The organism is Streptomyces sp. NPDC058045, assembly GCF_042885635.1.
GTDB lineage: Bacteria > Actinomycetota > Actinomycetes > Streptomycetales > Streptomycetaceae > Streptomyces.
Genome location: NZ_JBHVRR010000002.1, coordinates 222,976 through 280,646, shown reverse-complemented (window position 1 = coordinate 280,646; position 57,671 = coordinate 222,976). Strand labels below are relative to the sequence as shown.

Annotated in this window: 47 protein-coding genes and 2 tRNA genes (2 of these 49 only partly in view); 33 read left to right on the top strand and 16 right to left on the bottom strand. The window is 71.8% G+C overall.

Features of this window, described 5'->3' with window-relative positions; translation table 11 throughout:
* Together ACFVST_RS03020 and ACFVST_RS03015 are read left to right on the top strand one after the other, a co-directional pair.
* On the top strand, positions 1-221 hold the 3' portion of the coding sequence (locus tag ACFVST_RS03020) for a CHAD domain-containing protein (RefSeq protein ID WP_390146255.1). It extends 1,468 nt beyond the left edge of the window; the window shows 221 of its 1,689 coding nt (coding positions 1,469-1,689); its start codon lies off the left edge, out of view; it ends in the stop codon at positions 219-221.
* 315 nt (positions 222-536) lie between these two features.
* A complete protein-coding gene (locus tag ACFVST_RS03015) occupies positions 537-2,459 on the top strand; it encodes a TIGR03960 family B12-binding radical SAM protein (RefSeq protein WP_390146253.1) in 1,923 nt (640 codons plus the stop codon).
* Between the two features lie 63 nt (positions 2,460-2,522).
* Here ACFVST_RS03015 and ACFVST_RS03010 read toward each other — a convergent pair whose 3' ends face one another.
* Positions 2,523-4,727, bottom strand: a complete 2,205-nt coding sequence (locus ACFVST_RS03010) for a trehalase family glycosidase (protein WP_390146251.1) — start codon at positions 4,725-4,727, stop codon at positions 2,523-2,525.
* Positions 4,728-5,205: 478 nt separating this feature from the next.
* On the opposite strand from ACFVST_RS03010, the gene ACFVST_RS03005 reads away from it, so the two are divergent.
* The 9 genes from ACFVST_RS03005 (at position 5,206) to ACFVST_RS02965 (ending at position 19,667) form a co-directional block, all read left to right on the top strand.
* Positions 5,206-6,039 carry a TIGR03936 family radical SAM-associated protein gene (locus ACFVST_RS03005; protein ID WP_390146249.1) on the top strand — a complete coding sequence of 278 codons (834 nt, stop codon included), beginning with the start codon at positions 5,206-5,208 and terminating at the stop codon, positions 6,037-6,039.
* A 243-nt stretch (positions 6,040-6,282) separates the two neighbouring features.
* Positions 6,283-10,185, top strand: a complete 3,903-nt coding sequence (locus tag ACFVST_RS03000) for an Rne/Rng family ribonuclease (RefSeq protein WP_390146247.1) — start codon at positions 6,283-6,285, stop codon at positions 10,183-10,185.
* Positions 10,186-10,410: 225 nt separating this feature from the next.
* The gene (gene rplU, locus ACFVST_RS02995; protein ID WP_390146245.1) at positions 10,411-10,731 is read left to right on the top strand and encodes a 50S ribosomal protein L21; all 321 of its coding nucleotides are present in this window, start codon (positions 10,411-10,413) and stop codon (positions 10,729-10,731) included.
* 14 nt (positions 10,732-10,745) lie between these two features.
* Positions 10,746-11,000 (top strand): 50S ribosomal protein L27, encoded by a 255-nt coding sequence (gene rpmA / locus ACFVST_RS02990; protein WP_390146244.1) that lies wholly within the window; start codon positions 10,746-10,748, stop codon positions 10,998-11,000.
* A 141-nt stretch (positions 11,001-11,141) separates the two neighbouring features.
* On the top strand, positions 11,142-12,578 hold the full coding sequence (gene obgE, locus ACFVST_RS02985) for a GTPase ObgE (protein WP_390146242.1): 1,437 nt from the start codon (positions 11,142-11,144) through the stop codon (positions 12,576-12,578).
* A gap of 179 nt (positions 12,579-12,757) precedes the next feature.
* The gene (locus ACFVST_RS02980) at positions 12,758-14,233 is read left to right on the top strand and encodes an FG-GAP and VCBS repeat-containing protein (protein ID WP_390146240.1); all 1,476 of its coding nucleotides are present in this window, start codon (positions 12,758-12,760) and stop codon (positions 14,231-14,233) included.
* A gap of 310 nt (positions 14,234-14,543) precedes the next feature.
* On the top strand, positions 14,544-16,040 hold the full coding sequence (locus ACFVST_RS02975; protein ID WP_390146238.1) for a D-ribitol-5-phosphate cytidylyltransferase: 1,497 nt from the start codon (positions 14,544-14,546) through the stop codon (positions 16,038-16,040).
* A 138-nt stretch (positions 16,041-16,178) separates the two neighbouring features.
* Positions 16,179-18,260, top strand: coding sequence for a hypothetical protein (locus tag ACFVST_RS02970; RefSeq protein WP_390146236.1), 2,082 nt, complete (start codon positions 16,179-16,181; stop codon positions 18,258-18,260).
* 180 nt (positions 18,261-18,440) lie between these two features.
* Positions 18,441-19,667 carry a glycosyltransferase family 2 protein gene (locus ACFVST_RS02965; protein ID WP_390146234.1) on the top strand — a complete coding sequence of 409 codons (1,227 nt, stop codon included), beginning with the start codon at positions 18,441-18,443 and terminating at the stop codon, positions 19,665-19,667.
* A gap of 30 nt (positions 19,668-19,697) precedes the next feature.
* Here the strand turns inward: ACFVST_RS02965 and ACFVST_RS02960 are convergent, their stop codons facing one another.
* Positions 19,698-21,719, bottom strand: a complete 2,022-nt coding sequence (locus ACFVST_RS02960) for a hypothetical protein (protein WP_390146232.1) — start codon at positions 21,717-21,719, stop codon at positions 19,698-19,700.
* Positions 21,720-21,883: 164 nt separating this feature from the next.
* On the bottom strand, positions 21,884-23,362 hold the full coding sequence (locus ACFVST_RS02955) for a polysaccharide pyruvyl transferase family protein (protein WP_390146230.1): 1,479 nt from the start codon (positions 23,360-23,362) through the stop codon (positions 21,884-21,886).
* A gap of 264 nt (positions 23,363-23,626) precedes the next feature.
* Between ACFVST_RS02955 and proB the strand changes: the two genes are divergently transcribed.
* From proB to ACFVST_RS02930, 5 genes are all read left to right on the top strand, one after another.
* The gene (proB, locus tag ACFVST_RS02950; RefSeq protein ID WP_390146228.1) at positions 23,627-24,766 is read left to right on the top strand and encodes a glutamate 5-kinase; all 1,140 of its coding nucleotides are present in this window, start codon (positions 23,627-23,629) and stop codon (positions 24,764-24,766) included.
* A 236-nt stretch (positions 24,767-25,002) separates the two neighbouring features.
* Positions 25,003-25,476 carry a hypothetical protein gene (locus ACFVST_RS02945; protein WP_390146226.1) on the top strand — a complete coding sequence of 158 codons (474 nt, stop codon included), beginning with the start codon at positions 25,003-25,005 and terminating at the stop codon, positions 25,474-25,476.
* A gap of 128 nt (positions 25,477-25,604) precedes the next feature.
* Positions 25,605-26,909: a glutamate-5-semialdehyde dehydrogenase gene (locus ACFVST_RS02940; RefSeq protein WP_390146224.1), complete on the top strand. Its 1,305-nt coding sequence runs from the start codon at positions 25,605-25,607 to the stop codon at positions 26,907-26,909.
* Between the two features lie 97 nt (positions 26,910-27,006).
* Positions 27,007-27,549, top strand: a complete 543-nt coding sequence (locus ACFVST_RS02935; protein WP_390146222.1) for a hypothetical protein — start codon at positions 27,007-27,009, stop codon at positions 27,547-27,549.
* 115 nt (positions 27,550-27,664) lie between these two features.
* Positions 27,665-28,732: a hypothetical protein gene (locus ACFVST_RS02930; protein WP_390146220.1), complete on the top strand. Its 1,068-nt coding sequence runs from the start codon at positions 27,665-27,667 to the stop codon at positions 28,730-28,732.
* 13 nt (positions 28,733-28,745) lie between these two features.
* On the opposite strand, the gene ACFVST_RS02925 is transcribed toward ACFVST_RS02930, so the two are convergent.
* Positions 28,746-29,879: a M48 family metallopeptidase gene (locus ACFVST_RS02925; RefSeq protein ID WP_390146219.1), complete on the bottom strand. Its 1,134-nt coding sequence runs from the start codon at positions 29,877-29,879 to the stop codon at positions 28,746-28,748.
* Between the two features lie 229 nt (positions 29,880-30,108).
* Here ACFVST_RS02925 and ACFVST_RS02920 point away from each other — a divergent pair, with 229 nt between their 5' ends.
* The 15 genes from ACFVST_RS02920 (at position 30,109) to ACFVST_RS02850 (ending at position 43,608) form a co-directional block, all read left to right on the top strand.
* On the top strand, positions 30,109-30,372 hold the full coding sequence (locus tag ACFVST_RS02920; RefSeq protein ID WP_390146217.1) for a hypothetical protein: 264 nt from the start codon (positions 30,109-30,111) through the stop codon (positions 30,370-30,372).
* A gap of 77 nt (positions 30,373-30,449) precedes the next feature.
* Complete coding sequence (locus tag ACFVST_RS02915; RefSeq protein WP_390146216.1) at positions 30,450-30,614, top strand: hypothetical protein; 165 nt, start codon at positions 30,450-30,452, stop codon at positions 30,612-30,614.
* 68 nt (positions 30,615-30,682) lie between these two features.
* Positions 30,683-31,309 (top strand): nicotinate-nucleotide adenylyltransferase, encoded by a 627-nt coding sequence (nadD, locus tag ACFVST_RS02910; RefSeq protein ID WP_390146215.1) that lies wholly within the window; start codon positions 30,683-30,685, stop codon positions 31,307-31,309.
* A gap of 17 nt (positions 31,310-31,326) precedes the next feature.
* Positions 31,327-33,183, top strand: a complete 1,857-nt coding sequence (locus ACFVST_RS02905) for an LCP family protein (RefSeq protein WP_390146213.1) — start codon at positions 31,327-31,329, stop codon at positions 33,181-33,183.
* A gap of 152 nt (positions 33,184-33,335) precedes the next feature.
* Positions 33,336-33,794, top strand: a complete 459-nt coding sequence (gene rsfS / locus ACFVST_RS02900) for a ribosome silencing factor (protein WP_390146211.1) — start codon at positions 33,336-33,338, stop codon at positions 33,792-33,794.
* Positions 33,791-34,435: a histidine phosphatase family protein gene (locus tag ACFVST_RS02895; RefSeq protein WP_390146210.1), complete on the top strand. Its 645-nt coding sequence runs from the start codon at positions 33,791-33,793 to the stop codon at positions 34,433-34,435. Before rsfS ends, ACFVST_RS02895 begins: the two co-directional genes overlap by 4 nt.
* Before the next feature lie 119 nt (positions 34,436-34,554).
* Positions 34,555-34,627: transfer RNA gene (locus ACFVST_RS02890), tRNA-Ala, on the top strand.
* Positions 34,628-34,954: 327 nt separating this feature from the next.
* Positions 34,955-35,185 (top strand): hypothetical protein, encoded by a 231-nt coding sequence (locus ACFVST_RS02885; protein ID WP_390146208.1) that lies wholly within the window; start codon positions 34,955-34,957, stop codon positions 35,183-35,185.
* A 3-nt stretch (positions 35,186-35,188) separates the two neighbouring features.
* A complete protein-coding gene (locus ACFVST_RS02880; RefSeq protein ID WP_390146206.1) occupies positions 35,189-35,422 on the top strand; it encodes a hypothetical protein in 234 nt (77 codons plus the stop codon).
* 99 nt (positions 35,423-35,521) lie between these two features.
* Positions 35,522-35,594: transfer RNA gene (locus ACFVST_RS02875), tRNA-Ala, on the top strand.
* A 387-nt stretch (positions 35,595-35,981) separates the two neighbouring features.
* Positions 35,982-38,885, top strand: a complete 2,904-nt coding sequence (gene leuS / locus ACFVST_RS02870) for a leucine--tRNA ligase (protein ID WP_390146204.1) — start codon at positions 35,982-35,984, stop codon at positions 38,883-38,885.
* A gap of 273 nt (positions 38,886-39,158) precedes the next feature.
* Positions 39,159-39,935, top strand: coding sequence for a hypothetical protein (locus tag ACFVST_RS02865; protein WP_390146202.1), 777 nt, complete (start codon positions 39,159-39,161; stop codon positions 39,933-39,935).
* 266 nt (positions 39,936-40,201) lie between these two features.
* The gene (locus ACFVST_RS02860) at positions 40,202-41,044 is read left to right on the top strand and encodes a DegV family protein (protein ID WP_390146201.1); all 843 of its coding nucleotides are present in this window, start codon (positions 40,202-40,204) and stop codon (positions 41,042-41,044) included.
* A 717-nt stretch (positions 41,045-41,761) separates the two neighbouring features.
* Positions 41,762-42,502: a helix-hairpin-helix domain-containing protein gene (locus ACFVST_RS02855; RefSeq protein ID WP_390146199.1), complete on the top strand. Its 741-nt coding sequence runs from the start codon at positions 41,762-41,764 to the stop codon at positions 42,500-42,502.
* Positions 42,499-43,608, top strand: coding sequence for a ComEC/Rec2 family competence protein (locus ACFVST_RS02850; protein ID WP_390146197.1), 1,110 nt, complete (start codon positions 42,499-42,501; stop codon positions 43,606-43,608). The genes ACFVST_RS02855 and ACFVST_RS02850 overlap by 4 nt, the downstream gene beginning before the upstream one ends.
* Positions 43,609-43,876: 268 nt before the next feature.
* On the opposite strand, the gene ACFVST_RS02845 is transcribed toward ACFVST_RS02850, so the two are convergent.
* On the bottom strand, positions 43,877-44,053 hold the full coding sequence (locus ACFVST_RS02845; RefSeq protein WP_390146195.1) for a hypothetical protein: 177 nt from the start codon (positions 44,051-44,053) through the stop codon (positions 43,877-43,879).
* Positions 44,054-44,555: 502 nt separating this feature from the next.
* Between ACFVST_RS02845 and ACFVST_RS02840 the strand changes: the two genes are divergently transcribed.
* Positions 44,556-45,890, top strand: coding sequence for a transcriptional regulator (locus ACFVST_RS02840; protein ID WP_390146193.1), 1,335 nt, complete (start codon positions 44,556-44,558; stop codon positions 45,888-45,890).
* A 44-nt stretch (positions 45,891-45,934) separates the two neighbouring features.
* Complete coding sequence (locus ACFVST_RS02835; RefSeq protein ID WP_390146192.1) at positions 45,935-46,477, top strand: NUDIX hydrolase; 543 nt, start codon at positions 45,935-45,937, stop codon at positions 46,475-46,477.
* A 119-nt stretch (positions 46,478-46,596) separates the two neighbouring features.
* Here ACFVST_RS02835 and ACFVST_RS02830 read toward each other — a convergent pair whose 3' ends face one another.
* The 11 genes from ACFVST_RS02830 to ACFVST_RS02780 form a co-directional block, all read right to left on the bottom strand.
* Positions 46,597-46,848, bottom strand: coding sequence for a hypothetical protein (locus ACFVST_RS02830; RefSeq protein ID WP_390146191.1), 252 nt, complete (start codon positions 46,846-46,848; stop codon positions 46,597-46,599).
* On the bottom strand, positions 46,848-47,072 hold the full coding sequence (locus ACFVST_RS02825) for a hypothetical protein (protein WP_390146189.1): 225 nt from the start codon (positions 47,070-47,072) through the stop codon (positions 46,848-46,850). The genes ACFVST_RS02830 and ACFVST_RS02825 overlap by 1 nt, the downstream gene beginning before the upstream one ends.
* Entirely contained in the window at positions 47,069-47,926 is an 858-nt protein-coding gene (locus ACFVST_RS02820; protein WP_390146187.1) for an N-acetylmuramoyl-L-alanine amidase, read from the bottom strand. Before ACFVST_RS02820 ends, ACFVST_RS02825 begins: the two co-directional genes overlap by 4 nt.
* Before the next feature lie 3 nt (positions 47,927-47,929).
* A complete protein-coding gene (locus ACFVST_RS02815) occupies positions 47,930-49,732 on the bottom strand; it encodes a hypothetical protein (protein WP_390146185.1) in 1,803 nt (600 codons plus the stop codon).
* A gap of 85 nt (positions 49,733-49,817) precedes the next feature.
* The gene (locus tag ACFVST_RS02810) at positions 49,818-50,036 is read right to left on the bottom strand and encodes a hypothetical protein (RefSeq protein ID WP_390146184.1); all 219 of its coding nucleotides are present in this window, start codon (positions 50,034-50,036) and stop codon (positions 49,818-49,820) included.
* Positions 50,033-52,186 (bottom strand): poly-gamma-glutamate hydrolase family protein, encoded by a 2,154-nt coding sequence (locus ACFVST_RS02805; RefSeq protein ID WP_390146183.1) that lies wholly within the window; start codon positions 52,184-52,186, stop codon positions 50,033-50,035. The genes ACFVST_RS02810 and ACFVST_RS02805 overlap by 4 nt, the downstream gene beginning before the upstream one ends.
* 6 nt (positions 52,187-52,192) lie before the next feature.
* The gene (locus ACFVST_RS02800) at positions 52,193-53,431 is read right to left on the bottom strand and encodes a hypothetical protein (protein WP_390146182.1); all 1,239 of its coding nucleotides are present in this window, start codon (positions 53,429-53,431) and stop codon (positions 52,193-52,195) included.
* Between the two features lie 2 nt (positions 53,432-53,433).
* Positions 53,434-56,205: a hypothetical protein gene (locus ACFVST_RS02795; protein WP_390146180.1), complete on the bottom strand. Its 2,772-nt coding sequence runs from the start codon at positions 56,203-56,205 to the stop codon at positions 53,434-53,436.
* Positions 56,206-56,318: 113 nt separating this feature from the next.
* The gene (locus ACFVST_RS02790) at positions 56,319-56,885 is read right to left on the bottom strand and encodes a hypothetical protein (RefSeq protein WP_390146178.1); all 567 of its coding nucleotides are present in this window, start codon (positions 56,883-56,885) and stop codon (positions 56,319-56,321) included.
* Positions 56,882-57,340 (bottom strand): hypothetical protein, encoded by a 459-nt coding sequence (locus ACFVST_RS02785; RefSeq protein WP_390146176.1) that lies wholly within the window; start codon positions 57,338-57,340, stop codon positions 56,882-56,884. Before ACFVST_RS02785 ends, ACFVST_RS02790 begins: the two co-directional genes overlap by 4 nt.
* A 45-nt stretch (positions 57,341-57,385) precedes the next feature.
* On the bottom strand, positions 57,386-57,671 hold the 3' portion of the coding sequence (locus ACFVST_RS02780; RefSeq protein ID WP_390146174.1) for an HK97 gp10 family phage protein. The gene runs 128 nt beyond the window's last position; the window shows 286 of its 414 coding nt (coding positions 129-414); its start codon lies off the right edge, out of view; its stop codon occupies positions 57,386-57,388.

The window sequence follows — 57,671 nt, the reverse complement described above, 5'->3', positions numbered from 1 at the left end:
ACACCGCGGCCGCCGCCCGCCGCCTCCAGACCGCGCTCGGTGAGCACCAGGACAGCGTGATGGCCCGCACCGCCCTGCGGGAGATCGCCGACCAGGCCCACGCCGCCGGCGAGAGCTCCTTCACCTACGGTGTGCTCTACGCCCGCGAGGAACAGCACGCCGCCCGTACCGAGGACCAACTCCCTTCTCTACCACCTGACTTGCCGCGCCCGCCGCGCTAGGGGCGCCTCTTACCCGAGACCTGCGGACCGACCGGGACCACGACCGGTACCGCCACCGCCCGGGTGCCCTTCGAGCCGTCTCGCGTTCTGTTCGGGATCCTGCCATGCCGCAGGGAACGAGCCGGAGTTGTCCACAGGCAGGCGTTTGTCCTATGGGCGGGTAGACGTGCTTATTCGCGGCACGGTGTTGTCCACAGGGCGGTGCGCAGCGTTGTCCACAGGCGTGCGGGGGCTTGTCGTGGCCGAGTTAGGCTGGATGCTCTCTTGCCCCCGCTGCCCTGCGAGGGCGTCCGGCCCGCTCACGAAAGTCGCGAAATGCCTGTCGACTCGGTCTTCCCACAGCTTGAGGCCCTGCTCCCGCATGTGCAGAAGCCGATCCAGTACGTCGGCGGAGAGCTCAATTCCACCGTCAAGGACTGGGACGCCTGCGACGTCCGCTGGGCGCTGATGTACCCGGACGCCTACGAGGTCGGCCTGCCTAACCAGGGCGTCATGATCCTCTACGAGGTGCTCAACGAGCGCGAGGGCGTCCTCGCCGAGCGCACCTACAGCGTCTGGCCGGATCTGGAGGAGCTGATGCGCAAGCACAGCGTGCCCCAGTTCACGGTGGACGCGCACCGGCCGGTGAAGGCCTTCGACGTCTTCGGCCTGAGCTTCTCCACCGAGCTCGGCTACACCAACATGCTGGCCGCGCTCGATCTCGCCGGTATCCCGCTGAACGCCGCGGACCGCACCCTGGACGACCCGGTCGTCCTCGCCGGAGGCCACGCCGCGTTCAACCCGGAGCCCATCGCGGACTTCATCGACGCCGCCGTGATCGGTGACGGTGAGCAGGCCGTGCTGGAGATCACCGAGCTGATCCGCGCCTGGAAGGCGGAGGGCCGCCCCGGCGGCCGCGAGGAGCTGCTCTTCCGCCTCGCCCGCACCGGCGGGGTGTATGTGCCGGGCTACTACGACGTGGAGTACCTGCCCGACGGCCGTATCGCGCGCGTCGTGCCGAATCGCTCGGGTGTCCCCTGGCGGGTGTCCAAGCACACCGTGATGGACCTGGACGAGTGGCCGTATCCCAAGCAGCCGCTGGTGCCGCTGGCGGAGACGGTGCATGAGCGGATGTCGGTGGAGATCTTCCGCGGTTGCACCCGCGGCTGCCGCTTCTGCCAGGCCGGCATGATCACCCGCCCGGTGCGCGAGCGTTCCATCACCGGCATCGGCGACATGGTGGACAAGGGGCTGAAGGCCACCGGCTTCGAGGAGGTCGGACTGCTGTCCCTGTCCTCCGCCGACCACACCGAGATCGGCGACATCGCCAAGGGCCTCGCCGACCGCTACGAGGAAGACAAGATCGGCCTCTCCCTGCCATCCACCCGGGTCGACGCCTTCAACGTCGACCTGGCCAACGAGCTGACCCGCAACGGCCGCCGCTCCGGCCTCACCTTCGCCCCCGAGGGCGGCTCCGAGCGGATGCGCAAGGTCATCAACAAGATGGTCTCCGAGGAGGACCTGATCCGTACCGTCGCCACCGCCTACGGCAACGGCTGGCGCCAGGTGAAGCTGTACTTCATGTGCGGTCTGCCCACCGAGACCGACGAGGACGTGCTGCAGATCGCCGACATGGCGATGAACGTCATCCAGAAGGGCCGCGAGGTCTCCGGCTCCAACGACATCCGCTGCACGGTGTCCATCGGCGGTTTCGTGCCCAAGCCGCACACCCCGTTCCAGTGGGCCCCGCAGCTCTCCGCGGAGCAGACCGACGAGCGTCTCACCAAGCTGCGCGACCGGATCCGCGGCGACAAGAAGTACGGCCGCTCCATCGGCTTCCGCTACCACGACGGCAAGCCCGGCATCGTCGAGGGCCTGCTCTCCCGCGGTGACCGCCGCATCGGTGCCGTGATCCGCGCCGTCTACGAGGACGGCGGCCGTTTCGACGGCTGGCGCGAGCACTTCTCGTACGACCGCTGGATGCGGAGCGCCGCGGCGACGCTGCCGGCCTTCGGGGTCGACGTCGACTGGTACACCACCCGCGAGCGCGGCTACGAGGAGGTCCTGCCCTGGGACCACCTCGACTCCGGCCTCGACAAGGACTGGCTCTGGGAGGACTGGCAGGACTCCCTGGACGAGACCGAGGTCGAGGACTGCCGCTGGACCCCGTGCTTCGACTGCGGCGTCTGCCCCCAGATGGACACCGAGATCCAGATCGGCCCCACCGGCCGCAAGCTGCTCCCGCTCAGCGTCAAGTAGCAGAGCAGAGACGGAGGCCCCTCGCCTTGGTGATGGCGAGGGACCTCCGTCTGTGGGGCGGGGTCAGGGTGTGCGCAGGAGTTCCAGGAGGGCTGCGGCGGACCAGGAGAAGTTGGTGGAGTTGCGGCCCTCGCCGGTGAGTGGGTTGTAGTTCTCGTGGATGGGGCCGTCGCCGAGCAGGCCGTCGGCGCGGGTCAGCAGCCGCTCCGTGATCCGGCGGGCGTCGCCGTGGTAGCCGTAGGCGCGCAGGCCCTCGATGGTGAAGTACGCCTGGTCCAGCCAGACCAGGCCGCGCCAGTAACCGAGCGGGTTGAAGCCCGGGTTGTCGCGGGCGGCCGTCGGCAGCGGCAGATGCGTGGCGAACTGCGTGTCGTCGATGAGGGCCGAGCGCACCCCGGCCGCCTGCCCGGCGGTGGCCGCCCCGGCCCACAGCGGGATGGCGCCCTCGATGCCCTTGCCGGCCTCGGCGCGCGGCGCCCCGTCCAGCGCCCGGTCGTAGAAGAAGCGGGTCCCGGGGTCGTACATGCGGGTGCGTATCTCGCGGCCCAACTGCTCCCGCTCGTCCAGCAGGTGGTCGGCCTCGGCGGACCGGCCCAGTACGCGGGCGATGTCCGCCAGGTACTGCTTCTCCGCGTACAGATAGGCGTTGAGGTCGACGGACTCCTGCTCCAGGGAGTAGCCGGTGGTCTGGCCCGCGGAGTCGGTGTTGGTGGTGACGGCGACCTCGTCGAAGCGCGGCGCGTTGTCCATGCCGCTCTCCCAGGCGGCGGCCAGGCGGCGGGCCTTGGTGGAGTCGTTGGCCGGGTCGACGGTGGCGCCGTACTCGGCCAGGCCGTTGCCGTCGTGGTCGCGGTTGCGGTACCACCAGGCGTGGTAGTCGGTCAGCTTGGGGTACATCCGGCGCAGGAAGGCGGTGTCGCCGCCGCGGCGGTAGACCTCCCAGACGGCCCAAGCGGCCAGCGGCGGCTTGGAGTTGCGCTCGTTCCAGTTGGCGCCGCCGCCGCGGATGTCGTTGAAGAAGATGCAGTCCGGGATCATGCCCGCGTCCTGCGGCCGCTCCGCGGAGGCCTCGGTGATCTGGTAGTCGAACATGGCCTCGATGGCGGACATGGCGAGGCGCGGTGCGAAGAGCGCGGTGGAGACGGCCTCCTTCCAGGAGTCCCAGGCCCAGGCGCCGCCGGCGAAGTAGGTGTAGGTGAGCGAGGGCGTGAGCACGTCCTGCTTCAACAGCCCTGCCGGGCTGCGCCAGTTGGTCACCAGGGTCTGCACGGCCTTGGCGGCCGGGCGGCGGCGGCCGGCCGGTATCCGGTCGAGCGCACCCTTGAGGTAGCCGGCCCACCGCTGCTCGGTACGGGCCGCGACCTTCTCCGGGCGGGCCAGCGCCGAGCGCACCGCGTCGTCGTCGGCCCGCCGTTCCGCCTCGTCGAAGGTGTAGCTCTCGGCCCAGGTGTGGACGGCGCTCTGGCCGGGGGCGAGGCGCCGGGGTGCGTTTGCGGTGGTCAGGTACTCGTCGCCCTGCACGGTGGTCTTCACCGGGTCCGCGTGCCGGACCTCGAAACGGGCCTGACCGGTCGTCAGATAGGAGTCGAAGTCCCGTACCTCGGCGAAGTGCACGGCGACCCCGGTGCGGGTGGCGGCCAGCCGGGGCGCGCTCCGCACGGGCTCGGTGGTGTGCCGCAGCAGGGTGCCGGACCAGTCGGCGCGCAGGGTGCGCGGTATGCGACCGGTGTTGCGGACCTCGGCGGTGACCAGTGCGGTGCGGTTGCTGGCGAAGCGCAGGGTGAGGGTGAGTTCCAGGCCGTCGGTGCGGTGGACCTGGGTGAGCAGGCCGGGGGCGCTGTGACCGCCGGGCGCCGGCTCGCTCCGCAGGTCGACCCGCTGCCCGGTGTGCCCGTCGGTGAGCCCGAAGCGGGTGAAGGCACGGCTCAGGTACCAGGGGTACTCCTCCGCCAGATAGAGCGGGCCGCTGAAGCCGAGCCGGGGGCCGAGGTGCTCGGGGGCCGCGGGGTCCGGCAGGCCGTAGGCGTGCCAGGCGCCGAGGTCGGCGAAGACGTTGAGGGTGTTGACCTTCGCGGGTCTGGCGGCGGCCGGGAAGCCGTGCAGGTCCAGCAGGTCGGTGAATTCTCCCGTCGGTTCGGAGCGCGTCCCCTGCGGCGGGGGCGTCCCGTCCGGGAGCGGCGCCGCCTGCGCGGGTACGGCACCGAGCGCTGCGGCACCGACGGGTACGAGGGAGAGGGCGGTGAAGCCTCGTCTGGAAATCTCCGGCATAGTGCACTCCTTCGTTCAGTAATCGAAGGGGAACTTACGGTTGCCGAACAGGGGCGACAAGAGGTTGATCGTGACTTTGGTCCGTGCGGCAGTCGTGGGCGGGGCCCGACAGTCCGCGGCAGAGGTCTCCGATCACCGTACGGTGCGTCAACTCGGTATATTCCAGGGCTGATTGGGATGGGTGACGGAATTATCGGTCAGGTGTCTTCCGTTTGTGAAGATTGCAGAGCGTTCAGAAGGTGAAGCGATGAGTAGCGACGTGCGGCGGCTTCTGTGAAGGGAAGTGGCGTGAAGTGATCAGTGGTTGCGGAGGTGGCGCGCGGGTCCGGTGAGTGCCCCGCCCGCCGCGGTCCCGCGCAGGGCCCGCCGGGAACGTTGTGGCCGCGGCGCACGTACCCTGGGTGGAGGACGACCTACTCACGAAGGAATCAGGACACTGGGCAAGCGACAGCCCGAAGGCCCACCGCCCGCACCCGCGGTGCAGCGCATCCGACTGCGCTACACCAAGCGCGGCCGCCTCCGGTTCACCAGTCACCGCGACTTCCAGCGCGCCTTCGAACGTGCGCTGCGCCGGGCCGAGGTGCCCATGGCGTACTCGGCGGGTTTCACCCCGCACCCCAAGGTGTCCTACGCCAATGCCGCACCCACCGGCACCGGCAGCGAGGCCGAGTACCTGGAGATCGCCCTCACCGAGCCCCGCGACCCGCAGGCACTGCGCGGGTTGCTGGACGAGTCCATGCCCACCGGGCTCGATGTGGTGGACGCGGTGGAGGCCCGCACCTCGGGCCTGGCCGACCGGCTCACCGCCTCGGTGTGGGAGCTCCGGCTCGACGGCGTGCAGCCCGAAGCGGCGCGCCGCGCCGCGGAGGCGTTCACCGCCGCCGGCACCGTCGAGGTGCAGCGTCGCACCAAGAACGGAATGCGGACCTTCGACGCCCGTGCCGCCGTCCTCGAACTCAGCGAGGCCACGGCGCAGGCCGCGGTCGCCGGCGGGGCCGCGGACAGCGGCGGCGTCATGGCTGATAGGCCGGGTGACCGGCCCTGTGCGATACTGCGGCTGGTTGTTCGGCACGTGACGCCTGCCGTTCGACCCGACGACGTCCTGTCCGGTCTCCGAGCTGTGGCCGACCTGGCGCCGCCGGTCCCCGCAGCGGTGACCAGGCTGGCGCAGGGGCTGCTCGATGAGGAGAGCGGCAAGGTGACCGATCCGCTCGCGCCCGACCGCGAGGCGGTCGCGGCCGCTCCGGCCAATCAACCCGGAGCCGCGGCAACCGCCACCGCGACGGCTGCGCCGTCGGAAGGTTCCGGGTAGGGAAGGTCGCCGAAGCGCCGCCCTCGTACTCGGGAGCCACCAGGGTCGGGCAGCGCATCGACCAGAAGACTTTCGCCAGGCCGTACGCACACATGGCGTACGGAACCGGCGAGACCAGGACACGGAGAGCTCCCGTGCGGCGCCCGCGCCCCGGACGGCGGCCCAGCGCGACAGATCGCGAAGGCCGTGGACGTCAACCGGACCAGACGCGGCGCCCGGGAGCCTGACGGGAGAAACCCCCGAATGCTCGAACCGACCGAACCCACTGCGGGTTCCGACAACAACAACACCCCCAGCGACACCCTGCCGCCGCGTCGTCGGCGCCGGGCTGCCTCGCGTCCCGCGGGCCCACCGGTGGGATCCGCCGCGGTGGAGACCGTCGCCGCACCGGCCGAGTCCGTGGAGCCGGCCGCTCCAGCCGACCTCGCCGCCCAGGCACCGGCCCAGGACGCCGCGCCGCCACGTGCCCGCCGTCGCGCCACCCGCCGGGCGTCCGCCCCGGTCGGCGCCCCCCAGACCGCAGCCGCGGAGACGGTGACCAGTACGCCCGCCGAGGCGCCCGCCGCCGAAGCCCCCGCTGCCGAAGTACCGGCGGAGGAGTCCGCGCCGCGTACCCGGCGCCGGGCCACCCGCCGTTCCACCGCACCCGCCGGTGCCCCGCAGGAGACCGCGGCCGAGGCCGCCGTGGAGACGCCCGCCGAGGCGCCCGCCGCCGAGGTTCCGGTGGAGGAGCCCGCGCCGCGTACGCGCCGCCGGGCCACCCGCCGTTCCGCCGCGGCCGAGAGCGCACCGGCGGCCGCTGAAGCCGCCGCGTCTGCCGAGGCCCCCGCCGCGGAGGCCGTCGAGGCGGCCGAGGAGGAGCCCCGTCGCGGGCGCCGCCGTGCGGTGCGCCGTGCCGCGACCGGCTTCTCCGAGCCGGCCCGCAAGTCGGGCCGCGCCGCCCGGGCCGCGGACGACGCCGCCGAGGACGAGTCCGAGGGCCGTCCCGCGCGCCCCGCCGTCGCCGTCTTCCAGGCGCCGGTCTTCGCCGAGCCGATGTTCCAGACCCCGGAGCGCGCCGCCGCGGCGGCCGCCGCCGAAGCCGCCGCGCAGCACGAGGGCGAGGACACCGAGGACACCGAAGAGGTCGCCGCGGCCCCGGCCCCCGAGCCCGCCGAGGCCGGTGGCTCCCGCAGGCGCCGCCGCCGTCGCGCCGCCGACGAGGAGCAGCCCGCCCGAACCCAGGAGCCGCAGGAGTCGGCCGCCTGCGGTGAGGACGACGGCGCCGAGGACGGTGCGGAAGACCCCGCGGAGAGCGACAGCGAGGACGGCGAGGAGTCCGGTTCCCGCCGGCGCCGTCGCCGTGGCGGGCGCCGCCGCCGTCGCGGGGACGCCGCCGAGCAGGGCGACGAGAACGGCGAGGACGGCGAGGAGCAGGGCCGCGAGACGCAGTCCGGCGCCGAGGACTCCGACGACGAGCAGCAGGACGGCGAGGACGGCGGCAGCTCCTCCAGCCGTCGCCGCCGTCGCCGTCGCCGCCGCGCCGGGGACAGCGGCGCTGACCACGACACCTCCTCGGACGACCCCGAGCGCACCGTGGTGAAGGTCCGCGAGCCCCGTAAGAAGGAGGAGCGCGGCACCGGATCGGACGAGGTGCAGTCCATCAAGGGCTCCACCCGCCTGGAGGCCAAGAAGCAGCGCCGCCGCGAGGGCCGCGAGCAGGGCCGCCGCCGGGTCCCGATCATCACCGAGGCCGAGTTCCTGGCCCGCCGCGAGGCCGTCGAGCGGGTCATGGTGGTCCGCCAGCACGGCGAGCGCACCCAGATCGGCGTCCTCGAAGACGATGTGCTGGTCGAGCACTACGTCAACAAGGAGCAGTCCACCTCGTACGTCGGCAATGTGTACCTGGGCAAGGTGCAGAACGTGCTGCCGTCGATGGAGGCCGCGTTCATCGACATCGGCAAGGGCCGCAACGCGGTCCTCTACGCCGGCGAGGTCAACTTCGAGGCGCTCGGCCTGTCCGGCGGCCCCCGCCGGATCGAGACCGCCCTCAAGTCCGGCCAGTCCGTGCTGGTGCAGGTCACCAAGGACCCCATCGGGCACAAGGGCGCCCGCCTCACCAGCCAGGTCTCGCTGCCCGGCCGGTATCTGGTCTATGTGCCCGAGGGCTCGATGACCGGTATCAGCCGCAAGCTGCCCGACACCGAGCGGTCCCGGCTGAAGACCATCCTCAAGAAGATCGTCCCCGAGGACGCCGGTGTCATCGTGCGCACCGCGGCGGAGGGCGCCAGCGAGGAGGAGCTGCGCCGCGACGTGGAGCGGCTCCAGGGCCAGTGGGAGGAGATCCGCAAGAAGTCCAAGGCGATCTCCACCAGCTCGCCCAGCCTGCTCTACGGCGAGCCCGACATGACGGTCCGCGTCGTCCGGGACATCTTCAACGAGGACTTCTCCAAGGTCATCGTCAGCGGTGACGACGCCTGGGAGACCGTCCAGGGCTATGTCTCGCATGTGGCGCCCGACCTGGTCGAGCGGCTCCAGCGGTGGACCAGCGAGGTCGACGTGTTCGCCACGTACCGCATCGACGAGCAGTTGATGAAGGCGCTGGACCGCAAGGTGTGGCTGCCCAGCGGTGGTTCGCTGGTGATCGACAAGACCGAGGCCATGGTCGTGATCGATGTCAACACCGGCAAGTTCACCGGTCAGGGCGGCAACCTTGAGGAGACCGTCACCAAGAACAACCTGGAGGCGGCCGAGGAGATCGTGCGTCAGCTCCGGCTGCGCGACCTGGGCGGCATCGTCGTCATCGACTTCATCGACATGGTCCTGGAGTCCAACCGGGACCTGGTGCTGCGGCGGCTGCTGGAGTGCCTGGGCCGGGACCGCACCAAGCACCAGGTGGCCGAGGTCACCTCGCTCGGCCTGGTGCAGATGACCCGCAAGCGGGTCGGCCAGGGCCTGCTGGAGTCGTTCTCCGAGACCTGTGTGCAGTGCAACGGGCGCGGTGTCATCGTGCACATGGAGCAGCCGGCCTCCACCGGGGGCGGCGGCAAGCGCAAGAAGCGCGGCCGCGGCGGCGAGCACCAGCACGAGACCGAGCGCCCCGCCGCCACCGAGCCCGCCGCCGCGGAGGCGCCCGAGTCCGCCGCCGAGGTGGCCGCTGAGGCCGCACCGCCGGTCGCCCTCCCCGCGCCCGACTTCAAGCCGGACGAGGAGCTGTACGGCAGTGTCGCCGAGGCGGAGGCCGCGGCCGGGGTCGGCGGCGGTCGCCGTTCGAGGCGTCGTGCCACCCGGCGGGCGTCCGCGCCGGCCGGTGCGCCGAAGGCCGCCGGTGGCATAAGGGAGTCCGAGCCGGCCCCCGCGGCACCGGCCGAGACCGCGCCCGCCGAGCCGGTGGCCGAGGTCGGGACCCCGGTCGCCCCCGAGGCCCCCGCCGCTCAGGCGGAGCCGGTCGAGGAGACCGCGCCGGTCCGTTCACGGCGTCGTGCCACCCGGCGGGCGTCCGCCCCGGCCGGTGCGCCCAAGGCCGCCGACGAGTCGGCCGCCGAGGTCACGGTGCCCGTCGAGCCCGTACCGCAGCCGGAGGCCGCCGCGGAGGCGACTGCCGGAACGGAGGCCGTCGAGCCGGAGCCCGTGAGTGCGGCGCCGGCCCGTCCCCGCCGCCGTGCGGTGCGCAAGGAGACGGCGTCCACCGCGGCCGAGGAGTCCGCCGTGGTGGTGCTGGCCTCCGGCGAGCCCGAGGCCAACGAGGCGGCGGGCCGCGACGAGGAGGCCGCCGAGGAGGCGGCAGCCGCGGAGACCGCCACCGAGGCGGAGGAGGCCGCGTCGGCGAAGAAGACGGCGCGCAAGACCGCCAAGAAGGCCACCGCGAAGAAGGCCGCGACCAAGAAGGCCACCGCCAAGTCGGCCGAGTCGAAGACGGCCGAGTCGAAGACGGCGGCGGCCAAGAAGACCGCGGCCAAGAAGGCGACGGCGAAGAAGGCCACCGAGGGCGCCGCCACCGAGGGCGCCGCAAAGAAGACGGCCGCCAAGAAGACGGCGGCGAAGAAGACGGCGGCCAAGACGGCCACGGCGAAGAAGACCACCGCCAAGAAGTCCGCGGCGAAGAAGACCGCGGCGGCGGAGCAGTCCCCGGCGCCCTCCGTCACGGCACCGGCAGAAGAGGTCTGAGGTGGTACGGGGCCCGGTTTGACCCCCAGGACCGGGCCCCGTAATCTTGCCGTCGGCGTTTGTACGCCATCCCTCTGAGCAACTCCCTCCGGTCGGACGTCCGGATCCTGGATCCAGGGTTCCGTCCGGAGAGGCCGCTCGTCCCCCGCGGATCATCGGGCCCCAGGGCACGTGTGGGCGGCTGGCATCAGAGGTCCCGTTTCGAGCACAGAGAGTGAGATCCGCGTGTACGCCATCGTGCGCAGCGGTGGTCGCCAGCACAAGGTTGCGGTCGGCGACATCGTTGAGGTTGACAAGCTTTCCACTGCCAAGGTGGGCGACTCGGTAGAGCTCTCTACCCTGCTGCTCGTCGACGGCGAGTCCGTGACCAGCGACCCGTGGGTGCTGGCCGGGATCAAGGTCCAGGCCGAGGTCGTGGACCACCACAAGGGCCAGAAGATCGACATTCTGCGCTACAAGAACAAGACCGGTTACCGGCGTCGTCAGGGCCACCGCCAGCAGTACACGGCGATCAAGGTCACTGAGATCCCCACGGCTGCGAAGTAAGGGACTGAGGAGAGATGGCACATAAGAAGGGCGCATCGTCCACCCGGAACGGTCGTGACTCCAATGCCCAGCGGCTCGGCGTGAAGCGCTTCGGCGGTCAGGTCGTCAACGCCGGTGAGATCCTGGTCCGTCAGCGCGGCACCCACTTCCACCCGGGCTCGGGCGTCGGCCGCGGCGGCGACGACACGCTGTTCGCGCTGAACGCCGGCGCGGTGGAGTTCGGTACCCGCCGCGGCCGCAAGGTCGTCAACATCGTCCCGGTCGCCTGACCCAGGCCCCGCAGGACAGATCTTCCGCGAGGGCGGACCTCGACTTCCCGAGCCGGGAAGCGGGTCCGCCCTTCGCGCGTTACGCGGACAGGCACCGCGTCACGCACCCCGAAATTTCCGTACGTATCTGGAGGCACCCCCATGACCACCTTCGTGGACCGCGTCGAACTCCACGTCGCCGCGGGTAACGGAGGCCACGGCTGTGCCTCCGTGCACCGTGAGAAGTTCAAGCCGCTCGGCGGGCCGGACGGCGGCAACGGCGGACGCGGCGGCGATGTGATCCTCGTCGTCGACCAGTCCGTCACCACGCTGCTCGACTACCACCACAGCCCGCACCGCAAGGCCACCAACGGCCGCCCCGGCGAGGGCGGCAACCGCGCCGGCAAGGACGGGCAGGACCTGGTGCTGCCGGTCCCCGACGGCACCGTCGTCCTGGACAAGCAGGGCGAGGTGCTGGCCGACCTGGTCGGTCACGGCACCTCCTTCGTGGCCGCGCAGGGCGGACGCGGCGGCCTCGGCAACGCGGCGCTCTCCTCCGCCCGCCGCAAGGCCCCCGGCTTCGCCCTCCTCGGCGAGCCCGGGCAGGGCGGGGACGTGGTGCTGGAGTTGAAGACGGTCGCCGATGTGGCGCTCGTCGGCTACCCCAGTGCCGGCAAGTCCTCGCTGATCTCCGTACTCTCCGCGGCCAAGCCGAAGATCGCGGACTACCCCTTCACCACGCTGGTGCCCAACCTGGGCGTGGTCACCGCGGGCGCCACCGTCTACACCGTGGCCGATGTGCCGGGCCTCATCCCCGGCGCCAGCCAGGGCAAGGGCCTGGGGCTTGAGTTCCTGCGGCATGTGGAGCGGTGCAGCGTCCTGGTGCACGTCCTGGACACCGCGGCGCTGGAAACGGACCGGGACCCGCTCTCCGACCTCGACACCATCGAGGCCGAACTCGCCCAGTACGGCGGGCTGGACGGGCGGCCCCGGGTGGTCGTCCTCAACAAGATCGACGTACCGGACGGGCGTGACCTCGCCGAACTGGTCCGCCCCGACCTGGAGTCCCGCGGCTACCGCGTCTTCGAGGCCTCCGCGGTCGCCCATCTGGGGCTGCGTGAACTGTCCTTCGCGCTGGCCGAGTTGGTGACGCGGGCCCGTGAGGCGCGGCCGAAGGAGGAGGCGACCCGGGTCGTCATCCGCCCCAAGGCGGTCGACGACGACGGCTTCACCGTGACCCGCGAGGACGAGGGCATGTACCGGGTCCGCGGCGAGAAGCCCGAACGCTGGGTGCGCCAGACCGACTTCAACAACGACGAGGCCGTCGGCTACCTCGCGGACCGGCTCGCCCGCCTCGGTGTGGAGGACCAGTTGATGCGGGCCGGCGCCCGCAACGGCGACGGCGTCGCCATCGGCCCCGAGGAGAACGCGGTGGTCTTCGACTGGGAGCCCACCGCCATGGCCGGCGCCGAGATGCTCGGCCGCCGGGGCGAGGACCACCGCTTCGAAGCGCCCCGCCCCGCAGCCCAGCGCCGTCGCGACCGGCAGGCCGAACGGGACGAGGCACAGCAGGAGTTCGACGGTTTCGAGCCGTTCTGACGATTCCGTCCGGACGGGCATCTTCCGGGCCGACCGAGGCAACCATCCGTTGCGGCAGGGGGTCTGGCAGGGGGAGACGGGGCGGCTGAGGTCGGCCCGTCGCCGTCCGGGTCGTCGGGAGGGAGTCCTCCGGGCGCGGGCGCCGCACCATGACCCCCACGTCGACGGAGGAACCGATCATGAACGCGCGCACCAGGGCCGGCCGGCTGGGGCTGATCGCGGCGGTGGCGGTGACGCTCGCCGCGACCGCCCCCACGGCCTCCGCGGACACCCAACGCCCCGCCGGCCGCACCCTGGAGGACGACTTCAACGGTGACGGCTACGCGGACGTCGCCTTCGCCGCACCGGACGCCACCGTCGACGGTAAGAAGCAGGCGGGCTATGTGGCCGTGATGTACGGCTCCGCGGACGGCCTGAAGAAGTCGAGCCGGCAGGTCTTCAGCCAGAACGCGCCGGGTATGCCGGGCGTCGCCGAGCAGGGCGACGCCTATGGCAGCGCCGTCACCACGGCGGACCTGGACGGGGACGGCTATGCGGACCTGGTGGTGGGTTCGGCGGGGGAGAACGACGAGACCGTCGGCACCGACACCGGTTCGCTGGCCGTGATCTGGGGCGGCGCCAAGGGCCTCGCCACCTCGACGACCCTGCTGACCGGCACAGAGGCGTACGAGGGGATAGGCGGCAAGGTCGTCGCCGGGGACTTCGACGGGGACGGGCACCGGGATCTGGCGACGGTCTCCGGCTCCCACGATCTGAAGGTGCTCAGCGGCCCGTTCGGCCGGGACGGCAAGGCGGCCGGCACCCGGGTGGTGAAGGACGAGTTCGACAGCCGGATCCTTGACCTGGCCTCGGGCGACCTCAACGGCGACGGGGTCACCGACATCGCCGCGGCGATGAACGACGGCGACGAGTACGACGCCCGCCGGGTCGCCTACTGGCAGGGCACCAAGGGCTCCGGGCCCGCCCCGTACAAGGTCGTCACCAAGGCGGACGGGGGCCGGCTCCAGGGCGGGGAGAACCTCGACATCGGTGATGTGGACGGGGACGGCTTCGGCGACATCGTGGTGGGCCGGGCCGTCGACGGCTACGACAGCGACCTGGACACACCGCTCGCCAAGGGCGGCATGGTCACCTTCCTGCCGGGCGGTGCGGGCGGCCCCGATGTGAGCCGGGCGCACTCCTTCAACCAGGACAGCAAGGGCGTGCCCGGTGTCGCCGAGGCCGGGGACGGCTTCGGCGCCGGGGTGTCGGTGGGCGACATCGACGGCGACGGCCGTGCGGACGTCTCGGTCGGAGTGCGCAACGAGACCTTCGACAGGAAGAAGAAGGCCGGTGCGGTGGTCACCCTGCGCGGCTCCAAGTCCGGCCTGACCGCCAGCGGTTCGCAGGTCCTCAGCCAGGACACCCCGGGCGTCCCCGGCGTCGCGGAGAGCGGTGACACCTTCGGTACGGCGACGAAGCTGGCCGACACCGACGGTGACGGCAGGGCGGACCTGGTGGTGGGCGCTCCGGGGGAGAACGAGGAGGCCGGTTCGGTGTGGGTGCTGCCGTCCACCGCGTCCGGGGTGAACCCCAAGGGCTCGTTCACCTTCGGCGCGGGCACCCTGGGCACGGTCGCGGCCGGCGCCAAGCTGGGCGGCGCCTTCAACTTCTGAGCGTGCGCGCCCTGTTGGCGGGCGGCGGGGGTTCTGGCGCCCCGCCGGTCCGCCGGCAGGGCGGCCCCGCAGGCCGGTGCCGCTGCGGGTGACGGCCGGTCGACCCGGAGTCAGCGGGTCGGATTCCTCACAGGGCCTCCCCTGTGCGGTCCGTCACACAGCGGGGCCGGGCACCTCCGGTCAACGCCGGGCGTTGCCAGGGTGAATGACCGGTGGACCGCACCTGTGGGGGCCCCACCGCTCACCTTGCACGGCGGTAACCGTGAGTGAGACCATCGCCAGATCCCAGTCGCCCCAAGGTAGGTAGCCTGTGTCCGAGCACATAGCCACACCCCGAACCACCGCAGTGATCCTGGCCGGTGGTACCGGTCAGCGGGTGGGTCTGTCGATCCCGAAGCAACTGCTGAAGATCGCCGGCAAGGCCGTCATCGAGCACACGCTGACCACCTTCGAGCACGCGGACTCGGTCGACGACATCATCGTGCTGATGGCGCCGGGCTATGTGCCGGACGTGGAGAAGATCGTGGCGAAGGCCGGGTTCACCAAGGTGAGCCGGGTCATCGAGGGCGGCTCCACCCGCAACGAGACCACCGAGCGCGCCATCAGCGCCCTAGGCGAGGGCCTCGCCGAGGGCGAGGACCGCAATGTCCTCTTCCATGACGCGGTGCGCCCGCTGCTGTCGCAGCGCGTGATAGACGACTGCGTGGCCGCCCTCGACCGGTACCAGGCGGTCGATGTGGCGATCCCCTCCGCGGACACCATCATCGTGACCCGCACCCACGGTGAGGACGGCGAGTTCATCACCGACGTCCCGGACCGCTCCCGGCTGCGCCGCGGCCAGACCCCGCAGGCGTTCAAGCTGTCCACCATCCGCCGCGCCTACGAGGTGGCCGCCGGCGACCCCAACTTCCAGGCCACGGACGACTGTTCGGTGGTGCTCAAGTACCTGCCGGATGTGCCGATCCATGTGGTCGCGGGCGACGAGTACAACATGAAGGTGACCCAGCCGGTCGACGTCTTCATCGCGGACAAGCTCTTCCAGCTCGCGTCCAGCGCCGCCCCGGCCCAGGCCGGCGACGAGGCGTACCGGGAGCTGCTGGCCGGCAAGACCGTGGTGGTCTTCGGCGGCTCGTACGGCATCGGCAAGGACATCGCGGATCTCGCGGAGAGCTTCGGCGCCACGTCCTACGCCCTCGGCCGCTCCACCACCGGCACCCATGTGGAGAATCCGGAGGAGGTCGAGGCGGCCCTGTCGAAGGCGTACGCGGAGACCGGCCGGGTCGACTACGTCATCAACACCGCGGGTGTGCTGCGCATCGGCAAGCTCGCCGAGACGGACAACGCGACCATCGAGGAAGCCCTCAAGGTCAACTACCTGGCGCCGGTGCAGATCGCCCGCGCCTCGTACAAGTACCTCGCGGAGAGCAAGGGGCAGTTGCTGCTCTACACCTCCTCCAGCTACACCCGGGGCCGGGCCGAGTACAGCCTCTACTCCTCCACCAAGGCCGCCATGGTGAACCTCACCCAGGCGCTGTCCGACGAGTGGGCGGGCGACGGGATCCGGGTCAACTGCATCAACCCGGAGCGGACCGCGACGCCGATGCGGACCAAGGCCTTCGGCGAGGAGCCGGCCGGCAGTCTGCTCTCCTCGGAGGCGGTGGCGCGGGCCTCGCTCGATGTCCTGGTGTCCGAGCTGACCGGGCATGTCATCGACGTACGGCAGCTCGATCCGACGGCCGGTGCCAGCTCCGCGTCCGGCTTCGAGCAGGCGCTGGCGTCCGTTCTGGACCGTCAGGAGAGCGTGTAATACTGATTGGCCGTCATGGTCACAGGCCTCTGGGGGCGCCTCGGGGGCGCCGCCAGAGGCCTGTGTCGATTGAGGCGAGGTCTTCGCAAATGACGCATTCCACACAGAACCGGCACGACCCTCAGAAGTAGGTCCTCTGTGATAACCACCGCCATCCGCGTCGCCCGAGTGGGCAGTCGCACCGAGCTGGCCGCCGCGTTCCTCCTCCTCCTGGGATACCCGGGGATCATGGTGGCGGCTCTGGTGCCGAGCGTCGCCGGCTTCGCCGTCGCCGCCGCGACGACGTATCTGGCGGACAGATTCCTGCACCACCGGGGCAGCTATCTGATCAACCGGCTCGGCAAGGTCAGGGCGGGTCTCTCCATCCGCTTCCTGATCCGCGAGCTGCTGCTCATCCTGCTGCTGGCCCGGATGGACCTCTCCAGGACCCCGCTCTTCTACGGGGCCATCGCCTGCTTCCTGGTCTTCTACGCGTTCCAGGCCCCGCACGGCGCGATCATCACCCTGATCCGCAACCGCCGCCGGCTGCCGGTCGCCACCCGCAATGTGGACCTCTCCAAGGTCGGCATCCCGGACGCCCCGCCGCGCTTCCTCACCTCGCGGCCCGCCGAGAAGATGCTCCACCTCGACCTCTTCGCCGTCGTCGGGCTGCTGATCGCGGCCGAGACCGACGCCACCGTCTGGGGCTTCGCCGGGATCGCGGTCAGCCTGGTGCTGGGCCTCGGCTATCTGCTGGCGCTGGTGCCCTGGGTGCGCGGCGGACGCATCCCGCCGCGCGCCGAGGTGGTGCTGGAGCGGGTCGACGACTGGCTGCGCGAGTACCGCCCCGAGACGGTGCTCTACTTCTCCGGCTCCAGGGACTCCGCCTACCAGCTCAACATGTGGCTGGAGACCATGGAGCAGCTCGACACCCGCCCCCTGGTGATCCTGCGGGAGCGCGTCATCCTCAAGCGGATGGCCCGCACCGGCGTCCCGGTGATCTGTGTGCCCGGCGGCGTCCATCTGATGAACATGGACCTGTCCACGGTGCGCGTCGCCCTCTACGCCGCCAACGTCGGCAAGAACATCCACCTGCTGCGGGTGCCCACCATCAAGCACGTCTTCATCGGCCACGGCGACAGCGACAAGCTCGCCAGCGTCAACCCGTACAGCAAGGTCTACGACGAGGTGTGGACCGCGGGCCGGGCCGGGCGGGACCGGTACGCGCTGGCCGATGTCGGTGTCCGCGACGAGGACATAGCCGAGGTGGGCCGCCCCCAGCTCGCCCCCATCGCCCCCTGGACCGGCACCGTCCCCGAGGACCGCATACCCACCGTCCTCTACGCCCCCACCTGGGAGGGCTGGGACGACGACCCGGGCAACACCTCGCTGCTGCTGGCCGGGGAGAACATCGTCCGGCGGCTGCTTGCCGCCGACCCCGCGGTCCGCGTCCTCTACAAGCCGCACCCCTTCACCGGCACCCGCAGCGCCGCCGCCAAGGCCGTCCATCTGAAGATCACCGCCCTGGTCGAGCAGGCTGCCGCGCAGCGCGCCGCCGACCCGCGGTGGACCGCCGACCCCGCGGCCCAGGACTCGGCCCGCGCCGAACTCGCCCGTATCGAGGCCCGGTTGGACGAGCTGGCGGTCGGCGGCGAGGAGGGCGACGAGGCGGTCGCCTCCCGTGACGGGATGGCCGACCCGGAGCGCGAGGCCGAGGCGGGACGGCTGCGCGAGGAGTGGAACGCCGCCTACTGGCGCTCCTTCCCGAGCTGGGAGCACCGCGTCATCGAGGGCGCCGAGCCCCGGCTCTACGACTGCTTCAACGAGTCCGAGGCGATGGTCTCCGACATCTCCAGCGTGGTCTCCGACTTCATCGCCAGCGGCAAGCCGTACGCGGTGACCGACTCGGCCGAGCTGGGCGCCGAGGAGTTCAAACGGCAGAACACCGCGGTACGCGCCGCCGTCATCCTGTCCAACGGGGCGGGTGAACTGGACGCGCTGCTGGCCGCGGTGCGCGACCCGGCCGCCGATGAACTGGCCGCCGCCCGCGCCGAGTTGAAGGAGTACCTGCTCGGCCCCGACGAGCCGGCGTCCATGGTCCGCTTCAACTCCGCGGTGGACGCCCTGGCCGCCAAGGCCGAGGCGCGCAACGAGGGCCAGCTCGCGGCCGCCGAGCAGGTGCCCGCCCCGCGCCCGGCCACCGCCGAGCAGAGCACCCAGACCGGCACCGCCGTCACCTGAGCCCGGCGTCTCCTGCGCACTTCCTGGTCCCGCGGCCGTCAACCGGTCGCGGGACCAGGTGTTTTCCGCCCCGGCCGGTGTGTGTGGCACATCCCACAGCCCGAATCCGGCATTCGGGGGCAACGCGGCCCACCCCTCGCTCGTCTTGCAGGCGACCGGAGAACGAGGGGGACAGGTGCCGTGAGCGAACCCGATGTGACCGTGGTGATCGGCGCGTACGAGGCGATGCCGTATCTGACCAAGTGCCTGGACTCGGTGGCGGCGCAGAGCCTGGCGGCCGAGCGGATCGAGATCGTCGCGGTGGACGACGGCTCCACCGACGGGTCCGGTGCGTACCTGGAGGAGTTCGCCGCCCGCACCCCGATACCGATGCGCGTCGTCCGGCAGCAGAACTCCGGCGGCCCCAGCGGTCCCCGCAATGTCGGCCTCGGCCTGGCCCGGGGCCGCTGGGTCTTCTTCCTGGACGCCGACGACCACCTCGGGCCCGAGGCCCTGGAGCGGATGACCGCGATGGGCGACCGCAACGGCACCGATGTGGTGCTGGGCAAGGTCGTCGGCGTCAACCGGGGCGCCCCCAAGTCCATGTGGGGCCGCAATCTGGACCGTACCGATGTCTTCTCCTCCAACATCAAGTACACCCTGAGCGCCCAGAAGCTGTTCCGCCGCAGCATGTTGGAGCAGCACGGCATCCGCTTCGACGAGTCGCTGATCACCGGCGAGGACGCGCTCTTCACCCTGGACGCCTATCTGCGGGCGGACGGTGTCTCCGTCGTCGCGGACCATGTCTGCTACTACCTGGTGCGCCGCGAGGACGGCAAGCACGCCACCCGGGCCGGGGACCACACCCGGCGCTTTGAATCGGCGCGGGCGCTGATGGAGTTGATCGCCGCCAGGGTCCCGGCCGGGGAGCGGCGCGACCTGCTGATGGTGCGGCCCTTCGTGATCACGGTGCTGCCGCAGTTCGGCCCCGCCTTCCTCAAGCAGGACGAGGCCGTCCGCAAGCACAAGCTGGAGCTGGCCGCGCCGCTGCTCGCCGAGTTCTGGACGCCGGGCGTATCGGACCGGCTGAAGGTCAACGAGCGGCTGCGGCTGCACCTGGCCGCCGCGGGCCGCCCCGACCTGCTGGCCGATGTGATCCGCTTCGTGCAGAAGAAGAACACCCCGGAGATGGTGCTCGCCGGCCGCGGCGACCGCGTCTATCTGCGCTACCCGCACTTCCGCGACGCCAAGGCCGGCGTACCCGACTCGCTGTATGTGCCCACCGTGCGGGAGGCCGCGGTGGTCACCGGCACCGTGCCGCGCCGGGCGCAGCCGCGCACCGTGCGGGTGATGCGCCGGGTGGCCCGCCGTATCCTGCGCGGCTCCGGCAAGAGCAAGGGCCGCCCCGCGCCGGTCGCCGCGGCCTGAGCCATGGCTCCCCGCACCGTCCGGGACGGGTCAGACCACCTCGCTCTGGACCGCCAGGCCCTCGGCCTCCCGGGCGGCCATCCGCTCCTCGTGCGCGACCGCCTTCAGCCGCAGCGCCTCGGCCGCCCGGCGGAAGCGGACCACGGACGGCGGCTCGTCCGGGCCCAGCAGCCGCCGCTTCAGCTCGGCCCGCGCACCGATGAGCAGATCGAGCCGCGGATCGCGTACCGACGCCAGCAGCGCGGGCACCTCGGTCGCCTCGGGGGAGAGGACCGCGGCCGCCGCGGTGGTGGGGAAGGCCCGGCGGAACTCCTCCTCCGGCAGCCCGCTGGTGTTGGCCACCGCGTACGGCTTGCCGCTGGCGAGGTAGTCGGAGACCACGCTGGACACATCGCTCACCAGCAGGTCCGCCACGTCGAAGCAGGAGTACAGGGCGGGCCGGGGGCCGGTGATGATCTGGTGGGCGGTGGGCGGCAGCGAGGCCCAGTAGGCGTCCTGCCAGGCGACGGTGGCGGCCTCGACGGCGGCGGCCCGCCCCGGCTCGGGGGTGCCCTGCCGCAGCATCCGCTCCGCGTCGTCCGCGGCGGACCGGAACCCGGCCGCGGTCAGGCGGTCCAACTCCTCGGTACGGCGGGCGAGTTCGGCCGCCACGGCGGAGGAGGGGCGGTGGTCCTGGCCACTCTGGGCGGCCCGGATCATGGCCTGGATACGGGCGTCGGCGGCGCCCGCCCGCGGATCCACCGAGCCGGTCATCGGGTGCGGCTTGTACAGCAGCCGCACCCCCGGCTCGGCGAGCAGCGCCCGTACCAGGTGCTCGCCGGCGAGCACGATCGAGGTGTTGCCCGGATTGCCGTCCCAGCCCTCCCAGGTGGGGGCGTAGACCACGGTGAGCGGGGCGCCTTCGGCCGGGGGGCCCGCGTAGGGGCGGATGGTGTCCAGTTGGGGGCGGCCGATCTCCACCACGTCCCGGTCGTCGACGCCGACATCGGCCAGCGCGTACCGCTCCCGGGCGGCGGGACCGGCGACCCACACCTCGTCGTAGGCCTTGGCGTACGGGTTGCAGGAGGACAGCTTGTCGCTCTCGCCGTGGTTGACGAAGGCGTGCTTCATGGTGGGGATGCGCAGGATCTGGGAGGTCTTGCCGGAGTTCGCCGGGTGGATGAGGACCTTCAGCGCGCTGTGCTCCAGCCGCATCAGATGCGCCACTTTGGGCAGGCAGAGCACCGGGATGTCGGTGGCGGCGATCTTCTGCACCATGAAGCGCTCACGCAGCACGATCAGCGGCCGCCCCTCCATCTCGGCCAGCGGCCCCAGCCACATATTGGCCTGGTAGGCGGAGGAGGTGCCGCCGGAGAAGTACATGCCGACGGTGGGCCGGTAGTGCTCCAGCCAGGAGTCCAGCCACCGCAGTGCGGCCTCCTCGCCGAGCGGACGGCGCCCCGGGAGCAGCCGTACCAGCAGCATGACGAGACCGCCCGCGGCCAGTGCGACGGAGACCGCGACCCCGGCCTCGGCCCAATCGGTGCGGCCGGTGGCGGCGTTGAGCAGCAGTCCGGTGGTGGCGGGCAGGCCGAAGAGCAGTACCCGCTGACCGGGCCGGCGCAGCAGCAGTGAGGGCGGGGCGGGGGAGAGGCGCAGCGCGTCCGCGTCGATGTTGCGGGTGACGAACGGCAGGGTGCGGGTGCGGCGTACCAGGATGGCGGCGGCGTGGCAGGCCAGGTGCAGGGCGTAGTAGCACAACAGCCCTGCCACCGGCGGCAGTTCGAGCTCGTCGCCGGGCTGGAGCATCAGCAGGCCGGTCACCAGGAGGAAGTCGCGCAGCACCTGGCGGAGGGTGGCGTCGGCGCGCACCTTCCCCAGGGCCGACAGCAGGGGCCGCTGCCAGCGGTGCAGGATCCCTTCCGCGATCAGCCCGCTGGCGGTGCCCGCGGCCAGCAGCCCGGCGTGCGCCGTGAGGACGCCGGCGAGCTGGGCGGCGTAGGACGCCAACAGCAGTACGGGTGTGAGTAGTTGCACCCGGGCCAGTTGGCCTAGGCGACTCGTGGTCGACATAGAGGGTGGACTCCAGGGATGCGCGTGAGTGCGTGCGGGCACTTTATGCGGAACATAGCCATCCGTTGAACTGGGGGCTACACCCTGGTCAACGCGGGACCCCGCGGCCGGGTTATGGCCGCGGGGTCCGGGTGTGAGGTATGGGCCTGTTGGGCCCGGAATGCTCAGTTCTCGGAGAAGCGCTCGCGCAGCGGCCTCACCGGGGCGCCCGCGGGCCGGGGTTGCAGGGCGCGGCGCAACTGCCGGCCGACGACCCGGCGGGCCTTGCGGTAGACATCGGTCTCCGCGACCCGGGCGGGCACCCGCACCACGGCGGCCGGCCGGGCCGCCCTGGCCGCCTTCACGGCCTTGGCCAGGCGCTGTTCGAGCTGGTCGTTGCGGGCGGTCAGCTCTTCCAGCCGGGACTGGAGGTGGTTGATGCGTTCGCTGACGCCGCCCACCTCGGTCTCGGTCCAGGGGCGCACCGCGGGCGGCAGTGTGAGCCCGGCCATGCGCTCCTCGTAGGCGGCGCCCGAGTCGCCGTGGGTGAAGGTGTTGTGCAGCCCGTTGCGGTCCAGGAAGCCGGTGAAGCGGTCGAAGCGCTCCTTGTGGTTGCGGTTGAACGCGCCGAAGTCGGCCTGCTCGTACAGCTCCGCCGGGTCGAGTTCCGCGGTGGCGGCGGAGAGTTTGCGGTGCGGGATCTCGAAGTAGCGGGCCAGCTCCAGGGTGCGGGAGTCGCCGCAGAGGACGGTGGCGGGCACTCCGGCGAGCAGGGCGGCGATATTGCCGTGGATGCGGGAGCCGAACGAGAAGTCGTAGGAGCCCAGTTCACCGATCCAGGTCGCCGGGTCGAGGTAGACGCGGACCCGGCCGTCCCGGTAGAGGGGGTGGTCGGGGTGGGTCGGGATGGAGCCGAGGGCGCTGTTCGGGTCGGACATGTCCCGCCAGTGGAGCTGTCTGGCCTCGCCGATGTTCTGCCCGATGAAGGTGAGGTCGGGGTAACGCGCGTAGGTGGCCCGGACGATGTCGGGCAGGGCGCTGCTCTTGAAGGCGCTGTGCGAGCCGTTGACGGCGATCCGCGCGTCCCGGTCCAGCTCGCCGCCGTGGTCGATGCGCAGGGCGTCGCCGTTCATGAAGAGCGAGGGGCAGCCGATGACCTCGACATCGCGGAAGCCCATGTCCTTCAGATACCGCTCGGTGAACTCGCCGCGCACCCCGATGGTGGCGCTGCGGTCGAGCACCGCGGACACGAACTCCCTTACGGAGGGCTCTATTCGGGCCAGCCGCGCCGGGTTGTAGCCCACCCCGGTCTGGGCGCCCACCCCGAGCACCACCACCGGTATCCGCAGTCGGCCGATGAGCCGGGTGAGCCGCTTCAGGGAGGCCTCGAAGGAGGGGCGGAAGGCGTTGGCGAGGGGGATGACGAAGGCGTCGTACTCCTCGTTGATGCGTTCCGCCTGGGCCAGCCGGGACCGGATGCCGTTGGAGACGACCTCGGTGCCGGGCACGGTGAGGATCTTGTGCGAGGCGTCGCTGAAAATCAGGTTCCCGGCGTTGGTGGCGATGACGTCCCTGTGCAGCGCGTCCTCCACCGAGAGTGCGGTGAACGGGCTCTTGCCTGAGCGCAGGAGGACGCGCTTCGCGCCCGGTCCCCTCGTTGTCATGTCACAACCTTAGCTTTACTTAATCTTCAACTTCTACCGGTGGTCACCATGGCTCCACGCGGTCACCGCAGGCCCACGGGCGCGGTGGGCCACCCCCTTTCGACGCCTTTCCCCCGGTTCGGTCCACCGACTGAAACGCGGCGGCGGTCCGTAGTGGTCCTCCCGTAGATTGCTGACGACGGGAGAGGTCGATGGGTTGTATCCAGCACAGAATTGGAGACGTTCGTGCCCGCGGAAAGTGACGCAAAGCGGTCAGATCGGTTGATGACGGCGGGTCAGCGGGCGCCGCGTGCCGAGGTCGCCGAGGCCCGCCGCGTCGTGGTCAAGGTCGGCTCCTCCTCCCTCACCACCGCCGAGGGCGGCCTCGACGCCGACCGGGTCGACGCCCTCGTGGACGTCCTCGCCGCCGGGCGCGGAAAGGGCGAGCGCGAGATCGTCCTGGTCTCCTCCGGCGCCATCGCCGCCGGCCTCGCCCCTCTCGGCCTGCGCCGCCGCCCCACCGACCTCGCCCGGCAGCAGGCCGCCGCCAGCGTCGGCCAGGGCCTCCTCGTCGCCCGGTACACCGCCTCCTTCGCCCGCTACGGCACCCGCGTCGGCCAGGTCCTGCTCACCACCGACGACACCAGCCGCCGCGCCCACCACCGCAACGCCTCCCGCACCCTGGACAAGCTCCTCGCCATGGGCGCCCTGCCGATCGTCAACGAGAACGACACCGTCGCCACCGACGAGATCCGCTTCGGCGACAACGACCGCCTCGCCGCCCTCGTCGCCCACCTCGTCCGCGCCGACCTCCTGGTCCTCCTCTCCGACGTGGACGGCGTCTACGACGGGGACCCGGCACGCCCCGGCACCAGCCGCATCACCGAGGTCCACAGCCCCGCCGACCTCGACCGGGTGGACATCGGCAGCGCGGGCCGGGCGGGCGTCGGCACCGGCGGTATGGTCACCAAGGTGGAGGCCGCCCGGATCGCCGCCGCCGCCGGCATCCCCGTCGTCCTCACCTCCGCCAGCCGCGCCGCCGACGCCCTCGCCGGACGCGACACCGGCACCTACTTCCACCCCACCGGACGCCGCAGCGCCCACCGCCTCCTCTGGCTCCAGCACGCCTCCACCCCACAGGGCGCCCTCACCCTGGACGAGGGCGCGGTACGGGCCGTGGTCGAGGGCCGCAAATCGCTGCTGCCCGCCGGAATCGCCTCCGTGGAGGGCGAGTTCGCCGCCGGTGACCCGGTCGAACTGCGCGACACCGAGGGCCGCGCCGTCGCCCGCGGCCTGGTCTCCTTCGACGCCAAGGAACTCCCGCAGCTCCTCGGCCGCTCCACCCGCGAACTCGCCCGCGAGCTCGGCCCCGCCTACGAGCGCGAGGTGATCCACCGCGACGACCTGGTGGTGCTGGAGCAGTGAGCAGCCGGGGCGGAACCCCAACTCCCGTACGGGGAACGGGAGTCGGGTTCCGGGCGGCCGACTCCGTGCGGAGCCTCGGACTCCGGTCGGCGCCGGCGCACCGTCCGTAAACCAGTGCACCTTCCGTAAAACCGCCCCACGGCGGGCCGCGGGCTGCTCCACTTGCTGAAGTACCCGTCACAAGGCGCCGGCGCCCGCGGGGCGCCGACGGACCACGTGGTGCGAAGGAGGCAGCAGTGACACGTGTACGCCCGAGGCCGGCATCCCGACGTGAGGGCGGTCCGCCCCTGCGCGCCGTCCCCACCGACCTCGCGCCCGCCGCCGCACCCGGCACCACCGGTCCCACCGAGGCGCCCCGGCTGTGGCATGTGACGCTGAGCGTCGCCGGCCGCAGCAGCCCCCTCGACGAGGTCCGCCGCGGCCTGGAACAGCTCGCCCGCGACCACCCCTTCCTCCTCACCAGCCGCTACGCCGCCGACCACGCCGAGATCCGCTACTGGGAAGAGGCCCGCGACCTGCACGACGCGGCCGCCGTGGCGCTGCGGCTCTGGGGCGAGCACCGGCGCAGCGCCCGGCTCCCGCCCTGGGAGACCGTCGGCCTGGAGGTCATCGACCGGGACACCTACCACCAGCGGCTCAGCGAGGCCCCGGTGCCCGGCCCGGCCGGACCCGCGGCCCCCGTCGGCCCGCTCGGCGTCCGCCCTTTCTGACCGGCGTTCTGACCGGCGTCGACCGGCACTGACCGGCCCCGGCGGACCGCGCCCGCCCGCCGGCCAGGCCGTCTCGCGGTGTGGGACGTGGCCGGACGCGCTCCGGGCCGCGGACTACCCTTCCCGGCATGACGCCGCTCTCCGACACCACCCCCGGCTCGCCCTACGCCAAGATGTCGCCCGTCGCGCAGGCCGCCTACCGGTCGCAGGCCGCCGCCGCGGAGATCGCCCCGCTGCCCCGCGCCACCAAGGACGACGTACTGCTCGCCGTCGCGGACGCGCTGGAGGTCCGCACCGGCGAGATCGTCGAGGCCAACCAGCTCGACATCGCCAGGGCGCGGCAGGCCGGCACCCCGGACGCCATCATCGACCGGCTCACCCTCACCCCCGAGCGGATCCGCGCCATCGCCTCCGACGTCCGCGACGTGGCCGCGCTGCCCGACCCGGTCGGCGAGGTCGTCCGCGGCTCCACCCTGCCCAACGGCATCGACCTCCGGCAGGTCCGCGTCCCCCTCGGCGTCGTCGGCATCATCTACGAGGCCCGGCCCAACGTCACCGTGGACGCCGCCGCCCTCTGCCTCAAGTCCGGCAACGCCGTCCTGCTCCGCGGCTCCTCCTCCGCGCTGGAGTCCAACACGGCACTGGTACGGGTGCTGCGGGACGCCGTCGGAGGCGCCGGGCTGCCCGCGGACGCCGTGCAGGCGGTGCCGGGGGAGGGCAGGGAGCCGGTGCGCGATCTGATGCGCGCCCGCGGCCTGGTCGACGTGCTCATCCCGCGCGGCGGCGCCGCTCTGATCCGCGCCGTCGTAGAGGAGTCCACCGTCCCCGTCATCGAGACCGGCACCGGCAACTGCCATGTCTATGTGGACGCCGAGGCCGACCTCGACACCGCCGTGGCCATCCTCCTCAACTCCAAGGCGCAGCGGCCCAGCGTCTGCAACGCCGCCGAGACCCTCCTCGTCCACCGCGACATCGCGGACGCCTTCGTACCGCGCGCCCTGGACGCCCTCGCCGAGGCCGGCGTCACCGTCCACGGCGACCGGCGCATCCTCGACCTCGCCCAGGGGGCGAAGGCCACCGTCGTCGAGGCCACCGCGGAGGACTGGGAGACCGAGTACCTCTCCTACGACATCGCCGCCGCCGTGGTCGACTCCCTGGACAAGGCCGTCGAGCACATCCGGCTCTGGTCGTCCGGCCACACCGAGGCCATCGTCACCACCTCGCAGCAGGCCGCCCGCCGCTTCACCCGCCTGGTCGACTCCACCACCGTCGCCGTCAACGCCTCCACCCGCTTCACCGACGGCGGCCAGTTCGGCTTCGGCGCGGAGATCGGCATCTCCACCCAGAAGCTGCACGCCCGCGGCCCCATGGGCCTCACCGAGCTGACCAGCACCAAGTACATCGTCACCGGCGACGGCCACATCCGCGGCTGACCGGACGGCCCGCCCGTGGTCCGGCCGCCGTCTCGCCAGTCGGGAGGATGGGCGGACCGTCTGTCCAGAATGACCCGTCAGGTCTACTCTGGGTCCCGTGCCGGAGGACGTGGGGGGCACGCCGTCTGCGGACGGCCGGGAGCCCGATGACGACCACGGGATGGCGGACGAGGAGTTCGCCACCGTGGTCTTCGACGAGGACTTCGTACGGGCCGCCGCCTTCCATGAGCCCAGCGCCGTCGAGCGGCTGCTCGCCGCGGCGGAGGCCCGCGCCGAGGCCGAGGCGCACCGCTCCCGCTCCCACGGCAGCGGCCTCGAAGACGACCCGTACCCACCGCTCGGCCCCGACGGCCGGCCCCTGGACGGCGCCTACGACGAGGACGACCTGCTGCCCGAGGGGTACGGGCACGGCGGGCCCTCCCGCTGGCACCGGCCGGTGGCCTGGCTGCTGGCGCTGGTGATGGGCGTCGGCATGGTCGCCCTCGCCTTCGCCGCCGTCTACCGCGGCGCCTCCTCCGGCGGCCGACAGGACCAGGTCCCACCGCCCGCCAGCACCGAGGTGGAACGCACCAGCCCCGGTTCACCGCCCGCCGCCGACCCCACCCGCCCGCCGGTCTCCGCCGCCCCCGGCGTGAACTGACCCCGGAGCGGCTCCCGTTCGGCCCCGGCCCGGCCCCTACCCGACGCGGGCGCCGGAGCGCGATTTGGCGGACACCGCGCGTTCACCCGGCGGCAAGGGCACCTACCCTGAAGGCATGGGTGGGCCAGGGGACCCGCCGGACGGCCCCGAGGGCGCGTCCGGCGGAGGTGAGGACGAATACGGACCAGTGGTGTTCGACGAGTCGTTCGTCCGTGCCGCCCACCTCCAGGAGTCCTCCGCGCAGGAGCGGGTCACCGACCACGCGCCCGCGGTCCGGCCCCGCAGCCCGCGCCGCGGCTTCTCCTGGCAGGCCCTGATCCTGGTGGTGCTGATCGCCGCGGCCTTCGGCACCGCCGTCTACATGGGCGTCAACCGCCCCTACCAGCCGCCGCTCGCGGACCGCGTGGAGCCGCTGCGGATGACGGTCATACCCCTGGCCCCGCCCCGAGCGGTGCCCGGCGCCGACCGGGCCGCCGACCTCTACCGCCGCAGCCCCGCCGCCCGCTTCGCCTCCGGCGCCGCCGGCATCACCCCGCCCGCCCGCCACCGCACCGACCACTTCACCGACAGCCAGGTCACCGCCGCCGCCACCATCACCAAGGACTACCTCTACGAGTCCTCCCTGGACTCGCAGGTCGTCGGCGGCACCACGGTGCAGCCGGTACGGGCGCTGATCGACCCGCAGCAGCACACCCAGTTCGACCACAGCTTCCGGCACCCGGCCGCCGACGGACGGCACGCCCCCACCGGCTGGCTCACCCGCGTAGACCGGGCCACCGCCGTCCTCACCGGGGACGGCATCCGCGTCCGCGGCACCATCCGCCTCCGCGAGACCCGGACCCGGCTCCTGGAGGTCTCCTCCGACCACACCTTCGTCTACGCGCTGCGGCCCGCCCACGGCGAGGGCCGGGTGTCCCTGCTCACGGTGCGGCGCGAGATGGTCTTCCGCTTCGACCCGGACGATCTGCGGCTGCACCGGGCCGAGTTGGTCTCCGCCACCGTGCAGGCGGGCCCGCTGTCCTGCTCGGTGGACTCGGCGGACGCCCTCCGGCCGCTGCTCGCCGGGGAGAAGGCCAAGCCCGGCGGCCCCTCCACCGCCACCGACCCGTACGCGACCGGCGGCGCCGCCGAGCTGTGCGGCTCCCTCGCCCTCCGCGCCCAGCCCGCCGTCCCCGGCGACTGAGCGCCGGGTGTGCTCAGCCCGCTTCCGGCCCCGGCTCCCCGCGCCCGCCGGGTGCGTCCTCGGGGCCGTCGTCCGGCCCGGGGCGCCCGCGGCCCCCGGTGAAGCGGTCCCGGACCTTGCCGCCCAGATCGCCCGCGCCGCCCGCCAGATCCGACACCAGCTTCATCAGCGGGTCCTTGGAGCTGCGCACATCGCTCGCGTACGCCGCGGCGGACTGCCGGAAGGACTCGCCGACCGGTGTCTCCTTGTCCTCGTCGCGCCGCGGGTAGTGGCCCTCCATGATCCGCTGGAACTCCCGCGAGGTGCCCCACTTCCGCAGCTCGGCGGCGCGCACCGTGGCGAACGGATGCGTACGCGGCAGCACGTTGAGGATCTTCAGCACGGAGTCCCGCAGATCGCCGGCGGCCTCGTACTCGTCGGCCTGCTCCAGGAAGGCGTCCACGTTCATCTCGTGCAGATGGTTGCCGCCCGCGAGCTTCATCAGGCCCCGCATCGACGCCTGGAGGTCCTGCCCGGCCAGCAGCCCCGCCCGGTCCGCGGACAGCTCCGACTTGCGGAACCACTCCCGCAGCGCCGTCACGATCGCCAGCACCGCCATATTGCCCAGCGGGATCCACGCCACCCGCGTCGCCAGACTCGTCAGGAACAGCAGGATGGTGCGGTAGACCGCGTGCCCGGACAGCGCGTGGCCGGTCTCGTGGCCGATGACCGCCCGCATCTCCTCCTCGTCGAGCAGCTCCACCAGGCCCGTGGTGACCACGATGATCGGCTCGTCCAGGCCGATGCACATCGCGTTCGGCTGCGGGTCCTGGTTCACATACATCGGCGGGACCCGCTCCAGGTCCAGGATGTGGCAGGCGTCCCGCAGCATCTCGTGCAGATGCGGGAACTGCTGGTCCGAGACGCGCACCGAGTCCGAGAGGAAGAGCAGCCGCAGACTGCGCTCCGGCAGCAGACCGCTCAGCGCCTTGAAGACCGTGTCGAACCCGCTCAGCCGCCGCAGCGCCACCAGCGCCGAACGGTCCGCCGGATGCTCGTACGCCCGCGAGGAGATACCCGGGAAGCGCGTACGCCGCCGCCCCGGCACCCGTTCCGTGCCCTCGCTCCTACCGTCGAACTCGCTCTTACCGCCGTCGGACTCGCTCATGACGCCCCCCGCACCTCTCGCAGCTCCGCCCCGGTACGAGGCCCGGCCGGTATCCGGACCCCTCGGGCACCGTCCAGCCTAGGCGGTGCCCGGTGAATCCGGCACGGTCCCCGAGTCCCGGCGCCCCCGACTCACAGGGCGACCCCCGCGCGGAGTTACCGTTGCCCGGCAGCCCGACCGGTCGGCGCCCCCGCGGCCGGCGGGACGAACGAAGTCCGAGGAGCACCCCATGGCGCCACTCATCGCGGCCACCGCCGTTCTGGCCGGCTCCGCACCGGCGGCCCAGGAGCACGGCGCGGGCACCCTGCTGCGCACCGTGCTGGTGGTGGCGATCGTCGGCGCCGCACTGCTCGCCTGGTTCCTGCTGCGCGGCTACCGCGGCGACGGTGACGCGGATCCCGCCGCGGGCCCCGCCTCCGACCCTGCCTCCGGCGCCCGCGAAGCCGACGGCGCCGAGGCCGAACGCCGGGGCACGACAACCGAGTCGGGGTGAACCGCCGCAGGGCCCCCGCATACGATGGGCCGGAAAATCCTCCGCCCGACCCCACCACCGGATAGGTCCTGCCGACGATGAGCCTCCACAGCACCGCTGCCCAGCTCGCCACTCTCGCCTCCGAAGGCACCGAGGGCGGCGGCAACCACGAAAGCCTGAGCCCCTACCTCACCGGCGGCGGCGCCCTGTTCGCCCTGCTTCTGCTGCTGTGGATCACCACCCGTTTCAACCGCGACCGCTGAGCCCGCTCCCGGATCCCGCGGGCCCTGCCCGCCCAGGGCGCCGCGCCGGGCCGGTAGGGTCTGCACGCATGGGAGAGCAGGACATGCCTACCGGCCCGGTGCACACGGGCAGGCGCCGTCTCGGCGTGATGGGCGGAACGTTCGACCCGATCCACCACGGGCACCTGGTGGCGGCCAGTGAGGTGGCCTCGCTTTTCGCGCTCGACGAGGTGGTGTTCGTCCCCACCGGGCAGCCCTGGCAGAAGAGCCACAAGGAGGTCTCCCCGGCCGAGGACCGCTATCTGATGACGGTCGTCGCCACCGTGGAGAACCCGCAGTTCTCCGTCAGCCGTATCGACATCGACCGCGGCGGACCCACCTACACCACGGACACCCTGCGCGACCTCAAAGCGCTCAATCCGGACACCGACCTCTTCTTCATCACCGGCGCCGACGCCCTCGGCCAGATCCTGACCTGGCGCGACACCGACGAACTCTTCGGCCTCGCCCACTTCATCGGCGTCACCCGCCCCGGCCACCCGCTCGCCGACCCGGGTCTTCCCGAGGGCGGCGTCTCACTGGTCGAAGTCCCGGCCCTCGCCATCTCGTCCACGGACTGCCGGGCGAGGGTAGCTGCGGGCGAACCGGTCTGGTATCTGGTGCCGGACGGTGTCGTGCGCTACATCGCAAAGCGCAACCTGTACCGCGGCATCTGAGCCGGGAGGGGCACCCTGTGAACGACCGATACGACGGATACGGCGGGTACCCGGCCGAACAGTACGAACTGGTCGGCTACGACGAGTACGGCCAGCCCGTGTACCGGCAGGCACCCCCCAGACAGCAGCAGCCCCAGCAGGACTACGGCCCCCACCACGGCGGCCAGGACCAGTACGGCCACGACCCGTACCGGGGCACCCGCGCCCACCAGGACCCCTACGGCAACCCGCCCCAGCCGAACCCGCCGCCGAACCCCCAGCCGAACCCTCCGTACGGCGACCGATACCAGGGCAGTCACCAGGGCGGGCAGTACCCGGACAACCGCCAAGCCGGGCGGTACTCGGGCGGTCATCACCCCAACTCCCCGTATCCGGACGCCACTTACCCCGATTCCGGGTACCCGGGCGATCCGTACGGCGGCGGCCACGACACCGGGCAGCAGCCGCCCGTACCGCCCGGCCCCGCGCCCTACGACCCGTACGGCCCGGCCGCCGGCACCGGGCAGCAGGCCGCCTATGGGGGCGGTCCCCCCACCGCTGAGCAGACCGCGCACATACCGCAGCAGTACAGCCCCGTCCCCGGTGACGGAGGTGAACCCGGCTACCGCACCGAGCAGTTCGCCTTCGTGGAGGAGCCCGACGAGGACTCCGAGGACGTCATCGACTGGCTCCAGTTCACCGAGAGCCGCACCGAGCGCCGCGAGGAGGCCCGCCGCCGCGGCCGCAGCCGCCTGATCGCCATGGTGGTCGTCCTCGCCCTCTGCCTCACCGGCGGCGCCGGCTACCTCTGGTACACCGGCAAGCTCCCCGGCCTCGGCCAGGGCGGCGGCGCCGGCTCCGCGGAGGCCACCGGACCGCAGAACCGCGACGTGATCGTCGTCCATCTGCACAACACCCGCGGCGGCACCTCCACCGCCCTCCTGGTCGACAACACCACCACCAAGAAGGGCAGCACCGTACTGCTGCCCAACTCCCTCTCCCTCACCGACGACGACGGCGGCGACACCACCCTCGGCAAGTCCGTCGCCGACGACGGCACCTCCGGCACCCGGCAGTCCCTGGACACCCTCCTCGGCACCGACATCCAGGGCACCTGGCGCCTCGACACCCCCTTCCTGGAGAACCTGGTCCAGCTCCTCGGCAACGTCGACGTCGACACCGACACCGACGTACCCGACCCGGCCGCCAAGAAGAAGGGCGGATCGGCCCTGGTGAAGAAGGGCAAGGAGCAGACCCTCAGCGGCCGGATGGCCGTCGCCTACGCCACCTACCGGGCCCGGGGCGAGTCCCCCAACGCCCAACTCGCCCGTTTCGGGCAGGTGATGCAGGCCGTCCTGCGCAAGATGCCCTCCGACGCGCACGGCGCCACCGTCACCGTGCAGTCCCTCGCCCAGATCCTCGAACCGCCGCTCACCGAGAAGGACTTGGGCGCCTTCCTGGCCAAGCTCTCCGACCTCGCCAAGGGCGGCGACTACAAGACCGCGATGCTGCCCGTGCAACCCGGCGGCACCCTCAGCCGGCAGGCCACCGACAGCGTCGTCAAGGACCTCCTCGGCGGCACCCTCAAGGCACCCGAGAAGGGCTCCGCCCTCCGCGTCTCCGTCCAGAACGCCGCCGGCACCAAGACCGCCCCGAACGACGCCCGGGTCGAACTCCTCAACGGCGGCTACAGCTATGTGAAGGGCGGATCCGCCGACGCGCCCCGCGCCGCCTCCGAGGTCCGCTACGCCGACGCCGGGCACAAGGAGGACGCGGCGGAGGTCGCCAAGACCCTCGGCCTGCCCACCCGGTCCGTCCGCAAGGGCGAGGTCCCGTCCAACGCCGATGTCACCGTCGTCCTCGGCCAGGACTTCCACCGCGGCGGCGGACAGTAGTACGGCAGCCGCGCGCCCGCCCCGGAGCCGGGGCGGGCGCACCGGTGGAAAACCCGTCCGGGGCCGTCGGCGGTCCGTGAGACCCTGGGAGGCACCATCCGCGCGGCCGCCGCTCGGCCGCGCGCCCGCCCCTTCCGACCGAAAGCCGCCCAGTGACCGCAACGGACCGTTCCATCGAGCTCGTCAACGCCGCCGCCCAGGCCGCCGCCGACCGGCTCGCGCACGACATCATCGCCTACGACGTCAGCGACGTACTCTCCATCACCGACGCCTTCCTGCTGGCCTCCGCCCCCAACGACCGGCAGGTCAAGTCCATCGTCGACGAGATCGAGGAGCGGCTGACCAAGGACCTCGGCGTCAAGCCGGTACGCCGCGAGGGCGACCGCGAGGCCCGCTGGGTCCTGCTCGACTACGTCGACATCGTGGTCCACGTCCAGCACAGCGAGGAGCGCGTCTTCTACGCGCTGGAGCGCCTCTGGAAGGACTGCCCCGAGCTGGAGCTGCCCGCCGACGCCCTGGCGACCCGCGGCAAGAGCGCCGAGCACGAGCAGCGCCGGCAGGCCGCAGAGGAGGCCGGGGACCTGCGCGAGCTGGGCGGAGAGCTGCGTTGAACGGCCACCGCGGCCGTCGCATCATCCTCTGGCGCCACGGGCAGACCCTCTGGAATCTGGAGCGCCGCTTCCAGGGCTCCACCGACATCCCGCTCACCGAGGCCGGACTCGGCCAGGCCCGACGCGCCGCCCGGCTGCTCGCCTCCCTGAAACCGGACGCGATCATCGCCTCCGACCTGGGCCGGGCCGCCGCCACCGCCGCCGAACTCGCCGCCGTCACCGGCCTGCACATCACCCACGACGAGGCCCTGCGGGAGACCTACGCCGGAGTCTGGCAGGGCCTCACCCACGAAGAGATCATCACGCTGCACGGCGAGGAGTACACGGCCTGGAAGCGCGGCGAACCGGTCCGCCGGGGCGGCGGCGAGCTGGAGTCCGAGGTCGCCGACCGGGCCGCGCCCGTGGTCCTGCGGCACACCGAGAAGCTCCCCGAGGACGGCACCCTCGTCGTGGTCAGCCACGGCGGCACCATCCGCACCACCATCGGGCGGCTGCTCGGCCTCGACGCCCGGCACTGGGAGAGCCTCGGCGGCCTCTCCAACTGCTGCTGGTCCGTCCTCGGCCAGGGCGCCCGAGGCTGGCGCCTGCTCGAACACAACGCGGGCACCCTGCCGGAACCGGTCCTCGGCGACGACGTCTGAGCAGCAGCGATCCCCGGCCGTCCAGGATTTCACTTTCCGGCAGCGCGCAGGCTAAAGTTCCTCTTGTTCGCCCCGCCGAGCGGGACGGAACACCAGGCGGCTCCGGTCGCGTGGCACGAGGGGCTATAGCTCAGTTGGTAGAGCGCCTGCATGGCATGCAGGAGGTCAGGAGTTCAATTCTCCTTAGCTCCACGAGTGCGAGGGCGATCTGTATCCGCGGGAAGCGCGGGTCGGGTCGCCCTCGTCGTATGTGCGCGGCTTCGCCGCGGGCGAGGGCTTCGCCACCCGCGGCCCCCCTTTCCGGTGGCGCGCCGTCAGATCCGGGCGCTGCCCAAGTCGCGGGTGCCGGGCGGGAGTTCGGCTTCCGGACGCCCGGTCCCGGTGTCCGTCGCCCGAGGATCGCGGATGGCGGGAAGGGAACGTCGGCGCCGCTGCCCCGGACGCGCGGCCATGGCAGAATCGGACGACCGGTCGGGGGCCGAGTCCAGGCACCGGAAGGCCCGGCGGGAGGGAGAGACGATGCCGGACAGCATCATCGCGGAGGACGGGCACCTCCCCGACGTGCTGCACAGACCGACAACCGCCCCCCGCCCACCCGCCGCCGAACCGCCCGTCCCCGGCACACCCCGCACCCCGCGCGAGACCACCCTGAGCTGCCCGTCCTGCGGCTCCGGCCATGTGGCGCAGATGCTGGGTGACAACGGCGGCGTCTCCTACGTGTGCACGGCCTGCGGCCACACCTGGAGCTGAGCCATGGGCGCACACAGACGGAAGTGCGACTGGTGCCGCCGGGGCACCCCCATCGTCCGCGACATGGAGCCGGTCAACTCCGAGTACCAGTACTGGTGCGAGGAGTGCGCGCGGGCGCTGATCATAAAAGGCGACCCCATCGAGACCTACCGCGAGTTGGAGGGCGAACCCATCTACGGACGCCTTCTCGACGAGCACTGCACCCTCAAACGCTTCTACTCCTTCGCCACCGCCTGACCCGCTCCGGCCCCACCCCGGCCCCACCGGAAAGGATTTGGTGGAGCACGGGGGTGACCGTGTAATGTTGGCGTCGCCGCCGGGGAGACCAGGCGGAATGGGGCTATAGCTCAGTTGGTAGAGCGCCTGCATGGCATGCAGGAGGTCAGGAGTTCAATTCTCCTTAGCTCCACGAGTGCGAGGGCGATCTGTATCCGCGGGAAGCGCGGATCGGGTCGCCCTCGTCGTATGTGCGCGTCTTCGCCGCGGGCGGGGGCTTCGCCACCCGCGGCCCCCTTTCCGGTGGGCCGCCCTCGCTGTATGGCCGCCGGGCGGAAGCGCGTCGCGGGTCTCAGGGTGGCTGCGGTACCCTGGCGCCATGCGTGCCGTACGCCTTCTGCTTAGCGGGCCGCGCTGATCAGTCCCGACTGCCCCGGAATACACGGGAAGAACGGTCGGAATCGGCGCGGCGTCCCCTCCTGTGCGAGGGGTCTTTTCGTTTGCGGACACTCCCCGGGACCACCGGACCCGGGGACCTGTCCCGGCCGCGGCGGAGACGACCGATGGAGCTTTGAGGATCATGAGCGAGACGAACCCTGCTGCCGAGTCGGCAGCACCGCACCGCTACACGGCCGCCATGGCCGCCGACATCGAGGCACGCTGGCAGGACTTCTGGGACGCCGACGGCACCTACGAGGCGCCCAACCCCACCGGTGACCTGGCCGGAGATCCCGAGGTCGCCGCCCGGCCCAAGAAGTTCATCATGGACATGTTCCCGTACCCCTCGGGCGCGGGACTGCACGTCGGCCACCCCCTGGGATACATCGCCACCGACGTCTACGCCCGCTTCCAGCGCATGACCGGGCACAACGTCCTGCACACCCTGGGCTTTGACGCCTTCGGCCTGCCCGCGGAGCAGTACGCGGTGCAGACCGGCACCCACCCGCGCGCCTCCACCGAAGCCAACATGGAGAACATGAAGGCCCAGTTGAGGCGGCTGGGCCTGGGCCACGACAAGCGCCGGTCGTTCGCCACCATCGACCCGGACTACTACAAGTGGACCCAGTGGATCTTCTTGCAGATCTTCAACTCCTGGTACGACGAGGACGCCGGAAAGGCGCGCCCCATCGCGCAGTTGGTCGCCCAGTTCGCCGGCGGTGAGCGCGCTGTGCCCGGAGGCGGCACCTGGGACGCGCTGACCGCGGCCGAACGCGCCGAGATCCTGGGCGAGTACCGCCTGGCCTACGCCTCCGACGCCCCCGTCAACTGGTGCCCCGGCCTGGGCACCGTCCTGGCGAACGAGGAGGTCACCGCCGAGGGGCGCTCCGAGCGGGGCAACTTCCCCGTGTTCAAGGCCAAGTTGCGCCAGTGGAACATGCGGATCACCGCCTACGCCGAGCGGCTGCTGACCGACCTGGACGCGCTGGACTGGCCCGAGGCCATCAAGCTCCAGCAGCGCAACTGGATCGGCCGCTCCGAGGGCGCCCGCGTCGACTTCCCCGTCGCCGGCCACGACGACCGTGCCGTGACCGTGTTCACCACCCGGCAGGACACCCTGTTCGGCGCCACCTACATGGTGCTGGCGCCCGAGCACGAGCTGGTCTCCGGCGACCACCCGGTCGTCCCCGAGGCCTGGCCCGCCGGCACCCGCGACGCCTGGACCGGCGGCCACTCCACCCCCGCCGACGCCGTCACCGCCTACCGCAAGCAGGCCGCCGCCAAGTCCGACGTGGAGCGCCAGGCCGAGGCCAAGGACAAGACCGGCGTCTTCACCGGCGTCTTCGCCACCAACCCGGTCACCGGCGAGCAGGTCCCCGTCTTCATCGCCGACTATGTGCTGATGGGCTACGGCACCGGGGCCATCATGGCCGTCCCCGCCCACGACAGCCGCGACTTCGCCTTCGCCCGCGCCTTCGAACTGCCCATGCGCTGCGTGGTCGAGCCCTCCGACGACCGCGGCACCGACCCCGCCACCTGGGACGACGCCTTCTCCTCCTACGAGGCCGCGCTGGTCAACTCGGCGAGCGAGCGGATCACCCTGGATGGGCTGGGCGTCACCGACGCCAAGGCCCGGATGACGGAATGGCTGGAACGCAGCGGTCACGGCCGCGGCACCGTCAACTACCGCCTGCGCGACTGGCTGTTCAGCCGCCAGCGCTACTGGGGCGAGCCCTTCCCCATCGTCTACGACGAGGACGGCGTCGCCCACCCGCTGCCCGAGTCGATGCTGCCGCTGGAACTGCCCGAGGTCGAGGACTACAGCCCCCGCACCTTCGACCCGGACGACGCCGACACCCAACCCGAGACCCCCCTGTCCCGCAACGAGGACTGGGTGAACGTCACCCTGGACCTGGGCGACGGCTCCGGCCCCCGCAAGTACCGCCGCGAGACCAACACCATGCCCAACTGGGCCGGTTCCTGCTGGTACGAGCTGCGCTATCTGGACCCGCACAACAGCGAGCGGCTGGTCGACCCGGCCATCGAGCAGTACTGGATGGGCCCCCGCGAGTCCATGCCCACCGGCGGCGTCGACCTGTACGTGGGCGGCGCCGAGCACGCCGTACTGCACCTGCTGTACGCCCGCTTCTGGTCCAAGGTGCTGTTCGACCTGGGGCACGTCTCCTCCGCCGAACCGTTCCACAAGCTGTTCAACCAGGGCATGATCCAGGCCTACGTCTACCGCGACAGCCGTGGCATCGCCGTCCCGGCCGCCGAGGTCGAGGAGCGCGACGGCGCGTACTTCTACCAGGGCGAGCAGGTCTCGCGGCTGCTGGGCAAGATGGGCAAGTCCCTGAAGAACGCGGTCACTCCGGACGAGATCTGCGCCGAGTACGGCGCGGACACCCTGCGCCTGTACGAGATGGCGATGGGCCCGCTGGATGTGTCCCGCCCGTGGGACACCCGCGCCGTCGTCGGCCAGTTCCGCCTGCTGCAACGCCTGTGGCGCAACATCGTGGACGAGGCGACCGGCGAGATCGCCGTCGCCGAGGTCCCCGAGGCCGACATCGACACCGGCACGCTGCGCGCCCTGCACAAGGCGATCGACGGGGTCCGCGGTGACCTGGAGGGCCTGCGCTTCAACACGGCCATCGCCAAGATCACCGAACTGAACAACCACCTGGTGAAGACCTATGCCGGTGGCGCGGTGCCGCGCTCGGTGGCGGAGCGGCTGGTACTGCTGACCGCGCCGCTGGCCCCGCATGTCGCCGAGGAGCTGTGGCGCAGGCTGGGCCACGCCGACTCGGTCGTCCACCAGGACTTCCCGGTCGCCGACCCGGGCTATGTGGTGGACGAGGCGGTGACCTGCGTGGTGCAGATCAAGGGCAAGGTCAGGGCCCGTCTGGAGGTCTCGCCGTCGATCACCGACGAGGAGCTGGAGCGGATCGCGCTGGCCGACGAGAAGGTGGTGGCCGCGCTGGGCGATGCCGGTATCCGCAAGGTGATCGTCCGCGCCCCGAAGCTGGTCAACATCGTCCCCGCCTGACCGGCGCCGCCGTTCCCGCCTGACCGGCGGCTTCGTTCCTGCCAGGACCGGCGGGCTTCGTCTCCGCCGGCCCCGGGCGGGCTTGTCAGGGGCATTCCCTAAGGGCAGGTTGGGGGTTCCACCGGAACCCCCAACCTGCCTGCTGCGTTTACGGTGGAGGGGCACGGAGAAGCGCGGAGCAGCGGGGGAGAGGGCGGCGCCGAGCCGACCGGTCCCCCGCCGTGAACCGTTCGCGTGCCGCACATCCGCGTACCGCACAACGGGAGGAGCCCCATGGCAACCGCGCTCATCGTCATGGCCGTGCTGTTCATGCTCTTCCTCGCCCTCGGCGTCTACGCCACGGCGAAGGCCGTCGGCGCCGCCAAGCGCGGTGTGGACCGCACCATCGAGCAGGCCCGCCGCTCCGTCGAGGACCACACCCTGCGCGCCCGCACCTACACCCAGTCCGGCCCCGCCGCCGAACTGGCCGGTCTCCGGCTCGAACTCCGCACCTCCATGCGCGCCACCCAGGACGCCCTGCACGCCGGAGCCGAGAGCGACCCCTCGCTTCAGGAGTCCCTCGACCTCTTCACCCGCCTCAGCGAACACGGCCACCGCCTCAACGACGAACTCCGCCGCCTCGAACGCGACCCGGACCGTGAGCGCCTCCGCCGCCAACTCCCCGAACTGCAAGAGCGCACCCGCCGGATCACCTCCTCCGCGGAGTCCCTGCGCTGGGCCGCCCGGGACCGCGCCCAGCACTTCGTCGAGGGCGACCTGGACGACCTCAGCAACCGGATCGACCTGGAGGCGGGCGCCCTGCGCCACTGGACGGACGAGCCCGCCCCCGAAGCGGGCCGCCCTTCCCCCGGCACGGGGAGCAGGGACGCGGGCGGCGGACGCGGCGCGCAGGGCGGGCGGGGTACGGCGGGCCGACGCCCCGGAGCGCCGACTTCCGCCGACCGGCAGTCCTCGGCTCCGGCCGGGGACGGGCAGGCCGCCATCACCCCGCCCACCGCGCGCCCGGTCCCCCCGTGGCAGCGGAAGGCCCGCCCCGAGAACACCACCTGAGCGGTCCGGTACGGCACTTGGGCCGGTGACTTGTGACTGCTCCGGTGGGCAGCGTGTGGCTGGTCGGGTCGGCATTGCGAGATCTCCGTGTGGTTGGTCGGGTGGGGCTGCGAGGCTTCTGTGTGGCTGGTCGGCTGGGTGCTGTGCGGCTGGTGTGTCCCTGTGGGGAGGTACCGTGACCGTTGTCGTGCAGGGGTCCCGCGAGGGCCGGTGTCGGGCCGAGCCCCGACTGCCGGGCAGCGGAGACGGCAGGTAACCTCCAGCTCATGCCCCATGTCGCCATCGTCACGGATTCCACGGCCTACCTGCCGCAGCCCGCGATGCAGCGCCACGGCATCACCGCCGTCCCCCTCACCGTGGTCCTCGGTGACCAGGCCCTGGAAGAGGGCACCGAGATCTCCTCCCGCGCTTTGGCCGAGGCCCTGCAGAAGCGGCGCTCGGTGACCACCTCGCGTCCCGCACCCGCAGTCCTCGCCGACACCTACCGCCGTATCGCGGACACCGGTGCTGACACCATCGTCTCCCTCCATCTCTCGTCCGAGTTCTCCGGCACCTACGACGCCGCCGTCCTCGCGGCCCGCGAAGCCCCCGTGCCGGTGCGGGTCGTGGACACCGGCATGGTCGCCATGGCGCTCGGCTTCTGCGCCCTCGCCGCCGCCGAGGTCGCAGAACGGGGCGGCACCGCCGAGGAGGCCGTCGCCGCCGCGGAGAAGCGGGCCGCGGACACCTCGACCTACTTCTACGTCGACACCCTTGACTATCTGCGCCGTGGAGGCCGCATCGGAGCCGCCCAGGCCCTGCTCGGCTCCGCCTTCGCGGTCAAGCCCCTGCTCCAGCTCGACGGGGGCCGTATCGAGCTGCTGGAGAAGGTGCGCACCGCGTCGCGGGCCGTCGCCCGCCTTGAGGAGATCGTCGCCGAACAGGCCGGCAGCGGCGCGGTGGACATCGCGGTGCACCACCTCGCCGCTCCCGAGCGCGCCGCCCTCCTCGCGGAGCGCCTCCGGGAACGGGTACCGGGCCTGGCCGAGCTGCACCTCAGCGAGGTCGGCGCGGTCATCGGTGCGCACACCGGACCCGGTCTCCTCGGGGCCGTGGTCTCGCCCCGCTGAATCTGAGACGTGGGCAACCGGCCCGCAGTGTCGGTCTGTTCGCCCATTTCACTCATCCGGGTGGCGGAGTTATCCACAACTCCCCGGTTTTCCACGGGAATTCACCAAGATCCACTCGGCCGGTGCGTGGCCTCTAACGTCCGGGCCATGACTCCTCGTACACCTGCACCTGCGCCCTCTTCCCTTCCTCCTTCTTCCTCTCCCACCTCGCCGCCGCGTCGTACGCCCACCGTGCTGCCTCTTGCCACGGCCCTCGGTGAGCACCGCCCCGTACGGTTCCCGCTGCCGTGCGACACCGCCAACTCCCCACCCGGCAAACCGACTTCGCGCCCCGAGCCGACTCCACCGCGCCCTGCCGCCGCCACCCGCCCCCGGAGCACCCGAGCCCGGCACCGTAGGACGACCGACGAACCCACCCGTTCCCGCGCCGAGGACCTCCTCTCCCCGGCGCCGCGGGAGCAACCGTCCGGTGAGGCTCCGGTGGGAGGGGCGGGGGCGGGTGCTGCGGTGACGGGAGTGACGGGGGTGAACTCCGCGTTGCCGGTGGGGGGTTCGGAGCACTCGCGTCCCCCTGGCGCGGAGCCCTGGTCGACGATGCCTCTGCCTGCGGTCGCACCTCCGGCGGTCACGCCTTCCGCGGTGGCTGAGGCGGAAGCGGAGGCGGGGAGTGGTGGTCGGAGCGGGGCCGGGCCGGTGGTTCGCACGGGGCGGTGGTCTGTGGCGGTGCGGGAGCGGCTGCCGTTGTGGATGCAGACCCACTGCGCGCTTGAGCGGCGCAGCGTTCTCGCCCTCGCCGTGCTGCTGCTGGCGGCCGCCGCGTTCGCCGCCCAGCACTACTGGACCGGTCGGGCCCGGCCGGTCCAGGCCCCGGAAGTGGTACGGGCGGAGGACGGTCCCGGGGGCGCGGGCAGCGACGGTGCCTCCGGTTCCGGTGGTCAACTCGGCGCCGGACAGCGGGAGTCCGAGGGCACCGGCGGCGCCCGGTCGGCGGGTGCGGGCCGTCCGGGGGCCTCCGGTGGGCCGATCGTGGTCGACGTCAGCGGGAAGGTCCGCCACCCCGGACTTCAGCGACTGCCCGCCGGTGCCCGGGTCGCGGACGCGCTGAAGGCCGCGGGCGGGGTGCGTCCCGGGGTCTCCGTCGTGGGGCTGAACCGCGCCCGGTTCCTCGTCGACGGTGAGCAGGTCGCCGTAGGAGTGCCCGCGGCCCCCGGTTCCGGTACTGCGGGCGGCGGCGGAGGAGGCGCCGGTGGGGCAGCGGCGGGCGCTGCCCCGGTCGGCCTGAACACGGCGACGGTGGATCAGTTGGACACCCTGCCGGGGGTAGGCCCCGTCCTGGCCCAGCACATCATCGACTACCGCACCCAGCACGGCGGTTTCCGCTCCGTGGACGAGCTGCGCGAGGTCAACGGCATCGGTGACAGCCGCTTCGCCGACCTACGGGACATGGTCCAGCCATGACCCCGGCACCGGAGAGTCCCCCCGAGGCCATGGACGCCACGGCGACTGAGGCGACGGCCCACCGACCGCCCGTGCACCGCACCGCCCGCAGCCCCCTTGGTGATCCGCACCCGCACCAGGAGGCCCCCGCCGACCTGCGCCTGGTCGCCCCCGCGGTGGCCGCCTGGGCCGCCGCGGCCGCCGCCCTGGACGCCCCCACCGCGCCCGTCCTCCTCGCCGCAGCCATCGCCACGATCCTCGGCCTGCTACTCCTACGCCCCCGCCCAGCCCACGGCCCCACCCCTTCCTCCCCTCAACTCACCGCCCTTTCAAGCCAATTCGCCGCCCAGCCCCCGCCCAGGCCGGACCGATGGCCGTCCCGAAGGCCGTCCCGCAATCCGGACGGCGCCTCGTCCCGTAAGCCGGCCTGGCGGCGGGTGTCGGTGGCCGGGGTGCTGCTCTGTGCCGCGGCGGCCGGTGCCTCTGCCGTGCTGCATGGGGCCGATCTGCACCGCGGCCCAGTACCCCGGCTCGCCCGTGCCCACGCCCACGCCACCCTGGAGGTGGAGATCACCGCCGATCCGCGCCGTACCGCACCACGAGTCACCGGTGACCACATGGCTCCGTCCAGCCTGGTCACCGAGGCCCGGGTGCTCCGGGTGACGTCCTCCGACGGCGGCACCACGGCGACCCGTACCCCCGTCCTCCTCATCACCGACGCTCCCCGCACCCCGCGCACCGCCCCCGGCAGCGCGCCCCCGCACGGGCCCGCCGCTCCCTCGGCGCGGGTCGAGGAGGACTGGGCGGGGTTGTTGCCGGGTGCCCGGGTGCGGGTCGTGGCACGGCTGGCGCCCGCGCTCGCCGGAGACTCGGTCGCCGCGGTGGCGCGCGTATCCGGTGGGCGGCCGCCCGAGCCGGTGGCCGCACCACCCCCGGCGCAGCGGCTGGCCGGCAAGCTGCGGGCCGGGCTCCGGGAAGCCACCGACCATCTTCCGCCCGACGCCAGGGCCCTGCTGCCGGGCCTGGTCGTGGGAGACACCTCCCGAGTGCCGGCCGACCTCACCGAGGCCTTCCGGGCCACCGACCTCACTCACCTTTTGGCCGTAAGCGGTGACAATGTCCGGTGAACAGATGGGTTACTTGGAGAGATCATTGTTGCGCACGCGCAACATGTAGTGCGTCGACCTGCGGTTATTCCTCTAGCCCGGCGCCATGATGGGCTGCCGCCGCGTCACCTCATAGAGGAGCGGCCCCTCCAGCAGTGCAGGAGAGGCCGCTCAACAGTGGCACGCCGCCCCCAGATTGTGGAGGCCCCGGCCGGCAATGGGGGCAGATGCCGACCGGGGCCGTGGGTCACCCCGCTCGCCGCGCCATCTCCCCGCGAACGGGGTGGTCTCATTGCCGCTCGTGGGCAGCCCGCTGAACGCGGAGGTCGAGGGCGGCGAGCGGCGGGCAGTCGCCCGGGTCGGCGTGGCTGTAGTTGGTGCAGCCGGGGCCGGACCCGGCCTCGTGGTGGTGCGTGCGGTACGGCTGGTCTTCGAGGATGCTGCCGTGGCAGCGGGCGCAGATCACCGCTGAGCCTCCTGCCAAGCTCGGCGCAGCCGGTGACCACGAGAACAGACGCCGCCCCGGATGGAGCAGACGTGACAGTCCGCCGTGTGCAGGAGGTAGGTGCGGTACTCCGCGTCACCGCGGGCACCGACTGGCGGGGCGGCGGTCATGATGCGGCCTCCGTGTCGCTGACCGGGGTGAGGTCGCGCAGGCCGCGGCAGGTGGGACAGGCGTAGCGCGTCTGGCTCGTCGTGGGCCCGACAGCGCGGACGTGCTTCACGTCCTCCGCTAGGTCCCGGTGGAAGTCGCACCAGCCCACCTCGCGGACAGCCGCGGGCGACGGTGCGGGAAGGGGTGTGATTCGTGGCTGAGTCATGGCGTTCGCCTCCGTTCCCCGTTGACCGTATGGGCGCTGCGAGACTGCGGGGAGTGTGTGCAACGGGCGTGCCCTGTTGGGGAGTTCACACAGTGTGTGAACCGGATCCAGCTACGGTTGTGACCGACAGTGATCCGGGGGCAAAAAATGGAACCCAACACGTTGCTGGACGCGCTGCTCGCCGAGGCTGGCATGTCCCGCAAGGGCCTGGCAGCGCAGATCAACGCGGCTGGGTCAGCCCGAGGGAAGCGCATGCGTTACGACCACAGCTCTGTCATCCGTTGGCTCAGGGGCGAACGCCCCCGCGGAATCGTCCCTGACCTCATCGCCGACGTGCTGAGCCGTCGCCTCGGCCGACCGGTCTCCCTCGACGACATCGGCATGGGAAAAGGGGCGGCCCCGCCCACGGGCACGCCCCTCGACGGGTTCATCGGCAAGGCCACCGCCCTGTGGCGCGGCGACCACCAGCAGCGCGATGACCTCCAGCGGGCGCCCGTCATCACCGGTCTGCCTGCCGTCGGCCCCGTGTGGGAGTGGGAAAACCCGCCCGAGGACATTGACGTGTCCAGCCGCGGCACCGTTCGCGTCGGCCTCCCCGACGTTGAGCAACTCCGCATCGCTCGTGCCCACTACGAGCAGATGTACCGCAAGGCCGGTGGGGTTGCCACCCGCGGCCGGGTGGTGCGGTTCCTTGTCCAGGACGCGGCGCCGCTGATGCGCGGCACGTACACCGACGGCACGGGCCGCGAGCTGCACCGGGCCGTCGGCGGCCTGGTCGCCATTGCCGGGATCTGCGCCTATGACTCCAGCGCCCAGGGCCTGGCCCAGCGCTACTACCACCAGGCACTGCGTCTGGCGAAGGCGTCCGGTGACCGGGCGTTCGGTGGATACGTGATAGCTCTCCTCGTCAACCACGCGATCTACCTCGGCGAGCACCGGGCGGCCGTCGCCTTCGCCGAGGCCGGACTCCGCACCGCCGGACACGCCATCAGCCCGGCCCTGGCCTGCGACCTGAACGCAATGCAGGCCAAGGCCTTCTCGCGGATGGGCGACCAGACCGGCGCCCGACGCGCGATGAAGCAGGCCGAGACCGCAGCCGGGCTGATCCGGCCCGACGAGGAACCCGCGGAGACCGGCTACGTGCAGCCAGGTCTGTTGGAGAACGCTCTCGCGGACACCCTGATGAGGCTCGGGGACACCGGACCGGCGCAGCGCTTCGCGGCCGAGGCTGTGGGCATTCAGGCGCACGCCCGCGGGCGGGTGCATCGGCTCGCCACCCTCGCGGACTGCGAGCTGCGGGCAGGGGAGGTAGACCAGGCGGCCGGGACGGCAGAACGGATGCTCGACACAGTGCACGGCATGGAGTCGCACCGCCTGCACGACCGGCTCGCGGGAGTCCGCCGGAACCTCGCAGGCACCGGCAGCCGGTCGGTACGGGATGTGGTCGGCCGGATCGACGACACCCTCCGCATCCCTCTATAGGCGGTGTGGTCGACTGGGGGCGACCTCGATGGAAGGCGGCATCAGTGTCCGTGTGGCGGAACTTGGGCGAGCGCACCGTGTACGAGAACCGATGGGCCACGGTGAACATGGCCGACGTCGAGCTGCCCGACGGCCGTCACCTGGACCACACGGTGATCCGGCTGCGGCCCGTAGCTGTGGCCACCGTCGTCAACGAGGCAGACGAGGCACTGCTCCTGTGGCGGCACCGGTTCATCACCGATGCGTGGGGGTACGAACTGCCGTCCGGCGGCACCGGCGAGGGCGAGGACCCTGCGACCGCGGCGGCCCGGGAGTTCGAGGAGGAGACGGGGTGGCGGCCTGGGCCGATGCGGCTGCTCCTGGCCGTCGACCCGATGCCGGGCATCTCCACCAGTCACCACAGGGTGTACTGGTCGGACACTGCGGAGCAGGTTCGGGAGATCCCGGAGGATCACTTCGAGTCGCAGCGCCGCGAGTGGGTGCCGCTGGCGCGGGTGCCCGAGATGATCGCCCGCGCTGAGATCCGCTCGGCGAACGCGGTGGCGGCCCTGCTGATGCTGCACCAGCAGCGGTGCGTCAGAGCGTAGGCATAGAGTGCGGCCCCGTCCCTGGGAATTGCTGTCCATCAGGGGCGGGGCCGCGACCACCACGCAGCCAGCAGTGGATAGGTGCCGTCACCATAGAGGCGCGTACAGCACGCCCACCGTCACCGGGCCGCGGCCTCGTACACCGCGACCCCCAGAGCTACCACCGCCGTCACCGCGCCGACCGCAGGCAGCGGCCACCGGCCCCGCTCCAGCGCCGCGACCCGATGCTCCAGATCCTCGACGGCCTTGTCCGTCTGGCCCTGCCGCTGGAGCGCCACATCCAGTCGACCGCCCAGCGTGGCGAACCCCGTGTCGACCGAGCCACGGAGCCGCTCCAGCTCGATGGCAACGGAGGACTCAGGCGGAGTCACTACCCCTTCTCCGCAGCCTTATCGAGGGCAGCCCGGACCATGCAGTCCTTCGCCTCCAACAGCTTCCGGAGCCCGGCGGTCAACTCGGGGCCGTCGGGCAGGCCGGCCACCAACTCGTGGGCCAGCCCGTGGAAGGGGGCGCTGACCTCAGCAAGGTGCGGGGGCAGGTGGTCGTACGCGAAGTACCGGAGTACGTGCGTGGTGCTCGGGTGCCGCTCGGTCATGACGGGTCCCCTGTCTCGGTGAGGAGCGTCAGGATCTGCGTCACCTGGTCGCGCAGCTCGGCCACTTCCTTGCGCAGCACGTCTACGCCCTCGTGCGCGACCCGCGCATGGCCGTACGCAGAGCCGAGCGCCGTCCCCACGCTGATCTTCTTGTCCGCCAAGCCCTTGTCGTCAGGCCAGCGGCGCGGCATCCAATCGCCGATGCCGACCTGGTCGTTGAGCTGCATGTCGTCCTCCTCGGGGATTCTCCCGGCGGGCGCCGCCAGGACCGCGGCGATGCGGTCCCGCATCGAGTTCATAGAGAACCCCGCCGGGTCGATCTTCTGGTTGGTCCACTCCAGGTGGCCGATGACGGAGTGCTCGCCCCACCCGTAATGTCGGCACACCGCCGCAGCCGCCCGGGCGATCGCCACCAACTGGGCCTCGGGCCACGGGTCCTTGCCGTCGCCGCGGTTGACGCACTCGAACCCGACGAACCTGCTGTTGCCGTCGACCGTGCCGCGGCCGGGCTTCGGGTGGTGCGCCGACTCGTTGATCACCGCGTCCAGGGCGTCGGCGTCGCCCGTTCCGGCGTGGTTGGCGCGGCCCCACCCGACGAGGGTGACCTCGCCGTTCTTGTGGATCACGCCGTGGCACAGCGGCCCAGGCAGGTCCGCCCGCCCGCTGTAGCACAGGTCGACAATGCCCTTGCCGTCGCCGGAGGCGGTGTGGTGGATCATGACGCCGTTCAGCGGCCCCCAACCGGTGCCGCGCTGGCCGCGGTTGTGGGTGGACCAGCCGGAGCGCTCATGAACGTTCAGCCCCTCGGCACGCAGCGCGCGAGCGAACTGCGCCGCCGTCATGGGAGTAGCCATGGGTCAGCCCCCTGCCGTATAGGAAATGTTGCGGACCTTGCCCTGGAACGGATTCGCGGAGTCGCCGAGGACGGCGTTGCCCTCCTCTTTCTCCACCCAGAAGTACGGGCCGCGGTACTGGGAGTCCGCAGCGGTGACCGTGTACCGGGTGCCGTTCGCCGCGATCCGCGTGAACGTGATCTGCGTCGGGGTCACCGTCAACTCGTACGACGACCAGGCGTTCACCGTCATCGCGGGCGTGCTCTTGGTAGCGAGGTAGGTGAGCGAGGGATCCCATTTGGCGAGGCCCAGCTCCCCGTTCTGCCGCTGGTACGCCCGGTACAAGGTCCGCTGCCCGCGGGGGAATCTGCGGGGGTTCAGCACTGGATCGTCGGGCCAGTTGTACGGGTCTACGTCCGTCGCGGCGCCGAACAGCAGGCCCATCTTGGCGCGGGTCGCGGACGTCGTCGCCAGGCTGTCCCACCTCATATCCCAGGTCAGCGTGTACGACGTGGGGTCCTCGATCGGGCACTCCCACCCGCACAACACGGCGGCCCGGCCGGTGTTCGCGCCGAAGTTCGGAGGCAGAATCAGGCCCTGCTCGCGCTCCTCGACACGGCCGCGCACCAGACCGCTGGGGGACACGATGTCTTCCTGGTCCGTGCGGAACGTCAACTGCCCCGTGCCGGGCCGCCGGTGCTCCCACGGGTCCGACTCCGTGCGGTACGAGTACGGGCAGTTCGCGGTCAGCGGACCCCGGTAGTACACCGGGTCCAGCATGTACCCGCCGCGGATCCCCAGGCCCTCGACCCTGGCCCGGGTGGCGTGCCGCGAGTCGCCGAGCATGAGGACCTGGAGCCCAGCGTCCCGGTACGTGGTGAACACGCTGTCGGCGCACAGGTGGTTGAGGACGATCCACTCGATTCCGGCCGCGGTGAGGTCCGCCACCGGGTAGGGCAGCGTCGCGTCGCCGTACGTCGCCGGTTTGACCGGCACCATGACCGGTGTAATCCCCGCGTTCTTCACGGTGACCGCGTTGGTGATCTCCTGCACGCCGATCATTGCCCACTCCTGCGCGCAGTGCCCGAGGACAGCGCGCACGGCCCCGGTGATCGCGACGCTCTCCGGGTAGACGGCGTTCTCCGGGTCCGGCCCGCAGTCCAGCAGAGCAATGGACTTGGCGTCGATCATGCGCAGGAAGTCCGCGGCCAGCGGCTGGTGGTAGTTCGGGGCGAGCCACCCCCACCAGCCCCCACGCCGGTCATCCCGCCCGGCCGGCACATCCCCGTCAGGCCGCTGATACGCCACCGGGTCGTCCACGTCACCAGCGAAGTTCCACACGCTCTTGATCGTCGACGAGCTGAGCTGCCGAATGTCCTGCCCGATGTAGATGGAGGTACGGCGCCCGGAGATCTGGTGGTCCCAGTAGTCCGCCACCACCCCCACGTCGTCCGAGCTGGTGGCGACGTGGAAGCCGATGATGTCGCTGCCGGTCGCGAGGCAGTATTCGAGCTGGTGCGGCGAGCTGTAGGGGCCGTGCAGTCCCGCCAGCGAGTCCGCCCCGACCACGTTCGGAGCGGCCGGCAGGTCAGCGATCGTCTGCCCGCACACCCCCGGCACCGGCCCCGGGCCGCCCGGCACCATCACGCCCTGGTCCGTGCCGAAGCTGGCGGCCTGGCCAGCGTCGTCGGACAGGTGGACCTGGATCCGGCCCGAGCCCTCGTCGTAGATCAGCCCCGGGCCGAGGTTCTCGGCCACGCACTCGGTGATGACCTGGCAGCCGTCCTCCGACTGCCCGCCCAGGCTCACCACGTACGGCTGCTGCACCGATCCGTTCCCGGTCACCTGGATCGGAGCCCGACCTGTAACCAGGCAGGAGCAGCTACCGGAGCACCCGCATCGCGCCATCGTCCTATCCCTCCTGCTCGTGGCCCAGCACGTACGGCGTCAACTGCCTCTCGCCGTCCGGGGTCCACGTCTGCTGCATCCACCGGCCGCCGATGTTCAGGACCACGTGGCTGGCCATGGAGTCGGCCCGGGACGCGGCCCGGCCGAGCGCGGCCTGCGCGGCGATCGCCGCCCGCAGCGGCCGCTGCGCCGCGCGCTGCCCGGGTAGTGCAGTGCTGCTCATCCGCCCAGCTCCTCGTCCACGTCTCCCAGCGGGATCAGCGCGATGCCGACCCGTTCACCGCCCTGGCCGCCTTGGTCGGCCTGCCACGACACGTCCACGTCCGACAGGACGAAGCCCCGCTCGATGGGTACGCACATGCTGGAGGCGAGTACGTCCAGGCGCTCGCCGGGCACCAGCTGCTGCACGGTCACCGGGGCGTCCGGGGTGAGCTGGGACTGGTCCGGGACGTTGATCGCCACGGGCACCGGGTAGCGGCCGGCCAGTGCATCCCGGGCGGCGCTGCGCAGGTCGGCGTCCGTGACGTCCTCCTCCTGGAGGGTCACCAGCGTGTCCAGGCGGCCGTACGGCGTGCCCGTGCGCCCGGTTCCCAAGGTCTTGCCGTCGGTGATGTTCTGGAACTGCTGGCTGGTTGCCCAACCGTAAGTGGCGCCCTGCGTACCGTCCTTGATGACCTCGACGTCCCCCGCGATGTGGTCCAGGGTGAGCCGTCCGATCGCCCTCGTCCCGCTGGTGGGCCGTCCCCGCAGCACGATGGACCGGCCGACCGTCGTCCAGGTCAGGCCGCGTTTGGTCCACTCGCGCCAGATGTTGCCCATGGTCTCGGTCCACGCGGTCTGGTTGTCCGAGCCGTCCTTCTCGACCTTGATGGTGGGCAGGCCCTCGTCGCGGCGCACGAGGTAGTCCAGGATGCTGGGGTAGTCCCGCGGCACCGACAGGTCCGGGTCCGTGAGGTTGAGTCGCAGGTGGTTGTCGGCGATGTACGTGATCGGTCCCCGCCGCCGACCAAGCGCGTCGGCGCCTGCATTGATGTAGCGGATCGGGTAGTTGTTCACCAGGTGGTCCAGCCACGCGGTGACGTCCTGCGCCTCGATCGTGATGCTGTCCCGGCGGAACCGCGGCCGCACGATCGGGCCCTGCCAGACGAGTTCGCCGTCTCGGTAGATCGTCAGCTCATGGCACCACGGCTCGACCTGGCCAAGGTCCTCGCAGCAGGCGGGGTCCAGGCTCGCGCGGGCGATAGTGACGCTGGCCTCGGAGATGTCGTTGATCGTCCGCGACCACTTCACCGCCGTCAGTTCGCTCAGCATCGCGTACTGCTGGCCCCCGCCGCGCCAGTGGATCAGCGCCGAGTACGTGCTCGCGCAGCCCAGCACCGTCGGGACCTCACCGACCGGCGCCCCACCGCCGCAGCCTGCCTCCGGCGTGTAGGTGACCGGCGCGGAGTCGGCCGTGTCCACGGTGCCGTCCTGGCGGCGGACCTCGACCCGGTAGGTGATCGGCACACAGGCGGGCGGCGACGCATCGAACCAAGTCGAGGTGAACGGCAAGGTGTTGCCCTGCCCGGCGAACAGCGGCTGGTCCAGGCCGCCGACCACGCGCGAGATCTGCCACGACGCGATCCCGGTCGGCTCGGCCACCGTCACCGTGAGCTGGACCCCGCGCTCCGCGCTGGTCACCACTGCCGCGGTGATTCCGACAGCCACCGGCAGCGGCACTACGTCGGCCACGCCCCGGTTGACCGCAGCCACGTACCGATAGAACGCCGTCGTCCTGTTGGCCGGGTCCTGGATCCGCGACAGACGCAGGTCCCCGCCCGCGAACATCGCCGCCCGCTGGCTGCGGGACAATTCCAACTGCACTCCGGCACTGCGCAGTCCGCGATTGCAGATGTTGTCCGGATCCGTCCCGGACAGGTCGGCCGGCGGGTCCTCGCAGCGAAAGTCAGCCTCTTCGAGTCGGGCACGGATCCGGTCGCCGAGTTCAGCATCGAGACCGCCGACGTAGGTGACCGCCACCCCGGCCGCCTTGTCGGCGTGCCCGTGCCAGGACACGATCCGATCGGCGCCCGCGGCGTGCTGCACGGCCTGTGGCTCGTCGTAGTGCGTGCTGGTGATGTGCAGCGCAGTGTTGCCACTGCTCTTGATCCCGGCGAACGTGTAGAAGGGCCCGGTCAACTGCGCGGCGTAGTCGGCGAGTTGCTCGGGCGGCGCCTCGATCACACCGCCGTGGATCGCCATGTGCGTGACATAGGAGCCGGTGCCCGGTCGGATCCGGATGTACCAGTCCCGCCCCTCCTGATTGACCAGCTCCCCGGTGGTCGGATCCCGGTCGGAGATCAACTCCTCCCAGTTGGCGTACTTGTCAGCCATCCCCGGTCACCCCGCATCCGCACGCGGCACGAGCAGCACCCGCGCCGTCGCATCCGGCGCGGTGTCATCCGCCCGCGACCACACCTCGATGCACAGTCCGGTTGGGCACGAGAAGACCGGCCACTCGAAGAGCCCGCCGCGCGGGCCGTAGATCGTCGGCGTGGACGTCGCCGTGCCGATGGGGACCTGCTGGCACTCCACCACCGCCCGCTGCACCCGCCCGTCCAGGCGCAGCGTCGAACCGGCCGGCAGGTAGCCGATGTTGATGTCCGTGCACGCGGCACACGGGTCCAGGTCTCCCTCACAGGAACCGTCCTGGCTGGTCCAGAACCTGACCAGCAGCCGCCGCATGTCCTGCGAGCCGACGCGGACTTCGAGGACCGGCACCGTCTCCAACCACGACGACTGCACCAGTGGCGACACCCCGACCCGGGACCGGCGGAAGTTGTCCAGACCGGTCGGATAGCAGAGCGGCCGCGGCACCGGCGGCTGCGGGGGCAGAGGCGGCGGCGGGCACAGCGGGTCCGCCGCACACGGCTCCGGCTGGAGACACTGCTGGTACACCTGGTCCGGATCGGTGGAGGGCACCAGGTCGCCGCTGCCGAGCGGCACCCAGTCGCCCCCGGTGTCCAGCGGCTCGTGGTAGATCCACGGCCGGCCCGCGACCAAGCTGAAAGTGACCGTGGCCAACACGGCACCATTCGCCAGGTACTGGGTGCCCGTGACCTGCGGGCCGTCCAACAAGCCCACGTCGTACAGGTGCCGCAACTCCCGCTGTCCATCGACCGGGCAGCACGAGAACACACACAGCTCATCGCCGGTGCACGACGGGCACGAGGAACCCTGCACCGCGACGGACAGCCACTCCAACCCGTACGACAGGGCACACTCGTCCGTGGCGATCAGCAGCACCGTGTAGGCGATCTCCCGCTGCTGATGCCGCGCCGCACCGATCATCGCCCCGTCGCCGACGAGCTGCACCGGCGTGCGAGTGATGGTGCCCGAGTCGAAACCGGCGACGGCCAAGCCGAGGATGCCGAGCACATTGCGGGACTCGGGTACGGCCGCGTCGTACCAGGGGGCGTCATCGGTGACCGGGTCGACGTACGGCATGTCCCCGACCGCGGCCGCGATGTCCGGGCAGGGATCGCACTGCACCGGCACCCCTCGCGCGAGCGCGTACGCGGCGGCCCGGGCGGAGTTGACGATCTCCGTACCGGCGAGGTCCATGTAGTCGACCAGCACTGCTACACCCCCGCCGCTCGGGCGATCTGCCCCTGGAGGTGCTGGGCGAGCACCATGGGGTCGGACATGCGGGACTGGATGTTCCAGTTGTTCGTGATCTGCGTGCCGCCGCCGGCTCCCTGCCGCGCGAGGATGTCCAGCAGCCCCGACTCCTCCGCGAGTTGGCGGGCTCGCTGCGGTCGGCTGAGCGGGATGATGACCTCAGGTCCGGCCTCACCGACCAGGCCGACCACGGGGCCGTTGATGATCCCCCCGTTGGCGAATGGCAAGACGTTGCGGACCGCTGACGGCAAGCCCGACTTGATCTTGTTGACGATCGCGGAACCGATATCGCCCATCGCCGCGGCGATCCGCCCGGCCAGGCCGCTGAACATCCCGACCACCGACGAGACCAGCGAGGAAACCGCCGACCGGGCAGAGGATGCCGCCCGCTGGAAAGCCCCGGCGATCACCGAGCCGACCTGCCCCAGCGCGCCGCCGATCCGCCCCGGCAGCCCGCCGAAGAGGCCGGACACGGACGACACCAGGGCCGAGACCTGCGCCCGCGCGGTGTTCCCCGCCCGGCTGAAAACCCCGCCGACCAGCCCCACGACGGAGCCGATGGCGGTGGAGATCCGGCCGGGCAGTTGCGAGAAGAAGCCCACGACCCCGCTGACGAAGCCGCCGACCGCGCCCTTCGTGGCCAACAGGGCGCTCACCAGGCCCGTCAGCACGATCACGATGCCCTTGATGATCGGAACGACGATGTTGATCACAGCCCAGCTCAAGAAGCCGTTCTGCACCTGAAGCAGCCCCACGTAGAGCTGGAGCATGGAGCCGATCAGCGGGGCGATCGCCACCAAGAGCTGCGCCAGCGGCGGGAACAGCGGGATGATCGCCTGCACCAGCGAGGTGAAGGCCTGCACGGTCGGGCCGAGGGTCGGCAGCAGGCCGGTGAGGAACTGCGCGATCAGCGGAGCGAAGGCCTGGACGACCTGGATGATCGCCTGGCCCAGCTCGGTCAGCAGCGGCACCAGGGCCTGCGCGGCCTGCCCGAGCGCAGCGCCGAACTGCTGGGCCACCTCGGTCAATACGGGCAGCAGCGGGCTGAGCGCCTGGAGGATCCCCGCGAAAATGTCCGCCAGCGGCTGAAGCAGCGGGACGACGACGGCGAGCGCGGCGCCGAGTACCGCGCCCAGCAGATCGCCGAGCTGCCCGATGACGGGCACCAGAGCCCGGCCGATCGTGCTGATGACAGGCGCCAGGGCCGCCATGAGTGTCCGGAACGCCGGCAGCACGACGCCCGTGATCACGCTGCCGATCGCGCCGAGGACCTGGAAGAGGACGCCGAGCGCATCCTGCGCGGCCGCAGTCTGGAGGAACCGCGCCAAGCCACCCGTGACTTCGTTCAGGACGGCAAGGGTGCCGCCGCCCTCGGTGGTCATGGCGCTGAAGAACGCCCCGACGATGCTGCCCAGGTTCCCGATGAGCGTGCCAAGCTGCCGGAACACGGTGAGGGCGCCCTCGACCCAGGCGACGGCCTGGCCTCCCTCGGAGACCTGGCTCATCCACCGGCCGAACCGCGTGCCGAGGTCGGCGACGGCATTCCCGAACCGGGTGCCGAAGGCGTCCTGGATGGCGGCGGCCATCTCCAGGAAGCCCTGGGTGACCGGGCCGGTCGCCCGTGCCAGGCCGCTCACGGCGGACCGGGTGCCCCGCAGGATCGTCTGCACCGCGGCGACCCCGCGGGCCGAGGACACGAACGAGAGGGCGGCGGAAGCGGCCTTGCCGAACTCGCCCGCGATACCGGCCAGTCCAGTGCGCAGCGTGCCGCCGAGAGCGACGCCCGCTTCCTTGATCTGCCCGGCGAACTGGGAGAAGAACGCGCCCTGAGTGGCGGTCTTGATCTCGGACAGCCCCGGCTTCAGGGCCCGCAACTCCCGGGCGGCGGACTGCGCTGCCGGTGCCAGCCCCTCCAGCGACTCCTCGAACTTCTCGGCGTCGTCGCCTAGCGCAGCACCGAACGCATCCCCCACGCCGTTCAGCGCGACCGCTAGGGCCGCACCTGCCCCGATCAGGCCCGTAAGTGCTGCGGGCGCCGCAGCGAGGATCCCCAACGCTGGGGCCAGGTCACCCACCAGGGATCCGACCAGAGGGATGAGGGACGCGATGACGAGAGCCAGGCGGGAGAACCCGCCCGCGGCGCCCGACGCTGCCCCGCCACTGGAGTTGAGCTGGTTGGTCAACCGGCCCAGCCCGTTTCGTAGCCCGTCGCCATCGGTGATCACCCGCACCCGCACCGGCGGCGGGTCGAGGCGACGCAGCGCCCGCAGGAATCCGCGGGTGTCCGGGACGACCGGTACCTGGATGGGCCGGATGCCACGCAGCTCCCGCCGCATCAGCGCCGAGAATCGGCGGACGTCTGGCGTCACCGGAACTTGCACCGGTGCCAGCCGCCGTGTCTGCCGGGCCAGTTCGGCGCGGAACCGGGACAGGTCCGGGTCGATGCGGACCTGGGCGCGCAGCCCGCGGATTGCTCGGTTGAGGCGCGCCTGGAACCGGGTCAGGTCCGGCTCGATCTCCACCGTGGCGCGGAGGTTGCGCAGGGTGCGCCGCAGGTCCCGCGCGATCTGCCGACCGGCGGCGCGGCCGGTGTTGCGGACCGCGCGCTGTACTTCGTCGTCAAGCTGCTGCCCGGCGTCCCGCCCCGCCCGCTGCAACTCGCTGCGGAGTTGGGCTGCGTAGGCGGCGGTGTCGCTGGTGATCTGGACGGAGGTACGGCCGACCTGCGGCACGGCGGGCACCTCCGGGCATCAACGCACACCCCGATCACAGGGGTTGTGCGATGCCCGGCCCACCAGCCAGCGGCGTCACGGCAGAGGGTAGAGGCGCGTACGGGCTGGCCGCACTACTCGTCGACGCCGTCGTCCGCCATCGCCGCAATCTGCCGGGACTGCGCCTCCAACTCAGCCTCGGAGAAGCCCTTGGGGACTGCGGCCCGCGTACGGCGCAGCTCGGGCGGCGGATCGAAGATGATCCGCTCCACACGGAACAGGTCCTTCTCCTCCTGGGCCGTGTCGACGATCCACGCCCACACGGCGGAGACGATCCGGTGCCCCGAGGCGGTGTCGACGTCGAGGCCGCGGCGCACGCACCACGCCGACCAGTCCCGCCACCGGTCCTCCGCCAGCGCACACAGCCGCTGCGCGGCCCACCACTCCACCCCGTACACCTCCGGTGCCACACCGAGGACGATGCGCCAGCAGGCGTGCCAGGTCATCGGGTCGCACGGGTCACGCACCCGGCCAGTGACGTACTCCCGGTCCGCGTCGTCCAGGAGGCCAGGCAGCAGGTCGGGCCACTGGCCGGACGCGGCGATGCCCGCCAGGGTGCGCCCGCCGGGCACCAGCAGAGTGACCGTCGTGGTGTCGATGGTGAGCGGCAGCGGCCCCGGGGCGGCGGGGCCGAAGCTCACCGCGGGCGCCGGGCGGCGGTCTTCTTGGCCCCGGCCTTCTTCGCGGGAGCCTTCTTCGCGGCGCGCCGCTGCTCCCGGTTGCCAGCGGCCAGGCCCATCTCTTCCTGGTACGCGACGAGTTCCGGCTCGTAGTGGGCGACGAGCTTCGGCAGCAGGCTGTTGAACAGCTCGTCGACCGACACCGTGTTCTGGGCGGAGCGGGCTTTCACCATCAGCTCGTCCACCGCGGTTTTGTCGAAGCAGTGCAGCAGCGCGTTGCGCAGCTCTGCGAGCACTCCGGCGGCGTCCTCCTGCTCGGCGACCTCTTGCATGTAGGCGATCTGGAGTTGGACCGCGTTGGGGTCGAAGCCGTGTGCTGTGTATCGGCTGCCGTCGCTCAGCTCGACGGTGACCGGCGCCAGCTTGGACGGGTCGAAGCCGCCGGCTTCGGACTTGATCACGAACTCGGTGGCCATGCTGTCCCCTTGGGCGGTGAGTGGATCTGCCGATGACCGTAGGGGTCAGTACCGGACGGTCCCGTCCACCGGACCCGGTGCCACGCTCCGCAGGGCCCGCAGCAGGAACGGCTGCGGCCTCTGCCCCTTCACCTCGCGGGCGAACATCCGGCTGCCGCCGCGGGGTTGCCATGACAGGACCCGGGCCCGCACCGGGCGGATCGGCTGACCGGTCGGGCCGTAGATGCCGGTGCCCTCGTGCACGTAGGCCGCGTACTCCAGGTCTGTGTACACCTCGCCGACCACAGTGCTGCCGCGTACGGCTACCGAGTCGCGGATCGAGGCGCGTAGC

Bases quoted from the DNA above. Each gene is read 5' to 3' on its own strand.
- leuS (WP_390146204.1), top strand. From the start codon at position 35,982: ATGAGCGAGACGAACCCTGCTGCCGAGTCGGCAGCACCGCACCGCTAC.
- rpmA (WP_390146244.1), top strand. From the start codon at position 10,746: ATGGCACATAAGAAGGGCGCATCGTCCACCCGGAACGGTCGTGACTCC.
- ACFVST_RS02925 (WP_390146219.1), bottom strand. From the start codon at position 29,879: ATGAGCGAGTCCGACGGCGGTAAGAGCGAGTTCGACGGTAGGAGCGAG.
- ACFVST_RS03000 (WP_390146247.1), top strand. From the start codon at position 6,283: ATGCTCGAACCGACCGAACCCACTGCGGGTTCCGACAACAACAACACC.
- ACFVST_RS02860 (WP_390146201.1), top strand. From the start codon at position 40,202: ATGCCCCATGTCGCCATCGTCACGGATTCCACGGCCTACCTGCCGCAG.
- ACFVST_RS02980 (WP_390146240.1), top strand. From the start codon at position 12,758: ATGAACGCGCGCACCAGGGCCGGCCGGCTGGGGCTGATCGCGGCGGTG.
- ACFVST_RS03015 (WP_390146253.1), top strand. From the start codon at position 537: ATGCCTGTCGACTCGGTCTTCCCACAGCTTGAGGCCCTGCTCCCGCAT.
- ACFVST_RS02960 (WP_390146232.1), bottom strand. From the start codon at position 21,719: ATGTCGACCACGAGTCGCCTAGGCCAACTGGCCCGGGTGCAACTACTC.
- ACFVST_RS02955 (WP_390146230.1), bottom strand. From the start codon at position 23,362: ATGACAACGAGGGGACCGGGCGCGAAGCGCGTCCTCCTGCGCTCAGGC.
- ACFVST_RS02840 (WP_390146193.1), top strand. From the start codon at position 44,556: ATGGAACCCAACACGTTGCTGGACGCGCTGCTCGCCGAGGCTGGCATG.
- ACFVST_RS02810 (WP_390146184.1), bottom strand. From the start codon at position 50,036: ATGAGCAGCACTGCACTACCCGGGCAGCGCGCGGCGCAGCGGCCGCTG.
- ACFVST_RS03010 (WP_390146251.1), bottom strand. From the start codon at position 4,727: ATGCCGGAGATTTCCAGACGAGGCTTCACCGCCCTCTCCCTCGTACCC.
- ACFVST_RS02865 (WP_390146202.1), top strand. From the start codon at position 39,159: ATGGCAACCGCGCTCATCGTCATGGCCGTGCTGTTCATGCTCTTCCTC.
- ACFVST_RS02825 (WP_390146189.1), bottom strand. From the start codon at position 47,072: ATGACCGAGCGGCACCCGAGCACCACGCACGTACTCCGGTACTTCGCG.
- ACFVST_RS02940 (WP_390146224.1), top strand. From the start codon at position 25,605: ATGACGCCGCTCTCCGACACCACCCCCGGCTCGCCCTACGCCAAGATG.
- ACFVST_RS02785 (WP_390146176.1), bottom strand. From the start codon at position 57,340: ATGGCCACCGAGTTCGTGATCAAGTCCGAAGCCGGCGGCTTCGACCCG.
- proB (WP_390146228.1), top strand. From the start codon at position 23,627: ATGACGGCGGGTCAGCGGGCGCCGCGTGCCGAGGTCGCCGAGGCCCGC.
- ACFVST_RS02915 (WP_390146216.1), top strand. From the start codon at position 30,450: ATGAGCCTCCACAGCACCGCTGCCCAGCTCGCCACTCTCGCCTCCGAA.
- ACFVST_RS02850 (WP_390146197.1), top strand. From the start codon at position 42,499: ATGACCCCGGCACCGGAGAGTCCCCCCGAGGCCATGGACGCCACGGCG.
- ACFVST_RS02920 (WP_390146217.1), top strand. From the start codon at position 30,109: ATGGCGCCACTCATCGCGGCCACCGCCGTTCTGGCCGGCTCCGCACCG.
- nadD (WP_390146215.1), top strand. From the start codon at position 30,683: ATGGGAGAGCAGGACATGCCTACCGGCCCGGTGCACACGGGCAGGCGC.
- obgE (WP_390146242.1), top strand. From the start codon at position 11,142: ATGACCACCTTCGTGGACCGCGTCGAACTCCACGTCGCCGCGGGTAAC.
- ACFVST_RS02820 (WP_390146187.1), bottom strand. From the start codon at position 47,926: ATGGCTACTCCCATGACGGCGGCGCAGTTCGCTCGCGCGCTGCGTGCC.
- ACFVST_RS02805 (WP_390146183.1), bottom strand. From the start codon at position 52,186: ATGGCTGACAAGTACGCCAACTGGGAGGAGTTGATCTCCGACCGGGAT.
- ACFVST_RS02930 (WP_390146220.1), top strand. From the start codon at position 27,665: ATGGGTGGGCCAGGGGACCCGCCGGACGGCCCCGAGGGCGCGTCCGGC.
- ACFVST_RS02880 (WP_390146206.1), top strand. From the start codon at position 35,189: ATGGGCGCACACAGACGGAAGTGCGACTGGTGCCGCCGGGGCACCCCC.
- ACFVST_RS02885 (WP_390146208.1), top strand. From the start codon at position 34,955: ATGCCGGACAGCATCATCGCGGAGGACGGGCACCTCCCCGACGTGCTG.